Consider the following 57,671-nt stretch of genomic DNA (forward strand, 5'->3'; position numbering starts at 1 on the left):
CGGGGTCGAGCGGTTCGGCCACCGCCTTGCCGTCGATCCCGGTCAGGGTGCCGAGCGCGGCCCCGGCCAGCGGCTCGCCATGGCGGATGCCCCGGCCCAGCGCCCGGATCAGGGTCGATTTGCCGACATGCTTGCGGGTGTCGGAGGCGACGCCCAGGGCCAGCGGCGCCTCGATCCCGAGCCGGAGCCCGATCGCCTCGCGCCCCGGTGCCTCGTGGCGCAGCGCCTTCATCAGCCGGCTCAGCCCGTTGCCATGGCTTGCGGCGCCCAGATAGGCGGCCATGATCGCATTGTCGCGATGGGCCCCGGCGAGGATGGAGTATACCTCCTCCGAGGCGGGTGCGCGGTCCTCGATGAGCTGTTCCATCAGCCCGTCATCGAAATCGGCCAGATGCTCGAGCAACTCGCCCCGGGCCTCCTGCTCGCGGTCCTGGATCGCGGAGGGGATCTCGATCAGCTTCGAGCTTTGCCCCTCGCGATACTGGAAGGCGCGTTCCGAGACCAGATCGACCGAGCCCGTCACATGCCCCTCGGCATCCCGCATCGGCACCTGGCGCAGGACGATATGGTGGTTGGCATAGGCCTGCAGCGCGCCGACGATGTCGCGGATCCGGGCCTCGTCCTGGTCCATCTTGTTGATGAAGATGAAGCAGGGCACCTGGGACTTTTCGATCAGCCGCAGATAGGGCGCGGCCAGCACCGCCATGTCGGGGTCGGGGCCCACGCAGAGAATGGCGGCATCCGAGGCGGCCAGCGCCTCGCCGGCCTGGCCCAGATGGTCGGGCCCGCCCGCGATGTCGAACCCGGCCCAGGCCTCGCCCAGATAGGAGAACTGGCTGACGGTCAGGGCGTCGGTGAAGGCGGCCGTGACCGGTCGGCCCTCGAGCTCGCCCAGGGCCCCGAGCAAGGTCGTCTTGCCAGATTGCGTGGGGCCCAGGATGGTGAAGCAGCGCATGCGATGAAATCCTCCTGTCGGTGGCGTCGAACGGGTCGATCCGCCGCCCCGAGGAGGTCCTGCGCCCGGGTCCGGCATCGGCGGGGGCCGGTCCCGGAGGTCGGGTGCGGCCGCCTGTGGCGTCGGGCCGCCGTCCCGTCTGGGTCCGATGTTCCGCCGACAGGCGCTTCGGGGTCAAGGCGGAAATGACCGCAGGCGGGCCGGTTGTCCCGGTCCGCCTGCGCCGTTCTCTCATCTTTCGTCGGGGCTGCCGGTCCCGGGTCAGACCGACATGCAGATGTATTTCATCTCGAGATAGTCCTCGATGCCGTGTCGGCTGCCCTCGCGGCCGAGCCCCGATTGCTTGACGCCCCCGAAGGGCGCGACCTCGGTCGAGATCACACCGGTATTGACGCCGACGATGCCATATTCCAGCGCCTCGGCCACCTTGTAGACCCGCGACAGGTCGCGGGCGTAGAAATACGAGGCCAGCCCGAAGATGGTGTCATTGGCCATGGCGATGACGTCATCCTCGGTCTCGAAGCGGAACAGCGGCGCCAGCGGGCCGAAGGTCTCGTCGGTGGCGAACTGCATCTCGCGGGTGGCGCCGGTGACGATGGTGGGCTCGAAGAAGGTGCCGCCGCGCTGATGCGGCTTGCCGCCGAGGATGACCTTCGCGCCCTTGGCGGTGGCATCGGCCAGATGGGTCTCGACCTTCTCGCGCGCGGCCTCCGAGATCAGCGGGCCGAGATCGGTGCCCTCCTCCATGCCGTCGCCGACCCTGAGCTTGCCGACCGCCTCGACCAGCTTGGCGGCGAAGGCGTCATAGACGCCCGCCTGCACGTAGATCCGGTTGGCGCAGACGCAGGTCTGGCCGTTATTGCGGAACTTGCAGGCGATGGCGCCCAGCACGGCGGCGTCGAGATCGGCATCGTCGAACACGATGAAGGGGGCATTGCCGCCCAGCTCCATCGAGCATTTCTTGACCTGATCGGCGGCCTGGCGCAGCAGGATGCGGCCGACCCCGGTCGAGCCGGTGAAGGTGATCTTGCGCACCAGCGGATTCTCGCTGAATTCGAGGCCGATATCGGGCGATTTCGTCGAGGTGACGACCGAGAAAAGTCCTTTGGGCAGGCCCGCGCGCTCGGCCAGAACGGCCATGGCCAGCGCCGAAAGCGGGGTCTCGGCGGCGGGCTTGATGACGATGGCGCAGCCCGCGGCCAGCGCCGGCGCGGCCTTGCGGGTGATCATCGCATTGGGAAAGTTCCAGGGCGTGATCGCGGCCACGACGCCCACCGGCTGGCGGATCACGGTCAGGCGCTTGTCGGGCTGGTGGCCGGGAATGGTCTCGCCATAGATCCGCTTGGACTCTTCGGCGAACCATTCGACGAAGGAGGCGCCATAGGCGATCTCGCCCCGGGCCTCGGCCAGCGGCTTGCCCATCTCGGCGGTCAGGATCATGGCCAGATCGTCCTGCGCGGCCATCAAGAGATCGTACCATTTGCGCATGGTGTTGGCGCGCTCTTTCGCGGTCTTCGCGGCCCAGCGTTTCTGTGCGGCGGCCGCGGCCTCGATGGCGCGCGCGGTCTCGGCGCGGCCCATCTCGGGCACCTCGCAGAGGGTCTCGCCATCGGCCGGGTTGGTCACCGCGAAGGTCGCGCCGTCATCGGCACCGGCCCAGTCGCCGGCCAGATAGGCCCGGGTTTCCAGCAGGTCCGGGTCCTTGAGCAGGCTCTTGAGGTCGCGTGCAGGCATCGATACGTCTCCCTTGGATGGTCTGTGACCCGTATTTGGAGGCGCGACAAATGGTCATGCAAGCGGAAACTGTCGACTGGGACGATGCCTATGCAAACGCTCCCCACATTCCCGACTCGGAAACCTATCCGGCGCGGCTCACGGCGGCGGCCGAAGCGTTCCGGAAAGGCGTCCGGGCCGAGCTCGACCGCCCGTATGACGATCATCCCCGCCAGCGTTTCGATCTGTTCTTCCCGGAGACGAAGCCGAGGGGGCTGATGGTCTTCGTCCATGGCGGCTACTGGATGCGGTTCGACAAGTCCTTCTGGTCGCATATGGCCGAAGCGGCGCTGGCGCGGGGCTTTGCAGCGGCGCTGCCCTCCTACCGGCTGGCGCCCGAGGTCACGATCCCCGAGATCACCGCGGATATCCGCGCCGCGGTCGCGGCGGCCGCCGGCTGCGTGGAGACGGGGCCGCTGGTGCTGGCCGGGCATTCGGCGGGGGGCCATCTGATGGCGCGGATGCTCTGCCCCGATGCCGCGCTGCCCGGGAGGGTTGCCGACCGGATCGCCCGGGCGATGCCGATCTCGCTGCTTTCCGACCTGCGCCCGCTGCTCAGGACCAGGATGGCCGGCCCGCTCGGGCTCGATGCAGAGATCGCTGCGGCCGAAAGCCCGGCGCTGATGACGCCCTTGGCCGATGTGCCGGTCCATGTCTGGGTCGGCGGCGACGAGCGTCCGGTCTTTATCGATCAGGCGCGCTGGCTGGCCGAGGCCTGGACCGGCGCGGCGCTGACCGTGGATCCGGGGCATCATCATTTCAACGTGATCGACGGGCTTGCGCGTGCCGACAGCCCGCTTGCCACGGCGCTGTTCGACGGGCTTGAGATCTAGCATCCCCGCAAGGCTGTTCCTCCGCTGCGGGCGGGCAGCACCGGGCGCAGCGGTCCCGGCAATCGGGCATGTGTCGCTGGGGCGTTCCGGCCGGTGGGGCGGGCTTCCGCCGGAATTGGGCAAATGGGTTGCGGGCCTTCACGCTTTCGGAACGCGGAAACCTCCGCGGTCCGGGAGCGCCTTGTCAATGAGGGGAGGGCGCGGCCCGCGGTGAGACGACTGGCAGAAGGCAGGGCCTCGGTCTCGGGGGACAGGGCGTTCGCGCGGGGGCCGATCACGAGAATTCCTGCCGGCATCGATGTCTCTCGGGCGCCTGTCCGGCTGCGTTTCCGGCCGGCCCTCGCGGCGATGGTCTGATCGGGGCCTGATCGGGGGCGCGCCGGGCGGTGCCCATCCCATCGCCGAGACCGCCAGGGGCGCCGGATATCTGCGCGCATTCCGGTCCGGCCTGCGCGGCGCCGAGGCCCCAATCCGGGCCTGCGCTCTCTGCATTCACCGTGCCGGGCGGCAGCAGATCGGGAATTCCTCTCGGCGGAGCAAACGGCTCGGGTTTCCCTGCGCAGCGAGAAAACCCGCCTCGGGGTCATGGGGGCGATTGCCTCGCTTCGGCCCTCGGCGGCCCCAGGGTGAATGCAGGCAGCTCCCCCACCCGGGGCGTCTCAGGCGCCGAACCGGTCCTGCCAGCAGGGCTGCGGGTCGCCGGGAGCCGGGCGTGCCAGATAGACGCCGCGGGCGATGGCGCGGGCCAGGCAGATGGCGGCGGCATGGCCCAGCCTGAGCGCCTCGAACCCGTCCCCGGGCAGCGGCTTCGCCCCGGTCGCGGCGGCAAAGACCAGATCGCCGTCGAAGGGCGTATGGCTCGGCACCAGCGCGCGGGCCATGCCGTCATGGGCGGCAATGGCCATCCGCGTGGCCTGGGCCTGTGTCAGCGCCGCATCGGTCGCGACGATGGCGATGGTGGTCGACTGGCCGAGCTTGGCCTCGGGCCGCGGCTCGGCATAGGGGTCGTGGCGCCCCGGCCCAAGCCCGCCGAACTCGGCCCCGATCTCGAAGGGGGCGGCCCAGAATTCCGGCCCGCCCCCCATCACCGCCGAGCCCAGCGCATTGACCGCGACCAGCGCACCGACGGTGATGCCGCTCTCCAGCACCAGCGAGGCCGAGCCCAGCCCGCCCTTCAGATCGGCCGTGGTGGCGCCCAGCCCCGCGCCCGCACTGCCCAGCTCGATCTCTTCGGAGGCCGCGGCCAGCGCCGCCCGGCCAAGCGCGCGATAGGGCGCCTCGTCCCAGTCCTTGTCACCGCCATTGGCCAGATCGAACAGGATCGCACCCGGCACGATCGGGACCCGCTGCCCCGCGACCTCAAAGCCCCGGCCCATCGCGCGCAGCCCCTCGGTCACGCCCGCCGCGGCATCGAGCCCGAAGGCCGAGCCACCCGACAGAACCAGCGCATCGACCTCCTGCACCAGCCGGTCGGGCGCCAGCAGATCGGTCTCGCGGGTGCCGGGCGCGCCGCCCATCACATGCACCCCGGCCACGAAGGACGCCTCGCCCAGCAGAACCGTCACGCCGGTCTTCACCCGCGCATCCCCGGCCTGGCCGACCGTCAGCCCCGCCACATCGGTCACAAGGTTCCGTGGTCCCGGCCGCATCGCGCCCCTTTCGTCTTCTTCTTGGTAAAAATACCCATGACACGCGGCCCGAAGAAAGCCCGGCGTCAGGACGAAGCCTCTCCGTCGCCAAGGACGCGCCGAAGCAGCGCCCTGAGCGCTTCATCGACCCTGCCGCTGCCGGGCATTGTCAGCCGCCCGCTGGATTTCCACCCGGTCGAGACCGCCGCGCAGTGCCAGTAACCGGCCTCCTGTCGCACGAAGCGGTGTTTGAAGGGCAGCCGTTCGAGCCTGTGCACATCCCAGTTGAACCGGCCCGCAAGCCGTCCCGGCGCGACCGCATATTTGATCGGGCAGGCATGTTCTTCCTCGGGCAGGACAAAATGGTCGACATGGCGCAGCGGCGGCTGCGCCTCGGGGGCCGGCACCCGCCAGCGGCCACGGAAAGGCGCAAATCCGATGGGATGGGCCACGGCCATGTCGAAGACGCTGCGGCCTTCGGACCAGACCAGCTCGTCGATATCGGAATTCAGAACGGCCCGCGCGCCATAGAGATAGCGCAGCCGGGCAAGGTTCATCATGGCCGGTCGGAAGAACTTGGCCCGGTGCGGGTTCGACACGCCCCGGATCACCGGTCCGTAGGGCACGGGCGCCGAGACCACATGCGCGGCAAGCCCGGTCTCCTCGATGACGCGCGCGATATCGCCGGGCGCATAGGCATCCGATCCGTTGTCGATGAACAGAAAGGCCTCGGCCCCCTGCGTCTTGCGGTGAAACAGGGCATGGTCGCGGACCCATTGCAGGTCGTTGTTGCGCGAAATCGTCAGCAGAACATTGCGTCCGGCGAAGGGCTCGGGCCGGACCCGTCCGACGGCCGCTTCCACCACCCAGCCCTCGCCCTCGACGCGCAAACGCTCAGGCCTCGCGGGCGCGGGCAGCCGCCATATCTCGTGGCGCTGGAACCGGCGGCGGCGCAACCGCGCGGGGCGACCGTCCAGCAGGACCCTGGCCTGCGACAGCGGCCGGGCCAGATTGAGCAGGAGAGGCGCGATCACCGTCACCTCGCCGCGATCCTCGCGCCAGAACGCATCGTACCACAAGGTGGTGCGGTCATAATTGGCCTCGTAGCGCGCATCGCGGGCCTCCGGCGGGGCCATGTCGTCGCGCCGGAGCGGCGTTGCCGACAGCCCAGCCGGGTTCAGTTCCGTCACGGGGGCAGTTTCATCCATGGCGGGCAGCCACCGTCTTCAGAACCGAAAAACCGTACAAAGCCTGAAATCCTTTCTCGCGGCCGTGCCCCGACAGGCCGGTGCCGCCGAAGGGCAGCTCGACGCCGCCGCCGGCACCGTAATTGTTGAGATAGACCTGGCCCGCGCGCAGCTTGCGGGCCATCCGCATCTGCCGGGCGCCATCGCGGGTCCAGACCGCGGCGACCAGTCCGTAACCGGTGCCATTGGCAATGGCCACCGCCTCCTCCTCGTCGCCGAACGGGATCACCACCTGCACCGGGCCGAGGATCTCGGCCTGGGCCAGACGGTGCCCGGGCGGCACCCGGGTCAGCAGCCGCGGCGCCACGTAATAGCCGCCCGCGGGCGCATTGCCGATGATCCGGCCCTCGGCCGCGGTCTCGAGATCCTCGCCCTTCTTGAGGTAATCCAGCACGATCTCCTTCTGCCGGGACGAGATCAGCGGCCCGAGATTGAGATCCTCGAGTGCGGGCCCGACCCAGAGCCCGCGATAGGCTTCGGCCATGCGCCCGACCAGCTCGTCGTAAAGCCGCCGCTCGACCAGGATGCGCGACGCGGCCGAGCAGCTCTGGCCCGCATTCTGCAACCCGCCATTGACCAGGAAGGGCAGCGCCGCTTCGAGATCGGCATCGGCAAAGACGATCTGGGGCGACTTGCCGCCGAGCTCGAGCGTCACCGGCGCGACATGGCGCGCGGCCTCGGCCTGAACCTTGCGCCCGACCGAAAGCGAGCCCGTGAACGAGATGTGATCGACCCCGGGATGCGAGGCCAGCGCCGCACCCGCCTCCTCGCCAAGGCCCGGTACCACGTTCAGCGCGCCATCGGGCAGGCCCGCCTCCTCGGCCAGCTTGGCGAAGGCCAGCGCGGTCAGGCAGGCCTCTTCGGCGGGTTTCAGCACGCAGGCATTGCCCATCGCCAGCGCCGCGCCGACCGAGCGCCCGATGATCTGCATCGGGTAGTTCCAGGGAATGATGTGGCCCGTCACCCCATGCGGCTCGCGCAGGGTGTAGACGGTATAGCCCTCCATGTAGGGGATGGTCTCGCCCGTCACCTTGTCGGCGGCGCCGCCGTAGAATTCGAGATAGCGCGCCAGCGTCATCGCATCGGCGCGGGCCTGGGTCAGCGGCTTGCCGACATCGGTCGCCTCGATCCGCGCCAGCGTCTCGGCCCGGCCGCGCACGAACTGGCCGATCCGGGTCAGCACGCGCCCGCGCTCGGTCGCGGTCATCCGGCCCCAGGGGCCCTGGCGCGCCTCGTCGGCCGCGGTGACCGCAGCGTCGATATCGGCCACCTTGCCGCGCGCGATCGAGCCGATCGGCGCCCCGGTCGAGGGATTCTCGACGGCGAGGAAATCGCGGCTGGCAGGGGGCTGCCAGACCCCGCCGATGAAGCAGCGGTCGGTTTCGAACCAAAGCTCGCGCATATGTGTCTAATCCGGTTCCTTCAGCTTCGGAGCGGCGGCCAACAACGCCTTGGTATAGGCATGCGCCGGTTCATGCAGTACCTTTTCTGTCGCCCCTTCCTCTACGATCCTGCCGGCCTTCATCACAAGCACCCGTTCGGTGATCGACTTGACCACCGAGAGGTCGTGACTGATGAAAAGATAGGACAGGCCGAAACGCGCCCTGAGATCCGCCAGAAGGTCGAGGATCTGTGCCCTGACCTGAACGTCAAGCGCCGAGACCGCCTCGTCAAGCACGATCAGATCGGGCCGGGCGATCAGGGCCCGGGCGATGGCGATCCGTTGCCGCTGGCCGCCTGAGAATTCGTGGATGAAGCGCGTGCGGTCCGCCGGATCGAGTCCCACGGCGGTCAGCGCCTCGTCGATCCGGGCCGTGGCATCGGCGGGGCGGCCGGTCAGGTGGAACGGCTCGGCGATCAGCCGGGCGACGCTATGGCGCGGATTGAAGCTGCCATAGGGGTCCTGGAAGACCGCGTTCATCCTGCGCCGGATCTGCCTGGGCATCGGCGTCCCGGCCCGGATCGCGGTGCCGCCAAGCCGGATCTCGCCGCCCTGAAGCGGCTCGAGCCCCAGAACGGCGCGCGCGAGGGTCGATTTGCCGCATCCCGATTCGCCCACGAGGCCGAGGCTTTCCCCGCGCGCGATGGCGAAGCTGACGCGGTCGACCGCGCGCTGCGGCGGCGGTCGGCGCCACAGCCCGCGATGCGGGCCGGGATAGGTGCGGACCGCGCCCCTGACCTCGAGAAGCGGCGGACCGGGCAGTGGCGGGGCGCTCGAAGGTCTGTGCGTCGAGGCGGCGACAAGGGCGCGGGTATAGGGGTGGCTTGGGGCGGCAAGCACGGATGCGGCCGGACCCTCCTCGACGATCTCGCCCGCGCGCATCACCGCCAGACGGTCGGCAAATCCCGAGATCACCGCCAGATCATGGGTGATCAGCAAGAGTCCCATGCCGGTCTCGGCCACCAGCGCCTTCAGCAGATCGAGGATCCGCGCCTGGGTGGTGACATCGAGCGCGGTGGTCGGCTCGTCGGCGATCAGCAGTTGCGGGCGCAGGGCGATGGCCATGGCGATGCAGACCCGCTGGCGCTGCCCGCCCGAGAGCTCATGCGGAAAGCGGCCGGGCGGGAACCGCTCGGGCGGCAGCCCGACCCGGTGCAGGAGCCGCGCAGCCGCGCGCCGCGCCTCGGCCCGGCTTGCCTCGCCATGCACGATCAGCGTCTCGGCGACCTGATCTCCGATCGTCTTGACCGGGTTCAGCGCGGTCATCGGCTCCTGGAAGATCATCCCCAGATCGCGGCCGCGTATCCGGCACATCTGCCGTTCGGACAGATCCATCAGGTCGCGCCCGTCGAGACGGATCCGGCCCCCGGCCCGCGCGCCCTCGGGCAGAAGCCGCATCAGCGCAAGCGCGGTCATCGACTTGCCCGAGCCGCTTTCGCCCGCCAGTCCCAGGATCTCGCCCCGGCCGATCCCGAGCGAGACCTGCCGGAGCACCGGCAGCCCGTTGATGCGGAGGCTGAGCCCCTCGATCGCGATCACCGGGCGGCTCTCCTCAGCCGGGGATCGAGCGCGTCGCGCAGCCCGTCGCCCAGAAGGTTCAGCCCCAGAACGGTCAGAACGATGGCCAGCCCCGGCAGGATCGCGAGCCGGGGCGCGCTGTAGATCATGGTCTGCGCCTCGGCCAGCATCCGGCCCCAGCTGGGCGTCGGCGGCTGCGCCCCCAGCCCGACATAGGACAGCCCCGCCTCGGCGAGGATGCCGAGGCTGAACTGGATCGTCGCCTGCACGATCAGCAGATTGGCGATATTGGGCAGGACATGTTCGGTGCTTATCCGGGCGCGGCCCTTGCCCGACAGTTCGGCCGCGCGGATATAATCGAGCGTCCAGAGGCCGAGTGCGGCGCCGCGCGTGACCCGGGCGAAGACCGGGATGTTGAAGATGCCGATGGCCAGGATCGCGTTCAGCGCCGAGGGGCCGAGAATGGCGGTGATCAGGATCGCGATCACCAGCGCCGGGAAGGCGAAGATCAGGTCGTTCATGCGCATGACGATCTCGTCGAGCCAACCGCCGCGGGTTGCTGCCGCCATCAGCCCCAGCGGCACGCCCGCGGCCATGCCGATGCCGACCGCGACCAGCGCCACCGCGATCGAGCTGCGCGCGCCCACCATCAGCATCGACAGCATGTCCCGGCCCAGATGGTCGGTTCCCAGCGGATGGGCGTCACCGGGCGGGCGCAGCCGCTCGGCGATGTTCAGCGCGGCGACGTCATGGGGCACCCAGACAAGCGACAGCGCCGCCAGCGCCAGCACGCTGCCGCTGAGCAGGCCGCCCGCGATCAGGGCCGGACGCGCGCTCATCGGCGCCTCAGCCGCGGATCGACCGCGGCATAGGCCAGATCGACGAGGAAGGTGACGAGGATCACCGCGAAGACCAGCAGCATCACCACGCTTTCGACCACGATCAGGTCGCGCTGGGTGATGGCCTGGAAGATCAGCCGCCCGAGCCCGGGCAGGAAGAACACGTTCTCGATGATGATGGCCCCTGCCAGCAGAAAGGAGAATTGCAGCCCGAGGATGGTCAGGACCGGGATCAGCGCGTTGCGGAAGGCATGGCGGCGGAGCGCCTGGGCCCGGCTCAGGCCCTTGGCGCGGGCGCTGCGGATATAGTCCTGCCCCAGCGTCTCGATCAGCGCCGAGCGCATCACCCGCGCGAGGATCGCGGCCTGGGGCAGGGCCAGCGCCACCGCCGGAAGCGTCAGCGCCTTGATGCCGGGGCCAAGCCCCGCCTCCCAGCCCGGAAAGCCGCCCGCCGAGACCCAGCGCAGCTTGACCGCGAAGACCAGCACCAGAAGCATCGCGAACCAGAAATTCGGCACCGCGATGCCCAGCTGCGTCGCCGCCATGATCCCCAGATCTGCCGGCCGCCCGCGCCGTGCTGCGGCCCAGAGCCCCACCGGCAGCGCGATCGCCGTCGACAGCGCCAGCGCATAGGCCGCGAGCGGCAGCGAGACCGCGAGCCGCTCGGTCACCAGATCGGCGACCGGCACGCGATAGGTGTAGGACAGCCCCATGTCGCCGGTCGCGAGCCCCGAGACCCAGTCGAGATAGCGCGCCCAGAGCGTGCCCGAGAGCCCCAGCTCGTCGCGCAGCGCCGCCACCGTCTCGGGCGCGGCGTTCAGCCCCAGCATGTAGGCGGCCGGATCGCCCGGGATCACCTCGATGGCCGCAAAGATCGCGAGACTGGCGGCGACCAGGCTCAGCGACAGCGACAGGAGGCGGGTCAGGGCATATCGCAGCATGGCGCCGAAACTAGGCCAAGGGGCGGGGGGCGCGCCAGTGCAATCGCCGTCGCGATTGCCGGCGTGCCAGCTTGCCAGACCGGGCGGCGGCTGTATCCTCGCAACCGGGCGTCGCGCCGATGGCGTCGCGCGCGGGGGGCGTTTGGCGCCCCGTTGCCCGGCGCCTGCCGCCTGTTCTCCTGTACGCCGGGAAGATCCGATGCCCCGGCCGCGTGCCGGGACACCTGCCGAGGGAGCTTTCATGACCCGATCCGATCCCCGCCCCGCCTTCTGCCGTTTCCCCGGAGACGAGAAGGCGCCACTGCCATTTTCGGCCGAGGAATACGACACCCGCCTGATGGGGCTTCGGGCCGCGATGGACGCCACCGGCGCCGAGGTCGCGGTGCTGACCTCGATGCAGAACGTGGCCTATTATTCGGGCTTTCTCTATTGCAGCTTCGGCCGGCCCTATGCGCTGGTGGTGACCGCCTCGCAGTCGGTCCTGATCGGTGCGGGCATCGACGGGGGCCAGCCCTGGCGGCGTTGCCATGGCGAGGCGCTGAGCTATACCGACTGGGCGCGCGACAATTTCTGGCGTGCGGTCGCGCATGTCGCGGGGCAGGGGCGTTGCGTCGGGATCGAGGCCGATCACCTGACGCTGGCCCGGCGGGACGAGCTTGACACCTTCCTTGCGCCCGCGGGCACGGTCGATCTGGCGCCCGCGACCATGGAGCAGCGGATGCGCAAGAGCGCGGCCGAGCTCGACCTGATCCGGGCCGGGGCGGCGGTGGCAGATCTGGGCGGCCATGCCATCCGCGCGGCGGTGCGCGAGGGCGCGCGCGAGATCGACGTGGCGATGGCCGGGCGCGACGCGATGGAGCTGGAGATCGCGCGGCGTTTCCCCGAGGCCGAATATCGCGACACCTGGGTCTGGTTCCAGTCCGGGCCGAATACCGAGGGTGCCCATACCCCTCTGACCGGCCGCGTGCTGCAGCGCGGAGACCTGCTGTCGCTGAACGCCTTTCCGATGATTTCGGGCTATTATACCGCGCTCGAGCGGACCATGGTTCTGGGTGCGCCCGATCCGGCGATGCTGGCGCTGTGGGAGGCCAATCTGGCAGCCCATGAATATGGCATGTCGCTGCTGAAACCGGGCATCTCCTGTGCCGAGATCACCCATCGCCTCAATGATTTCCTCGCCGAGCGCGATCTGCTGCACTATCGCAGCTTCGGCTATGGCCACAGTTTCGGGATCCTGTCGCATTACTATGGCCGCGAGGCCGGGCTGGAGCTGCGCGAGGATATCGACACCGTGCTGGAACCCGGCATGGTGATCTCGATGGAGCCGATGCTGACCATTCCCCGGGGCCGTCCCGGCGCCGGTGGCTACCGCGAACACGACATCCTGATCGTCACCGGGGAGGGTGCGGAAAACATCACCGGCTATCCCTACGGGCCCGGGTTCAACGTGATCGACTGAGGGGCGGGCTCTCTGCGCGGTCGCTGCTGTCGCGACATGGGTATTTGGACCAAGAAGAAGCCAGCTGCGGTTTCTTCTTGGATCAAATACCCGAAAGCCCGCCTGCCCCGTCAGGGGCAGGCCAGAAGGCTTGCGCCGCAGGCGTTCCTCCGGATCAGTCGGTCCAGCGCACGGCGGTCAGGTCATTGGCCTGGGTCGGTGCGTTTTCCCAGAGCCCTTCGATCTTCGCATTGGCGACGCCGGTCTTGGCGAGCTGGAAGAGATAGATGTTGACGTAATCCTCGGCGATCATCCGTTGCGCCGCCTGCAGGATCTCCGAGCGCTCCTCGGGGGCGGTCGCGCCCGCAAGCCGGTCCATCAGGGCCGCGAAATCCGGTTTGCCATAGCCGAAATAGTAGTCGGGCCGGGCATAAATGCCGATATCCATCGGCTCGGTATGGCTGACGATGGTCAGGTCGAAATCGCGCCGCTTGAATACCTGGTCGAGCCATTGCGCCCATTCCAGGTTGGTGATCTCGGTCTCGATCCCGGCGGCGCGCAGTTCGGCGGCCACGATCTCGCCGCCGCGCCGGGCATAGCTGGGCGGCGGCAGCGCGAGGCGCAGGGTGAGGTCGGTCTGCCCGGCCTGGGCCAGCAGCGACCGGGCCATTTTCGGATCATGCCCCGACAGCGCGGTGAGGTCGACATAATCGGGATGATGCGGCGCGAAATGGGTGCCGATGGGCGTGCCATAGCCGAACATCGCGCCGTCGATGATGTCCTGCCGGTCGATGGCATGGGCAATTGCCTCGCGCACCCGGATGTCGTCAAGCGGCGCGCGGCGGTTGTTGAGCGCGAGGATGGTCTCGCCCTCGGTGGTGCCGACGATCACCCGGAACCGCGGATCGGCCTCGAATTGCGGCAGCGTCTCGGGGGCGGGAAAATTCGGGAAGGCGTCGACATCGCCCGCCATCATTGCCGCATAGGCCGCGTTCGGATCGGGGATGAACTTGAAGGTGGCGCGGGCCAGCGCCGGGGGCGGGCCCCAGTAATCGGGGTTGCGCACCAGCTCGACCCGGTCGCCATGGACCCAGCGCTCGAACCGGAACGGGCCGGTGCCGACCGGGGCGGTGGCCTCGGTCCCGGCGGTTTCGGGGGCGAGGATCACCGCATCGCCCCAGGCCATCTTGAAGGGAAACGCGCCGTCGGGCCGGGCAAGCGTGATCGTGACCGTCAGCGGATCGGGGGCGGCGACGCTTTCGATCCCGTCGAACAGGGCCTTCTGGGCATTGGTGCTCTCGGGGGCCCGGGCGCGGTCGAGGGTGAAGACCACGTCCGCGGCCTCCATCGCCGTGCCGTCGTGAAAGCGCACGCCCTCCCGCAGATGGAAGGTGTAGACGGTGGCGGCCTCGTTCGCTTCCCAGCTGGCGGCGAGGCCCGGCACCACGGTGCCGTCGGGGGCGAAGCGGGTGAGGCCCTCGAAGAGATTGGCATAGACCACCTCGTCGATGGCGGCGGCCGCGCCCGAGGTCGGGTCGAGATTGGGCGGCTCGAGCACCATGCCGATGGTGATCGTCTCCGGCGGCGCGGCCTGTGCCGGCCCGGCGATCAGATGCAGCGCGACGGGCAGCGCGAGGGCGAGGTTCAGGGCGGTCGTCCGAATGGGGCGCATCCTGCGGTCTCCTTTCCGTTCCGCCCCCATCTGAGGCCGTGCGGGGGGGCAAGGCAAGGCCCGGGCCGCGCCGCCGCGCTGGATTCTGCGCTGCAGCGCGCTATAAGGCCCGCCAAGGAAGGGTGAGGGAGGACAGGATGAGTGCAAGTGCGGAAAGCCGCCAGATGACGGTGGCCGGGGTCCGGGCGAGGAAAGGGGGCACGCCGCTGGTCTGCCTGACCGCCTATACCACGCCGATGGCCGAGGCGGTCGATGCCGCCTGCGATGTCGTTCTGGTGGGCGACAGTGTGGGCATGGTGCTGCATGGGCTGCCCTCGACGCTGGGCGTCACCATGGAGATGATGCTGATGCATGGCCGGGCGGTGGCGCGCGGGCTCTCACAGGCGCTGATGGTCGTCGACATGCCCTTCGGGAGCTATGAGGAAAGCCCCGAACAGGCCTTCCGCAACGCCGCGCGGCTGATGGCCGAGACCGGCTGCGGCGCGGTAAAGCTGGAAGGCGGGGCGGCGATGGCCGAGACGATAAGGTTCCTGACCGCGCGCGGCATTCCGGTGATGGCCCATGTCGGGCTGACGCCGCAGGGCGTGATGGGCTTCGGCGGCTACAAGGTGCAGGGCCGGGGCGCGGACGGCGCGCGGGTGCTGGCCGATGCGCAAGCGGTGGCCGAGGCGGGCGCCTTCGCGGTGGTGCTGGAAAAGGTGCCCGAGGCGCTGGCCGACCGGATCACGGAGGCCGTTCCGATCCCGACCATCGGCATCGGCGCCTCGGCGCGCTGCGACGGGCAGATCCTTGTCGTCGATGACATGCTGGGCGTCTTCACCGGCTTCCGGCCGAAATTCGTCAAGCGCTATGCCGAGCTGGGCGCGGCCGCCCGCGCGGCGGCCGAGGCTTATGCCGGGGAGGTCCGCGCCCGGCGTTTCCCCGGTCCCGAACATGTCTTTGCCGACAAGACCGGAGGTGCCGCATGAGCGCGCCGATCCTGCGCAGCCTTGAGACGCTGCGCGCAATTCGGGCCGAGTGGCGGGCCGGGGGCGCCCGCGTCGCGGTGGTGCCGACCATGGGCGCGCTGCATGACGGGCATCTGAGCCTCGCTGCCGCCGCGAAGGCTGCGGCCGACCGGGTGATCGTGACGATCTTCGTCAACCCGAGACAATTCAACGATCCGGGCGATCTGGCGCGCTATCCGCGTACCGAGGCGCGCGATGCCGAGAAGCTGGCGCCGCTCGGGGTCGATGCGATCTATGTGCCCGCGCCCGATCAGATCTATCCGCCGGGCTTTTCCAGCGCGGTTTCGGTCACGGGCGTCAGCGAGGGGCTTTGCGGCGCGCATCGGCCGGGCCATTTCGACGGCGTGGCGACGGTCGTGACCAAGCTGTTGCTGCAGACCGGCGCCGATTGCGCCTTTTTCGGCGAGAAGGATTATCAGCAGCTGATGGTGGTGCGGCGGCTGGTGCGCGATCTCGACATTCCGGTCGAGATCGTGGGCTGCCCCACGGTGCGCGAGCCCGACGGGCTGGCGCTGTCCTCGCGCAATGCGCTTCTGCCCGGGGATGTGCGGGCCACGGCGCCGGCGCTTTATCATGCGCTTGTCGAGGCGCGGCGGGCGCTCGAGGCCGGGACCGGGGCGGGGGCGGCGCTGGCAACGGCGCGGGGCGCGATCCTGGCGGCAGGCTTTGCCGAGGTCGAATATCTCGAATTGCGCGCGGCTGCCGATCTGGCGCCGCTCGAGGCCCCGGACGTGCCGGCCCGGCTGCTGGTGGCGGCACATCTGGGCGGGGTGCGGCTGATCGACAATATCCCCGTGGCGGCGCGCTGAGGCGCGCTCATCTGCCCAGCAGGTCGTGTAGCGTCAGCGCCATGACCTGCGCGGCCTCGACCATGTCGTTGATGCCGACCCATTCGTCGGGCTGATGCGCCAGATCGAGAATGCCCGGCCCATAGGCGATGCAGTTCCTGAGCCGCCCGATCCGGTCGATATGCTTCTGGTCATAGGTGCCGGGCGAGACCACGAAATCGGGCGCGCTGCCCAGCACCCGGCCGATCGCCTGCTCGACCGAGCGCACCACCGGGGCGTCGCGGTCGGTCATGCTGGGGCGGACCTCGAACAGCTCGCGGATCTCGTAGTCGAAGCCCGGACGGCGCGCCCGGACCCGCTCCATCAGCGCGCGGATCTCGCGCTTGACCTCCTCGGGATCCTCCTCGATCAGCACCCGCCGGTCGAGGGTGATGCGGCAGCGGTCGGGCACGCAGGGCGCGGGCAATCCGTCATAACCTTCCGCCTGCTCCGGCTCGCCGCCATGGACCGCGTTGATGTTGAGCGTGGCGGACCGGGCGCCCTCGGGCACGACCGGCATCGCCGTCTGCCGCCCGGCCAGCAGCGGAAACAGCGTGGCCTCCATCTCGGCCAGCACCGCGCCCATGTGGCGGACCGCGCAATCGCCCAGAAACGGCATCGAGCCATGGGCGATCCGGCCCTTGGTCTCGATCTCGGCCCACCAGACGCCGCGATGGCCAAGACAGATCCGGTTCTTGTTCAGCGGCTCGGGGATGATGACATGCTGGACCCGCTCGGGCGCGAACCAGCCGCGCTCGGCCAGCCAGGCGACGCCGCCGAAGCCGCCCGATTCCTCGTCGGCGGTGGCGCTGATCTCGACCGCGCCGCGATAGGCGGGGCAGGTGGCGACGAAGGTCTCGGCAGCCAGCACCGCCGAGGCGATGCCGCCCTTCATGTCGCAGGCGCCCCGGCCCCAGACCCGGCCGTCGCGGATCTCGCCGCCGAAGGGATCGACGGTCCAGCCATGGCCGACCTCGACCACGTCGTGATGGCCGTTGAAATGCACGCAGTCGCCCTCGCCCGCGCCCTCATGCCGCGCGATCATGTTCCAGCGTGGATGGGCATCGCTGTCGGCCGGTGCGCCGCGGGCCCGGACATAGCTGACCTCGAAGCCCTTCGTGGCCAGCCGCTCGCCGAGGAATTCGCAGATTTCGAGATAGTTGCGCCCGGGCGGGTTCAGCGTGGGGATGCGGATGAGATCGCGCGCCAGCGCCGCCACCTCGCCGCGCCCCGCCGCGACCGCCTGTTCAAGCCCATGTTCCACAGATCTGTCCATGACCCGAACCTAGCGCCATGCCCGGGCTGCGGCAATCGCGCCCGGAGGGCACGCGCGCTGCGCGGCTGTCGTGCAAATCGTATCGGGGGGTCCTATATTCATCCCCGGAACGGGGCGCGCCTGTCCCGCTGGAGGGAACAATGTTCGCATTCCTGCGTTTCGCACTTGCGGGGTTCGTGATCCTCACGGTGATCTATGTCGCCGTGTCGCTCTATTCCCGTGCGGTCAGACGCGGCAAGCTCGGACGGGAATGGGACGAGGAGGTCCGCATCGGCGACCGCCAGGCTTATGTCGAGGAGGGGTTGAGGCAATATGACCGCTCGCTCCGGCGCAAGCTGATCCTCGGGGTCTATGTCGTGCCGGCCATCGTCGTCGGCACGATCATCTATATCACGAATTACATGTGAGGCTCGAATGGCTTACGTCAAATGGACCATCGTCACCATCGTCGTCCTGGTGATCGCGGGCTTCCTGCACTACACGCTGCCCCAGCATGACGTGGTGCGGATCACCGCGACCAAGGAACGTCAGATCACTTTCGGCGAGAACCGGATCTTCTTCGCCAATAACGGCGCCGGGAACAGCGAAGGCGACAAAAGCCGCTTCGTCAATTTCATCGAGACGTTCAACCGCGACGGCAAGCCCGTCGTCTTCCGCAACGAGGATACCGGCTGGGGCTGGCCGCCCTATTTCAAGTTCGACACCTCGAACCTGCAGGCCAAGGCCAGCGACTTGATCTCGGACAAGGAAAACCCCGACTGGGTGGTCGTGACCCATTACGGCTGGCGCAACGAATATCTCTCGATCTATCCGAACGCGGTCGAACTGCGTCCGGTGGGCAGCCCGGATGAAAGCCCCATCCCGTGGTTCAACATCCTCTTCCTCGGCGCCCTGGCCGCGCTGGTGATCTGGATCTGGCAGCTGCTGGCCCGGTTCAAGGAAGACCGGATCGAGCCGATGCTGGACGAGATGGGCGAATCGCTCGAGTCGGTCGGCGACCGTGCCGAGGGCTTCTGGCGCCGGGTGTTCTCGCGCTGAGTGGCCGGGGGGCGCGGTCAGGCGCCCCAGCTCAGCCGGAGGGTCCGGAACCGTCCGGCGGCAATCCTGAACAGATCGCCCGCGCCTCCGGGGCCGCTCCAGGTTTCGGGGGTGCCGGTCTCTGAAAGCCAGAGTGCCTTTCCGGTCGTGGCCGCCCGTGCCGGCAGGTCTTCCGGCAGATCCGAGGCGCCGAAACACCAGAGCGCATCGAGATCGACCCTCGCGGCAAGCCCGGAGGCAAGGTCTGCGCGCGGCCCCGACACGATCCCCACCAGTCCCTTCGGCATCCCGGAGGCTTCGAGGGCTCCGATCAGAGCCCGGGCCTCGGTCCCGGCGCCCGCGCCGGGATGCACCAGCGCGCCATTGCCCGTTGCCAGAACCGGTCCCAGGATCGAGGCCAGCGGCAGCGCGGCCTCGGTTAAAGGTGCCGGGCAAGGCGCAGGGCAAGGCGCTGGGCAAAGCTCGGGGCAAAGCAGGGCGATCACGCCAAGCGGCCTGTGCCGGGTCAGGGTGGCGCTGCCCTGCGCTTCGGCCCAGGGGGCGTGGGCGGTCGCGGCCGTTCCGGCCGCGCGGGCCAGCCGGTCGGCCGGGCCTGCGGCGCGTTCCGCGATAAATTTGGCGGCGCGGGTCAGGATCGCGGCCCGTTCGGCGGCGCTGCGCCCGGCCCAGCCGGGCTGCATTTTGCGGGCTGCCGTCAATGCGGCCGATGGTGCAGGCGCGGGGCCTGTGGCGGCGGCTTCGGGCCGGGCCGGGGCAAGGCCCGCAGGCCTTTGCCACAGCTCCAGCGGATCGGGGGCGGGGTCGAGATCGGCGCCGTTGACAGAGACCGTCCCGGCCTCGAGTGCGGTTGCCATATCGAGCGCGGTTGCCAGCGTTTCGCTCCAGAGGCTCGCGGCCGGGGCAGGCGGGATGGCATTGGCCAGCCGGATGGCCTCTGCCGGGGTCCGGAAGCTCATCGACAGGAGCACCGGGCCGGGCAGGCCGGTCGTGACCTCGGGCATCGCGGGCGCGAGTCCGGTGATCAGGGCCGGGGCCATGAAGGCGCCGCTCTCGGGCAGGCGCGGCAGGGGCTGGATCGTGACGCCGCCGGTCTCGGCCAGCGCGGTGCTCAGCCGGTCGCGGAGCGCCGCATTGGGCAGCGGCCCCAGATCGGTGGCCGGATCGAGCGGGTCGCCGACGATCAGCCGTGCCATCCGTCCGGCCAGCTGGGCATGGAGCCGTTCGGCGACGGAGTCCTGCACCAGCAGCCAGTGACCGGCGGTTCCGGGCGGCGGATCGCCCAGCAGGCCCGCGATGGCGTCGGCGGCGGCATCGAGATCGGCATCCTCCAGCACCAGATGCAGGCAGGGTCCGCGCAATGTCGCGATGGGAGGCCGCGCCAGGTCGGACAAGGCCTCTGCGGCGCCAGGAAGAACGGAAAGCAGCCCGGCAGGCAGCCCGGCCGTTCCGGCGGCGTCGGCGAGGCAAAGCATGGCCAGGCGTCCATCGGCTGGTCCGGGCGCAAGGATCGCAGCATTTCCTGCGGCCAGCGCCGGGGCGATCCGCCCGAGCGAGGGGCCTGGCTCCAGCTCTGGCGCGACAAGCCCGAGCGGGGCAGAACCGGGCCGGTCGGCGGCGCCCGCCAGAAGGCTGTCGGCGGTTTGCCGGAGGGCTGCGAGGTCTCTGCTCAGCCAGCGACGACAGGCCCGGACCGGGCGCCCTGTCTCGAGCGCCAGAAGCTGTGCCAGACAGCCCTCCCGCGTCGCGATTTCCCCGGCCCAGTCCTGCAGATGCCGCGCCCGCACGGCGTCGGGCAGCGCGGCCCAGAGCGGCTGGGCCGCCGCCGCTGCCGCGCGCGCCTCGGCGAGATCGGCGGAGCTTGCATCGGCCAGACGGGCAAGCTCGGCGCCGCTCGCCGGAGAGCAGATCGTGGCGGTATCCCCGCCGGGGCGGAGCGATCCGGCGATCCAGGGCCCGAAACGGCCGTCATGCCGGCCGATCCAGGCGCGGGCCTCGGCATCGGGAGCGCGGCCTGGGCCGCGGTCGAGGGCGGTCGGCGCCATCGCCCTAACCCGCCGCATGCCGGCGCGGAGTGCTGCCCGCCCCGAAGGCGATCTCGTCCAGCCGCCGCTCGATCGCGCCCAGAAGCGAGGAGGCGCCGAAGCGGAAGAGCGCGGGTTCCTGCCAGCGCGGCCCGAGTTCCTCGCCCACCAGCCCCAGCCAGTCGAGCGCATCGCTGGCGGCCGAGATTCCGCCCGCAGGCTTGAGGCCCACGCTGACCCCCGTCGCCTCGCGATAGGCGCGGATCATCCGGCACATGGTCAGCCCGACCGGCAGGGTCGCGTTCACCGGCTCCTTGCCGGTCGAGGTCTTGATGAAATCGGCCCCCGCCATCATCGCCACCAGACTGGCGCGGGCGACATTGGTCAGCGTGCCCAGCTCGCCCGTCGCAAGGATCGCCTTCATGTGGGTGGGCCCGCAGGCGGCGCGAAAGGCCGCGATCTCGTCATAAAGCGCCTGCCAGTCGGCCAGAAGGACGTGGCGGCGCGAGATCACGATGTCGATCTCCGAGGCGCCGGCCGCCACGCTGGCCTCGATCTCGGCCAGCCGGGTGGAAAAGGGCGACAGCCCGGCGGGAAAGCCGGTCGAGACCGCCGCGATCGGCAGCCCCGAGCCCTCGAGCGCGGCGAGGGCAGGGGCGATCATCTCGTGATAGACGCAGATCGCGGCCGTCGTGACCGGCCCGGCGCCGAGCGCCGCGCGCAGATCGGCCCGAAGCGGGTTCCGGGCCTTGGCGCAGAGCTGGCGCACCCGGCCCGGCGTGTCGTCGCCCGATAGCGTCGTGAGGTCGATCAGCCCGACCGCCCGCAGAAGCCAGGCGGCCTCGGTGCCCGGATCGGCCGGCCGTCGCGCTGCCAGACCCGCGACATGGCGTTCGGCCGCCGGGCGGTTCACCCGGGTCGATGCGATCCAGCCGGTGTCGAGCGGCAGGCCGCCATTGCGGGCAGGCGCCAGCTGCGGAAGCGCAGGGCTGGCGGCCACGTCCGGTGTCCTCCTGGCCGGTGTCTTGTCCTCGTTGCGGGTCATGCGCGCGCTCCCTGCGGATCTCTGCTGCCCTTGGTGACATGCCGGGGGCAGGTGGTTCAAGCGCGCTCAGAGGGTCAGGAAATAGGGGTCGGAACTGTGCCAGTAATCCGAGAAGTCGGCGGCGCGGGCATGCGGCAGGCCGAGGCTCTGCATGGCGTAGAGATCGGCCGAGAGCAGCCCCGCCAGCCGGAACCCGGTCTGTGCCGCGCTGCGTGCCGGGCTGCCTTCCGAGAAGATCGCCTCGATCTGTGCCGAGGCATTGACGAGCGCGAAGATAAGCGCCAGCGGCGGCACATCGGGCCAGTCGAAGACGCTGTCGCGCGCGAAGGACCGCCAGCCTTCGGGCGATGCCAGAAGCGATTCGAGTGCGAACTCGGTCAGACTCTCGGAGGGATTTGCCTTCGATACGGTGGGGCTGGGCTCTGGCATGTTGTGAAACATCGAAATCATCCGGGTCACAAGGCTGGGCGAAGGGCCGGGCGCCCGCCAGCCCGGCTTACTGGTCAATTCAATCTGACTGGCTTCAATGCGGTGCGCGTCGGTGCCGCCTCCTACGGCCCTCCGGAAGGTCTTCAGGATAGGCGGGGGGGCAAAAGCGAACAAGCTTTTCGGGTGTGTTTTAGGCGGATCGCCGCGCGCCTGCTGGCCGGTTTCAGGCAGGATTCCGGCGGCGGGCGGCCGGGGCGCGATGTCGCAGCGGAGGCCGTCCGGCAATGGCGCCTTCGCTGCGATTTCGGGTATCCGGCGGAAAAGCCTGGCCTTCTCCGGATGGATCGGGGCGGCGCCGGGACATCCGGGGCGCGGGGCCTTGCAAATCCGGGCAATCCGCCTCATTTATTCAATAAATTGCATTTGTTTTGCCGTGACAGGTTCATCACGGGGGCGATCGCGGGGGCCGCCCGGGCCAAACGTCCGGGCCCAGTGTCCGGACCTCGTGCCCAGGGAAGACGGTGCCTGAAAGGAGATATGGCGATGTGGCGTCGACTCGCTTTGATTCTCGTGCTTCTGGCGGCCCTGCCCGCCGCGGCGGCCGAAACGGTTCTGGCGCCGGTGACGATCACCGAATGGAAGCCGGTCTATGGCGAGGTCGAGGCCCGCAACCGGGTGCCCGCGCGCAGCCGGATCGGCGGTACGGTGGTCTCTTTGACCGTGATCGAGGGCGATCCGGTCGAGGCCGGGCAGGAAATCGCGCGGATCGAGGATGACAAGCTCGTCTTCCAGATGCGCGCGCTCGACGCGACGCTGACGGCGCTGACCAAACAGCTCGAGACCGCGCGGCGCGATCTCGACCGGGGCAGGGCGCTCAGCGAACGCGGCGTCGTCACCCGGCAGCGGCTCGACCAGCTTGCGACCGAGGTGGCCGAGCTCGAGGGCCAGATCGACAGCACGGCCGCTCAGCGCCGGGTGATCGAGGAGCAGGTCGCCGAGGGGGCGGTGCTTTCGCCCGGCAGCGGGCTGGTGCTCTCGGTGCCCGTTTCGCCCGGCTCGGTGCTGGTGGCGGGCGACAGCCTGGCCGAGATCGGCGGCGGCGGGCTGTTCCTGCGCCTCGCGATCCCCGAACGCCATGCGCTGGCGTTGCGCCCGGGCGACCGGATCGCCGTCGGCATCGGGCGCGACGGCCAGAGCGGGCGGCTGGTCAAGATCTATCCGCAGATCGAGGGCGGCCGGGTGCTGGCCGATGTCGAGGTCGAGGGGCTCGACGGTCGCTTCGTCGGGCGCCGGGTGCCGGTCCGGCTGCCGGTCGGCACGCGGCAGGCGCTGCTGGTGCCGCCGGGGGCGGTGACGCATCGCGGCGGGCTCGATTTCGTCGCGGTGACGGGACCCGATGGTCCGGTAGAACGCGTGGTCGTGCCGGGCGAGCGCCTCACCCATGACGGCCGCGACCGGGTCGAGATCCTGACCGGGCTTGAAGCCGGCGACCGCGTGGTGAGCCCCGATGAGTGACGCGCCGCGCCCCGCCGCCCGCCGCCTCGGCCTGGCCGGATATCTTACCAGGGGCTTCATCCGCTCGCCTCTGACGCCGCTTCTGCTGCTGGCGGCGCTGGCGCTGGGGCTGATCGCGCTGATCGCCCTGCCGCGCGAGGAAGAGCCGCAGATCTCGGTGCCGCTGGTCGATATCCATGTTCGGGCCGACGGGCTTCGGGCCGTCGACGCGGTCAAGCTGGTGACAGAGCCGCTCGAGACCATCGTCAAGGGCATCGACGAGGTCGAGCATGTCTATTCGCAGACCTATGACGACCGGGCGATGGTGACCGTGCGCTTCAGGGTGGGGCTGAGCCAGGATACCGCGATCTTGCGCGTGCGCGACAAGATCCTGGCCAATATGGACCGCATCCCGGTCGGTATCCCCGAACCCCTGGTCGTGGGGCGCGGCATCAACGACGTGGCCATCGTCACGCTGACCTTCACGCCCACCTTCGGCCAGAGCGCGGTGACTGCTGCCGATCTGACCCGGATCGCCCGCGAGGCCGAGACCGAGCTGGTCCGGATCGAGGATGTCGGGTTGACCTATCTTGTCGGCGAAACCGAAGAGGCACTGCGCGTCGCCCCCGACCCGCAGAAGCTGGCGCTTTACGGGATCACGCTGCAGGAGCTGTCGCAGAAGGTGGCGGGGGCCAATGCCGCCGCCCCGGCGGGGCTGGTGCGCGATGGCGGCCAGCAGGTCGGGCTGGTGCTGGGCCGGACGCTGGCGAGCCCGGCCGAGATCGGCAATCTGGAACTGACCGCGCGCGACGGCCGCACCGTCTATCTGCGCGATCTGGCCGAGATCGGTTTTGTCTCGGATCTGGACGAACACCATGTGGCAAGCCTCGTCCGCGGCCCGGATGGCGAGATCGTGCGTCGGCCTGCGGTCACGCTGGCGCTGGCCAAGCGGGCGGGCGCCAATGCCGTGGTGGTCGGCGAACAGGTGCTGGCCCGGCTTGAGCAGATGAAGGGCGGGCTCATCCCCGATACGGTCGCGGTCGAGGTCACGCGCGATTACGGGCACACCGCGTCCGAGAAGGCCAACGAGCTTCTGTTCCATCTGGGGCTGGCGACGGTCTCGATCGTGGCTTTGGTGCTGTTTGCCATCGGCTGGCGCGAGGCGCTGGTGGTGGCCATCGTCATTCCGGTGACGATCCTGCTGACGCTCTTTGCCGCCCATGCCATGGGCTACACGCTGAACCGGGTGTCGCTGTTCGCGCTGATCTTCTCCATCGGCATCCTGGTCGACGACGCCATCGTGGTGATCGAGAACATCGCCCGGCACTGGGGGATGATGAAACCGGGCGACAGCCGGGTGCGGGCGGCGGTGGAGGCCGTGGCCGAGGTCGGCAACCCGACCATCGTCGCGACCCTGACCGTGGTGGTGGCGCTTTTGCCGATGCTGTTCGTCTCGGGGATGATGGGGCCTTACATGAGCCCGATCCCGGCCAATGCCTCGGCCGCGATGATCTTTTCCTTCTTCGTCGCGGTGACGATCACGCCCTGGCTGATGCTGAAGATCGCGGGCCGGGCGCCTCTGCATGCCGGGGGCGCGGGGGCGGGCCATCCGGGCGGGCGGCTGGGGCGGCTTTACGCCCATCTCGTGCGGCCGATCCTGTCGCGCAAATGGATCAGCCTCGTTTTCCTGCTGGGGGTGGCGACGGTTTCCTTCGGCTCGATGGCCGCGGTTTATACCAAGGACGTGACGGTCAAGCTGTTGCCCTTCGACAACAAGTCGGAACTGGCCATCGTCATCGACCTGCCCGAGGGTGCCTCGGTCGAGGCGACCGACGCGGTGGCGCAGGCGGCCGCGCGGGTGGCGCTGGCCATGCCCGAGGCGGTCTCGGCCCAGACCCATGCCGGCACCGCCGCGCCCTTCAACTTCAACGGGCTCGTCCGGCATTACTTCCTGCGTGAAAGCCCCGAGCAAGGCGATGTGCAGGTGAACCTCTCGCCCAAGGAGGCGCGCGACCGGACAAGCCATGCCATCGCGCTTGACCTGCGCCAACGGCTGGGGACGCTCGAGCTGCCCGCGGGCACCGTGCTGAAGGTGGTCGAGCCGCCGCCCGGCCCGCCCGTCATCGCCACGCTGCTGGCCGAGATCTACGGCCCCGATGGCGACACCCGCCGCGCGGTTGCGGCCCGGGTCCGGCAGGCCTTCGAGGACACGCCCTTCATCGTCGATGTCGATGACAGCTTCGGCACCCGCGCCCGTCGCATCCGGGCCGAGGCCGATCCCTCCGACCTGGCCTTCTTCGATGTCGCCGAGGCCGATGCGCTCGATACGCTCAGGATGCTGAACGGCGCCACCACGGTCGGCTATTCGCATCGCGGCGAGGGCCGGGCGCCGATCCCCATCGTGGTCGCGCGCGACAAGGCCGACCGGGTGCTGGACGAGCGCGCGCTGGCGACGCCGGTTCCGGCCAACGTGCTGCCCGGCGGGCGCGGCGTGGTCGAGTTGGGCGATGTGGTGCATCTGACCGGGGAAGCGGCCTCGTTCCCGATCTTCCGCCATAACGGGCGCTATGCCGAGATGGTGCAGGCCGATCTGGCGGGCGATTTCGAGGCACCGCTTTACGGCATGTTGGCGGTCGGGGACCGGCTTGCCCGGGTCGACTGGGCGGCGCTGGGCCTGCCTGCGCCCGAGATCCGCCTGCATGGCCAGCCGCTCTCCGAGGACCGGCCGGTCCTCTTGTGGGACGGCGAATGGGAGGTGACCTGGGTCACCTTCCGCGACATGGGCGCGGCCTTCGGGGTGGCGCTGGTCGGGATCTACATCCTCGTCGTGGCGCAGTTCGGCTCGTTCCGGCTGCCCTTGGTGGTGCTGACGCCGGTGCCGCTGACCTTTCCGGGCATCATGCTGGGGCACTGGCTGTTCCATGCGCCCTTCACCGCGACCTCGATGATCGGCTTCATCGCGCTGGCGGGGATCATCGTGCGGAACTCTATCCTGCTGGTCGATTTCATCCGCCATGCCGATCCCGAGGGCCGGATCACGGTCGAGACGCTGATCGAGGCCGGGGCGACACGGGTCAAGCCGATCCTGCTGACCGCACTCGCGGCGATGATCGGGGCGGCGGTGATCCTGGCGGACCCGATCTTTCAGGGGCTCGCGCTGTCGCTTTTGTTCGGGCTGGCCTCGTCGACCATGCTGACGGTGCTGGTGATCCCGGCGATCTACCGCATCTTCAGGACCTGAGCGGGGGGCTGTCCCGAGGGGGCGGCCCGACCCGCGCGGGCCAGCCTCGCCTCGCCGCTTTCCTCGCCGAAGCACATGTCGAAATCTGCGCAGTCGGTGCAGACCGGCACCGCGCAGAGAACGAAGCCCTCATCTTCGCAGATCAGCCGGTAGAAGAACCGCTTCCATTTCATGTTGGCGGTGTTCTTCGCGGCAAGCTGGCCGAAATGCCGGGTCAGCAGCGCCGAGAGTTCCTTCCGGTTCCGCAGCCCCAGGTCCTGCCAGAGATGGTCCGGCTCCATCGCGCGGCGGGCGATCATCGCGGCCAGCGGTCGGGCCAGCCGGGTCGCAGAGGAATGGGCCAGAAGCAGGCTCCGCACCGAGTCTTCCTCGACGCTGCGGGGGGCGGAGCTTCTGCCACTGCGAAATTCCGGCGGCGCGGCGGGAAAGAGGGAGCCGAGCAGCTCGGCCAGCGCCTGGGCCTCCAGTCCGCAATGCGCGGGCAGATCCCCGGGCGAGGCCGCTTCGGACAGGGCCAGCGCGAGGATCGAGGCGACGGCATGAAGATCGGCCGCGTCCGGACCGCGGCTGCGGGCCGTGCCGGCCATCAATCCTTCATAGGCGTCATCTGCTGTCATCGCGGGGCTCCTTGCGGAAGCCTCCGCCCGGGGCGTGCGCCGCGTCAACAGGTAGTCGCGGTTGCGCTCCGGTCCGTGCGCCTTTGCCGCTTTTCCGGGCAGGACTGCCGCCCGGGGCATCGCTGCGCGGATCGGGGCAGGGTGGGTCAGTCCGGCCCGAGCAGGTCGCGGATCACCGGCAGCTTTTCGGGCTTGCGCGAGAGCCCCCTGAGCAGTGCTGCCAGTTCGGGTTCGTCGACGCGCCGTGCCGCGGCCTTGGGCGCGAACCAGCGCCGCGTGCGCTGGTGGCGTTCTTTCCAGTTGCGTCTGAGCTTGCAGACCAGCATCGGGAACACCTCGACCCGGCAGCGCAGTACGCTGCCATCCTCGAGCCGCTTGTCATATTCGTAGCTGCCGATGCTGTGAGAGGAGATACGGCCCTCGGCGCCGGCCTCCTCCAGCGCCTCGATCCCGGCCGCGACCCAGGGCGGGCAGCCCTCCATCGTCCAGCCCTTGGGTACGACCCAGCGCCCGGTCCCGCGCGAGGTGACCATCAGCACGTCCGGACGGCCTTTCTTGTCGAGCCGCAATGGCAGGGCCGCGATCTGGCGGCCGAGCGGAAGCTGTCTTTCGATCGCCAAATCTGCGTCCAGTCCCTTTCCCGCGCCTGTCCGAACTGCGCCTGTCCGAACCGCGCCCATCTGAACCGCGTCTGTCCGACCCCGGCGATGCGGTCGCGTCCCTGATTGCTGCGGCCTGCACGGGCGCTGTCCCGTGCTTGTCCGGGGCCGCTGCCCGCCGGTGACAGGCCTGCCGGTGACAGGCTTGCCGGGGGTGCCTGGCCGTTTCGCGACATAGATGTGATCTTGACCCATGAGTGCAACAGGAAAGCGTCATGCGTCGCAGGACGGTCACCCCAAGGGCGGTCTTTGGCCGGATTGTCATGCAAAAGACTCGCGCCGCTGCAGCGGCAGGGGTTGTGAATGGGCCGTTTCGGTGACATTCAGCCGCCCGGGACAGACCGTCCGCGGGTGCCGCTCTCCTGCCAGACCTGCTGGTGGGCGGGCCTTCGGGAAACTGCCCGCTAAAGGATGGCCGAGCAAGGAAAGGCTTCCCTTGTCAGAGACCTACAAGGACCGCCAGTGGAAGACACTGGACAAGGACCTCAAGCGCCTGTCGCGGGTCGAAATCGCCGCGCAGACCGTGTCGCGCCCGCTTCTGGGCGTCGGGGTCTCGCTGGCTTTCATCGTGATCGCGGCGCTGGGCGCGGCGCTGGTGACCGGAAACACGCCCGGCATGCTGTTCGTCGTGGCTGCCGCCGCCTTCGGCGCCTACATGGCGCTGAATATCGGTGCCAATGATGTCGCCAACAACATGGGCCCGGCTGTGGGGGCCAATGCGCTGTCGATGGCCGGTGCCATCGCCATCGCGGCGATCTGCGAAAGCGCGGGAGCGCTCATCGCGGGCGGCGACGTGGTCTCGACCATCTCGAAAGGCATCATCGCGCCCGAGAGCGTGGCCGATTCCGGTACTTTCACCTGGGCGATGATGGCCGCTTTGCTGGCGGCCGCGGTCTGGGTCAATATCGCCACCTGGATCGGGGCCCCGGTCTCGACCACCCATTCGGTGGTGGGCGGCGTCCTGGGCGCGGGCGTGGCCGCGGTGGGTATCGCCGCGGTCAACTGGCCGACCATGGGCGCCATCGCCCTGAGCTGGGTGATCTCGCCGGTCCTGGGCGGGGTGATCGCGGCGGGCATGCTGGCCTTCATCAAGTGGCGGGTGATCTATCGCGACGACAAGATCGCCGCGGCAAGGACCTGGGTGCCGGTGCTGATCGGGGTGATGGCAGCCACCTTCGCCACCTATCTGGCGCTGAAGGGGCTCAAGCATCTTTTCGATGTCACCATCGGCCATGCCGTCGTGATCGGTCTTGTCGTCGGCATCGCCTCGGGGCTGGGCGCCGTGCCGCTGATCCGGCGCCAGTCGCGCGGGCTTGAAAACCGCAACCGTTCGCTCAAGCTGCTGTTCGCGGCGCCGCTGGTGATCTCGGCCGGGCTTCTGTCCTTTGCCCATGGCGCCAATGACGTGGCCAATGCGGTCGGGCCGCTGGCCGCCATCGTCCATGCCCAGCAGGCCGGAGAGATCTCGGGCGAGGTGGCGATCCCGGTCTGGGTCATGGTGATCGGCGCCTTCGGCATCTCGTTCGGACTGGTGCTGTTCGGACCCAAGCTCATTCGCATGGTCGGCAGCCAGATCACCAAGCTGAACCCGATGCGCGCCTATTGCGTGGCGCTGTCGGCGGCCATGACTGTGATCGTCGCCTCCTGGCTGGGCCTGCCGGTCAGCTCGACCCATATCGCGGTGGGCGGCGTGTTCGGCGTGGGCTTCTTCCGCGAATGGCATGCCGAGCGGCGCCTGCGCAAGGCGAACCTGACCAAGCCCGGCGCCAAGCGGCTCGGCCCCGAGGAGCGTCGCCGCCGCAAGCTGGTGCGCCGGTCGCATTTCATGACCGTCATCGCCGCCTGGGGGGTGACCGTTCCGGCGACGGCCGTGCTGTCGGGCGGGATGTTCCTGGCGATCTCGGCCCTGCAATAGGCAGGGCCGTCCGGCCGCTCAGGCGAAGCTGTCGCGATAGGTTTTGCGCAGCGCGGCCTTCTGAACCTTGCCCATGGCGTTGCGGGGCAGTGCCCCGATCAGCTCGAGCCGCTTCGGCCGCTTGAAGCCCGCAAGCCGCGTGGCAAGCGCCCCGGCAATGGCCGGGAGGTCGGGCGTTTCGCCCGGCGCGGGAACCAGCACTGCCAGCACCGCCTCGCCCAGATCTGGATGCGGCACACCGATCACCGCGCTTTCCAGCACGCCGGGCTGGGCGTCGAGCTCCTCCTCGATCTCTTTCGGGTAGACGTTGAGCCCGCCCGAGATGATCAGGTCCTTGGCCCGGCCGACGATCCGGACATAGCCCCTGGCATCCACCGTCCCGAGATCGCCGGTCAGGAAGAAGCCGTCCTCGCACAGCTCTTCGCGGGTCTTCTCGGGCATCTGCCAGTAGCCCTGAAAGACATTGGGTCCCCGCACCTCGATCTGGCCGATCTCGCCCTGCGGCAGCTCGGCCCGGGTGTCGGGATCGGCGATCCGAAGCTCGACGCCCGGCAGCGGCAGGCCGACGGTGCCCGCGATCCGCTCTCCGTCATAGGGGTTCGAGGTCGACATGTTGGTTTCCGTCATGCCGTAGCGTTCGAGGATGCGCTGTCCGGTGCGGGCCTCGAAGGCGCGGTGGGTCTCGGCCAGAAGCGGCGCGCTGCCCGAGACGAACAGCCGGATATGGGCGCAGAGCGCGCGGTCGAACCGCGGATCGCCCAGCAGCCGGGTATAGAAGGTTGGGACCCCCATCATGGCGGTGGCGCGCGGCAGGGCGGCGATCACCGCTTCGGTGTCGAATTTCGGCAGCAGGATCATCGCGCCGCCCGCCAGCAGCATGATGTTGGTCGCCACGAACAGGCCATGGGTGTGGAAGATCGGCAGTGCATGCAGGAGCACATCGGCCTCGGTAAAGCGCCAGGCCTCGGTCAGCACCTCGGCATTCGACAGCAGGTTTTGCTGGCTCAGCATCGCCCCTTTCGAACGCCCGGTGGTGCCCGAGGTGTAAAGCAGCGCGGCCAGATCGTCGGGCGCGCGCGCCACGGTGGGAAAGGTCTCGGATTTCGTCGCCGCGATCACCGCGAAGCTGCCGCTGCCATCGGCATTCAGCGTGGCGACGCGGGCGCCCGCGGCCTCGGCCCCCGGCACAAGTTCGCCCATCCGGCGGCCATCGCAGATGACCAGCCGGGCGCCGCTGTCGCCGATGAAATAGGCAAGCTCGGCCGGGGTATAAGCGGTGTTGAGCGGCAGGAAGATCACCCCCGCCTGCAGGCAGGCGGCATAAAGCGCCAGCGCCTCTGCCGATTTCTCGACCTGCACCGCCAGCCGGTCGCCGGGGCCGAGCCCGAAGGCGTTCAGGGCATGGGCATGGCGCGCGGCCAGCGCCAGAAAGGCCGCATGGGTCAGGCTGCGCCCGTCGGGCAGATGCAGGAAGGGCGTCTCGCGCCCAGCATGGCGGCCGAAGAGCCGGTCGTAAAGCGGGTTGATCAAGGTCTGCCTCCGCAGGTCTGGGTATTGCCCGGGCGCGCGCGCCACGCCGGAACCTGCTTCGATCCTGCGCGCGTCGGGGGGCCTGCGTAAACCCCGGCAAGCGGGACACCCTGCGTCACGGTGCCCGGCGACCGCTGCGATGCGGGGTCAGCTCTGGGGCCCGGCATGGGGCATGGCCTTCAGGTCCCGCTGCCGCCGGTCTGGCGTTCGGGATTGCCATCGGCCTCGGCCAGGATGTCGGCGGGAGAGGTCGGTTCGGTCTGGCTCCGGGGCGGCGGCGCCTCGTGCAGCAGGGTCTCGGCGAAGGCATGTTCCAGATCGGCCTGCAGCCGCCGGTTCAGCTCGATGTAATCGGCATTGTCCTCGAGCGGCACGCCGGGGCGCCAGACCTTGGCCAGGTCGCGCAGCGCGGTGCGGTCGAAGGTGACCAGTGTGCGTTCGGCATTCTCTGCCTCATAGGCGGACAGTCCCGAGCGTTCGAGCACCTGCCGCCCGCAGCGCAGCGCGCTGTCATAGACCTCGCGCACGGTCTCGTCGGCGCCGGCACGGTAAAGCTCGAAGACATGTTCGCGGTCGCGGGCGCGGGCGATGATGAACAGATCGGGCCGGATCCGCCGGGCATAGCGCACCAGCGTGGTCGCGGCCTGGGCATCGCCGATGCACACGACCAGCACCTCGGCGGTGTCGATGCCGGCCGAGGCCAGCAGAGCGGGCCGGGTCGCGTCGCCGTAATAGGCCTTGAAGCCCAGCTTGCGCACCCGCCGCACCGCCCGCAGATCGTCGTCGATGGCGGTGGTCTTGCCGCCGGTCAGCGCGATCATCCGGTTCACCGTCAGTCCGAACCGGTCGATCCCGGCGATGATGACGGGATGGATCTCGTCGATCTGATCCGCCGCGGGCCGGGCGCCGCCGCGTCTCTGCAGCACCTTCGCGATCACGTCATGCAGGATGAAGAGCGCGGGCGTGATCAGCATCGACAGCGCGATGACCAGGCTCGACATGGTGACGATCTCGGGCGGCATGATCCGCTGGGTCGAGGCAAAGCCCACCAGCACGAAGCCGAACTCGCCCGCCTGCGCGAGCCCCAACGTGAACAGCCAGCGGTTCGACCGATCGAGCCGGAATGCCATGGCAAGCCCGTAAAGCACGGCCACCTTGATCATCACGAGGCCCGTCACATAGACCGGCAACAGGATCGGCGCGGCCCAGAATACCGAGAAATCCATGCCCGCGCCGACGGTGATGAAGAACAGCCCCAGCAGCAGGCCCTTGAACGGCTCGATCGAGCTTTCCAGCTCGTGGCGGAATTCCGAATTGGCCAGCACCACGCCGGCAAGGAAGGTGCCCAGCGCGGGCGAGAGCCCCACCATCAGCATCAGCGAGGCGATGCCCGCCACGATCACCAGCGCCATTGCCGTGTTCAGCTCGCGCAGCCGCGCCGCCTGCACATAGCGGTAGAGCGGGCGCACCAGGTAATGGCCGGCCAGCACCGTGCCCGCGACTGCACCCAGCGTGACCAGCGTCACCCCCCAGGCCGGCAGGCTCCCGATCAGATGCATCGCGCCATGGCCGCCCTCGGCACCGGCCGCGCGGGTCTCGGGCGAGGCGAGGAAGGGCATGATCGCCAGCATCGGGATGACTGCGATGTCCTGCATCAGAAGCACCGAGAAGGCGCTGCGCCCGCCGGGGGTGTTCATCAGCTTCTTCTCGGTCAGGGTCTGCAGCACGATGGCGGTCGAGGACAGCGAGAAGATCATCCCCATCGCCAGCGCCGATTGCCAGGTCTGGCCGAAGGCCGTGGCGGCGGCGGTGACCAGCGCCACGGTGAGCAGCACCTGCAACCCGCCCATGCCGATCAGCTTGTCGCGCATCGCCCAGAGCGCGCGCGGATCGAGCTCGAGCCCGATCAGGAACAGCATCATCACCACGCCGATTTCCGAGACATGGCGCAGCGTCTCCATCTCGGCGCCGACAAGGCCCAGCACCGGGCCCAGCATCAGCCCGATCAGCAGATAGCCCAGCACCGAGCCCAGTCCCAGCCGCGTGGCCAGAGGCACCGCAAGCACGATGCACAGCAGGTAGAGCGTGGCGTTTAGCAGAAAGCCTTCCATGACCTGTCCTGGCGGGGGCGGCGCTGCCGCGTGGCCCTCGGGCCGGAGCGCGGCGGCGGTTGCGCGTCTTGGCGCAGCCTAACGATTGAGGCGAGTGCTGCAAGCACCCGTGGGCCCGCACCCCGAGGGGGCGTTGTCGCAGAAGCGGCTTTTTCCGGCCGCCCCGCCGCCGGGATCAGGGCGAGATCCGGGGCCCTCTCTCGGACAGGACCGGAGGGCATCCGGGCCGCGCCTTGCCCTTGCCAATCCGGTCGGTGGGATCTGATCTTCCGCGCCCCGCCAGGATCCTGTCGCCGGATGCGGGACGTTTCCTTCTGTCTTGCTCTGGCGGGCGCGGGCGCCCGCAGGAGACGGCCTGGAGATGGGGCCTTGCCGGCGATCGCGGCCCCGCCGGGTCTCGAGGCGGGCTTTCCCCCGATCTGAGGCCTCGGGCAAAGCCCCGATTCCGATCCCGGTCTGGCCGAGGGCGGGAGGTCCGGTCTCGTGCCGCCCTGACCGATCCCGCTGCAGGATCGTGCATCGCCGGTCTTTCGAGCGCGCCGGGCTCGAGATTGCCGAGGCCGCCTTCGTGCCGGTCAATGCCGATGGCATGCGACCCTCCCGATCCCCGTCCGATCCCCGTCGGATGCTCGTGGGCGGCCTCGCTGCGGTCGGGGTCCGGCCATATTTCTGGGCCGTGCCGCCGCGAGGACGTCATAGCGCTCGACGATGCCGCCCGGCTCCGGGCGATGTGCCAGAGGCTCGTCATGCGTTTAGGCGAAGACGCTCCCTCGCGCAGCTCGAACGGTCGGCTGCGCGGGAGCGAAGGCCTGCGGGTCTGCGAAGCCCATGCGCTTTGGCCGCGTCGATACGGGGGCGGCTTGAGCTGCCACGTCCATGGGCCGGGGATTGGGGGGGGCGCGATGTGCCGAACCTGCGTCTCTCTGCGGCAACCGCCTGCCTGCACGGGCTGGCCGAGGCGGCGGGGGTGGCGGCCGAAGACGCCCGGACATCGGTTTTCTGCTTAGCGGCGGGCCGCTTTTTCGTTTGAGGCATCGCCGATCTCTATCCGCCCGAGACGGTTCCGCCCGACGCGTTCCGGATCGCCGGACAGGCGGCCAGGGGCAGGCTCGACATGGCGCGCGATCAAACCGGTCGCCTGGCCAGCCGCGGCTCGTTCCGCTGCCTGACCTGCCCCGCCGCACGAACAAGGGGCGGCGAGAGGTGTGCGCCTTCGTTTCTCAGCCGGCGATGTCACCGATGCGGACAGGCGCAGAGTGGCAGCTCTTGCGCTGAAAAGCACATTCAGCGGATACTTCAGTTCAGGCAAGCACCAGAAGGCGCGTCAATCGCCCGGGGGCCCCTTCGCAGAGGGCCCGCTTCGTGCCCCGCAGAACCAAGGAGCAAGCAGGAAGTCTAAATCGGACGATGTGTCAGAAAAGCCAGACATAACAAACAAGGCGATGCGCATCGAACACCCATGGGAGGAAATTCGGGATGTCCGAGACTTGTGCCCACGTCGATGTCGTTCATTCCGCAATTGCGGCGGGCAACGCGGCCCGGTCGCCGATGGTGGCGTCCTGGAGCCGGTCAGCGCGCCTTTACGGGCTTGATCCCGCCAACAGGAAACCGCCGCATCGGCTGACCGAAGCCGAATTCGCCAATGTGCGCGAGCGGATGGAACCATGGATTCGCGCGGCCGGAGCCAGTCTCGATCAGCTTTTCAGCGCCGTCCGCGCCGCGGGCTGCTGCGTGCTTCTCGCCGACAGCGACGGCGTGCCGGTCGAGCGTCGTGGCGAGGCCGGCGACGATGCGACCTTCGAGGAATGGGGATTGTGGCCGGGTGCATTGTGGAGCGAAGCCACCGAAGGCACCAACGGCATCGGCACCTGCGCCATCGAGCGCCGCCCCGTCACCGTGCACCGCAACCAGCATTTCTTTGCCCGCAACGGAGCCCTCGGCTGCATGGCGGCGCCGATCCATGACCATAATGGCGAGCTTGCCGGCGTTCTCGACGTCTCGTCCTGTCGCACCGATCTTACCGAGACCTTCGGCGGGCTCATCGCCCTGAGCGTGCGCGAGGCGGCCCGGCGGATCGAGGCCGAAGCCTTCCGCCGCAGCTTTGCCCATGCGCGGATCCTGGCCCTCCCGGGGCTGGAGCACAATCCGGGGGCGCTCGTCGCCGTGGATGCCGACGACCTTGCCATCGGCGCCTCCCACAGCGCGCGGGTGACATTGGGCCTCAAGGGCGACCTCGCCAGGGCGCCGGTGCCGGCCTCCGATCTTCTGAGCATCCCCGGTGTCGAGAGCCTGGAGGACGCAGAGCGCGCCGTGCTGGCCCGCGCTCTCGCCCGTACCGGCGGCAATGTCTCGGCGGCGGCGCGCATCCTGGGCATCTCGCGGGCGACCTTCCACCGGAAACTCGGCCATCGCAAACCCGCTGCGAAACGGCCGGAGGCGGTGACACGAGATCCCGCGGCGTCCTGTCGCATTTCTGCGACAGATGCCCTCTCTCTCCGGCCGGACGGGGGCTGACAGATCTCCGGGCGCCATCGATCCTGTTGTCCGGGATGCGCCCGGGAGGAAACGCTTTTGCGTTGTCAGGGGCGCCCGCAAAGGGAGAACAGCCATGAATAAACTGGAACGGTCCTTCGACCAGACAAGGCCGCCTTTCGCCGCGCGTTACGACAATTACATCGGCGGCAAATGGGTGGCGCCGAAGTCGGGGCGCTATTTCGACAATGTCACCCCGATTACCGGCAAGACGCTGTGCGAGGTCGCGCGCTCCGAGGCGGCAGACATCGAGGCGGCCCTGGACGCGGCCCATGCGGCAAAGGACGCCTGGGGCAAGACCAATGTCGCCCAGAGGGCCTATATCCTCAATCGCATCGCCGACAGGATGGAGGAAAATCTCGATCTGCTTGCCACGGCCGAGACCTGGGATAACGGCAAGCCGATCCGGGAAACCAAGGCCGCGGACCTGCCGCTTGCGATCGATCACTTCCGCTATTTCGCCGGCTGCGTGCGGGCGCAGGAAGGCACGCTTTCCGAAATCGATCATGAAACGATCGCCTACCATTTCCACGAGCCGCTGGGGGTCGTCGGCCAGATCATCCCGTGGAATTTCCCGATCCTCATGGCGGTCTGGAAGCTCGCCCCGGCCCTTGCCGCGGGCAATTGCGTGGTGCTGAAGCCGGCCGAGCAGACGCCCGCCTCGATCATGGTGCTGATGGACATCATCGGCGACCTTCTGCCCGAGGGCGTCCTGAACGTGGTCAACGGCTTCGGGCTCGAGGCCGGCAAGCCCCTCGCGTCCTCGAAGCGCATCGCGAAGATCGCCTTCACCGGCGAGACCTCGACCGGTCGGCTGATCATGCAATATGCCAGCCAGAACCTCATTCCGGTGACGCTCGAGCTTGGCGGCAAGTCGCCGAACATCTTCTTCGACGACGTCTGCGCGGAAGATGACGATTTCTTCGACAAGGCCGTCGAAGGCTTCGTGATGTTCGCCCTCAACAATGGCGAGGTCTGCACCTGCCCGTCGCGCGCGCTGATCCAGGAGTCGATCTACGATCGCTTCATGGAGCGGGCCCTGGAGCGCGTGAAGGCGATCAAGCAGGGCCATCCACTCGACCCGGAGACGATGATCGGGGCGCAGGCCTCGAGCGAACAGCTCGAGAAGATCCTCTCCTATATCGATATCGGCCAGGAGGAAGGCGCCGAAATGCTGGTTGGCGGCGCGCGCAGCCATCTCGGCGGCGAGTTGGAAGGGGGCTATTTCGTCCAGCCGACCGTTTTCCACGGCAATAACAGGATGCGCATCTTCCAGGAGGAGATCTTCGGCCCCGTCGTGTCGGTGACGACCTTCAAGGACGAGGAAGAAGCGCTGCATATCGCCAATGACACGCTTTACGGCCTGGGCTCGGGCGTGTGGAGCCGCGACATGAACCGCTGCTACCATTTCGGCCGCAACATCCAGGCCGGACGCGTCTGGACCAATTGCTACCACGCCTATCCGGCCCATGCCGCGTTCGGGGGCTACAAGCAGTCCGGGATCGGGCGCGAGACCCATTCGATGATGCTCGACCACTACCAGCAGACGAAGAATCTGCTGGTCAGCTACAATCCCAAGAAGCTCGGCTTTTTCTGACCGGGACACCGACGCGGGCCCGGCCGGCCGGACGGTCGGCGGGCCCCTTTTCCAGATAGATCCAAGGGAGGAAGACAATGGCGAAGACCATGAAGGCCGCCGTCGTGCGTGAATTCGGCAAACCTCTGAGCCTGGATGAGGTGCCTGTTCCCGAGCCGGGGCCGGGACAGATCCAGGTCGCGATCCGGGCCTCGGGCATCTGCCATACCGATCTTCACGCGGCCGAGGGGGACTGGCCCGTCAAGCCGAAGCCGCCTTTCATTCCGGGTCATGAAGGCGTCGGCTATGTCTCCGCCGTCGGCGCGGGCGTCACCCGGGTCAAGGAGGGCGATCGGGTCGGCATCCCGTGGCTCTACACGGCCTGCGGGCATTGCGAGCATTGCGTGGGCGGCTGGGAGACCCTGTGCGAGTCGCAGCAGAATACCGGCTATTCGGTGAATGGCGGTTTCGCCGAATATGTCGTGGCCGACCCCAATTATGTCGGACATCTGCCGGACAATGTCGGCTTCACCGAAATCGCCCCGATCCTCTGTGCCGGGGTGACGGTCTACAAGGGCCTCAAGGTGACCGGTGCCCGGCCCGGCAACTGGGTCGTCATCTCCGGGATCGGCGGCCTCGGCCACCTGGCCGTGCAATATGCCAAGGCGATGGGCTTCAACGTCGCTGCCGTCGATGTCGACGATCACAAGCTGGAACTGGCCCGAAATCTCGGCGCCACGCTGACGGCCAATGCCGCCACGGAAGACGCGGCCGCCAAGATCAAGAAGGAGACCGATGGCGGGGCACATGGCGTTCTTGTCACGGCCGTCAGTCTCAAGGCCTTCGAGCAGGCCGAGAACATGGTCCGCCGCGGCGGCACGATCGCGATGAACGGCTTGCCGCCGGGCTCTTTCCCGATCTCGGTCTTCGACATGGTGCTGGCGGGGATCACCGTGCGGGGCTCGATCGTGGGAACCCGCCTCGATCTTCAGGAGGCACTGGATTTTGCCGGGCATGGCAAGGTCAAGTCGATCATCAACCCGGTGAAGCTGGAAGACGTCAACAGCGTCTTCGAGAAGATGCACAAGGGTCAGATCGACGGGCGGGCCGTGATCGAGATCGCCGGCTGAATTCGGCGAATGGCGGGGAGGGGCAAGACCGCCCCTCCTCTCTTCGGATCGTTTCCCCTCGGGGCAAAGCCGCCTTTGCGGCCTGTGGCCGCTCTTTTCCGGGCGCGTCAATGGGAGCTTATTCTCCCCGCCCCGGATGTCCGGAGCTCATTGGCGCGCTCGCATCGGTGGCTGGCCCTGAGCGACTGCCGGAGCGCCGGCTGGCATCGCGGTCGATCTTTTAACTGCGCACATGGTCTGGCTTCACGATCCGCATCCCCTCCTGAAGTGTCATGAGGCTTTCCACTTTCGTCGGATCCGCGCATGCTCCGGGGACAGTTTGATGATCTTTGCGGCAAAGGGGAGATCGCGCTCAATGTCTCGGACGAGTCTCATTTCAAGGGGCGATCTGCAAAGGCACCTCGCGGCGTCGGGGTCCACCTTCGCGCTTCTGGATGCGGCCCGTCTGCCCGGCCTGGTCGACCGGCTCGAGGGGCGCGGATACGAGCCGCTTTGCCTGTTCCAGGGGGCGGCGGCGGAAACTCTTGCCGATGCGGCCCCCTATCTGGTGCGGCTCGAAGGCGACAGCGATCTGCTGCGGCATTTTCTCGACGATGGCGACCTGTACTGGGCGATGTGGCGCAAGCGGCCCGGGATCCTGATCGAAACCGGAATGACGGCCGGGGCGCTCCGCAAGCATCTGCGCAGGTTCCTGCGTGTGAGCATAGACGGCACCGCCTTCTTCTTCCGGTTCTGGGAGCCCGCCGCCGCCGCCAGCTACTTTCAGGCGCTGACATCGCCCGCCCGGCGCGCGCCCTGGTTCTTTCCGCGCGAGACCGGACAGATCGAGGCCTTCCTGATCCCCGATCCGCGACGGGACGGTCTTAAGGTCGAGGATATGGGACCTGTATCGCGTGCGGACGTGCCAAGCCCGCGCCCGGCCTTCACCCTCGATGCCGCGGAGCTGGCGGCGATCCGCGGGGCCCGCGTCGAGGACGATCTGATCGAGATGGAACGGCTCATGGCCGAGACCTTTCCGGCCGAGACCGGCGCGCTGGCAATCGAGGACCTGCGGCGCGGCCTGCGCAGGTCGGTGGGGCGGGCACGGGAATTCGGGATCCGCCAGAAGCGGAATGCCTTTCGGCTTGCCGCCTGGGACCTTCACTGCGCCGGTCCCTTCGAGCGCACGGACCCGACCGGCGAGCTGCGGCGCATTCTGGAGATGCCCCATCCCGAAGCCGACAAGATGCGGCGCCTGACGGACCAGATCGGCCTGATTGAAGGCAAGGCCTGAGATCAGACGGCCAGCCCCGGGCGGTTCGGATACTCGATACGGACGTGATCCTCTTCGGGGGCATGGCCTAGCCGTTCCCCGCTCAGGGAAGCCCCTCCCTTCATCGAGACATGGCCGAAGTTTCGCAGCACGAAGGCCCGCTCCTGGCCGGTCAGGCTGCCGCTCCGGATCCTGGCCTCATAGGGTCCCAGGGCTTCGGGAATGCGGTAATCCTCGTTCTCGGTCGGCAGATCCAGGAGGGCGCCCTCGACATGATCTGCCGCGGCTTCGTGCATCATGTGAAGCGCGATGCGCGACAGGCCAAGCTGCACCCATGGGCGGTCGAGAAAGATCCTCTCGTCATAGGAAAACAGGTGGCGCCTGAAGGTCTCGAGCCCGTACCGCACGACCACGACGCTTTCCTCGATGGGCGAGAGGTCACGGACAACACCGCCTTCGGTTTCATCCGGGGAAATCCAGCCTTCGCGGACGAAGATCTGTCGCAGCTCGGCGAAATCGTCGGGCAATTCGGCACTGCGCGCCGCCTCGGCCTCTTCGCGTGAGGAGAACATCCTGCGCCGGGTGCTTTCCAGCGGGGCCAGATCACCCGGATCCCGGTAGCCGCCGCCCACGTCAGAATGGGCGCCGGGCAATTCGAAACTGTCCCCGCCGCCGGGCAGGTTCCGGTTCAGGCGGAAGTTCCTGCGATATTCGTCCCCTGCGGTGAGGTGATAGATGCGGTGGGTGACCTGATCGCTGCGAAGGTGGATGTTCAGCGGATCGTTGTCGTCATCCGTCGCCGTGCCGATCGCGGCCACCGTATCGAAGATGCCGACGAAACGCAGCTCGACCGTCAGCCCCCTGGGCAGCGTTTCCTCGTAATCCCCGATCCCCCATGGGTCATAGACCGCGCGACCGGCGCGAATGCTGTTGACGAAGTGCCGCGCGGCGGCGGCACCCCGGCTGAAGCCGAAGACGTCGATCACCACCTTCTCCAGCGCCGGCGGGCCGCCCATCCGGCCGATCTGCCGCAGCACCTGCCTGAAGCCTGAAAGTACTCGCGCCTCGACGCCACTTTTGCGTCCTTGCCCGAAGGCGTATCCGGTCATGTCGTCTTCTTCGCCGCGGTTCGATCCGGGGCCCTCGACATAGATCGACCAGAAGCTTCTTGCGGCCCCGCCGCAGGCATTTGGCTCGTCGTATTTCGTCCCGCGCTTGTAGAGATCGTAAAGCAGCGCCGGGTTCGAAAGCGCATTCCGATAGCTCCCATCGGCACGATTGGCCGCCAGCACGTTGAAACGATTGTTCAACGTGCCATCGAAGAAGACCCCGATTTCCAGTATCGTTTTCGGGCAGGATTGCACGAGATTGCCGGTCTCTCCGTCCGGAGCCCTTCCGGCGGCGGCGGAGGCTGCGGTGTCGATATCCATCAGCCCCATGTCATTCCCCTATGGGAGAGGGACATTTCGCGGCCTCAAGACCGGCGAGATAGTCCTGATGGCTGAACTTCATCACATAAGGCAGTTCGGGGAAGTAGCCCGTCTGCGCCTTCCAGTCCTTGTCCGCTGCGGGAACCCGCTCCCCGCAGACCGTGATGACATCCCGCCGATCGGACGGCGATCGCCCGACCCGGTCCGATCCGATCGTCAGTTCGCCATTGGGACCGAAGAGAACGGCCAGTTCATAGGCATCAAAGGCGATGGTCAGTTCGCGGATCGGGATCTCGACGCTGGCGCGCCAGGATTTTCCGGTGGGAAGCTCGACCCATTGCGCCGACAGGCTCCAGACCCCGTCCCGGTGCCTGTCCTGCGGAACGCTGAGCACATTCGTACCCGCCATGCGCGGCAGGCGGCGTTCCGCCTCGCTGGCCGCGATGAACGGCGAGACCGGCTTCAGGGGCTGTTCGATGGAAAAATGCGTGACGACGACCGGCGATGTGCTGTCACTGCCGAAGCCGAGCGTCAGGCTCTCTACGGCCTCGACCGCATTCGCCGGACAGAAGAAGATCAGGAGACTGGCACAAAATAGTCCGGAACCGGATGAAGGCACTGTCATTTCGAACCGTTTCCTTTCGGCTGTCCGGGGAGGCCGTCCCCGATGAACCTGATCTGAGGGGATGTGCGCGACCAGTCGACAAGACTTATCCGCATCTCGGTGTAGACCGCCTCCTGCCAGTCCTCGACCTCGGCCACCACGTAACGCTCGACCGGCGTTCCCCCGGCCGGGGGCGGCACAGGCGTCGTGCCGTAGATCATGCCCAGAGGCAACGGGCCGAGCCTTTCGACGAGGCGCGCGTGAACCATCTGCTGTTCGGGGTCGAAGGCCTCGATGAGCTCTGGCGGCATCCGGAGGACGTATTCGATGAATTGCTGATCCGGCGGCATGGTCTCCGACCCCGTCAGGTTCGGCATCTCGAGTGCGGCCAGTGTCGGCATGAGAAAACCGTAACCATGGCGTTCCGACCAGAGCACAAGCTCGCCGAGATCTCCGTAAGCGATGGCATGGGTGCTGCCACCCAGGTCGGGATCGGTCTCGAAGATGTGGGACATGAGCCCCGCGAGACGCGCCGGGTCTGCCAGATGCAGCCGCCCTCCGGCCAGAGACGCGAAACCGCGTGTGGTCCAGATCCGGATCAGGGCATTCGGCAGTCGGCCGGTCCATCGCCGTATCACGGCGTCCGGAATCGGTATGAAATCGTCGGGTGCAGGACCGAGAACCGCGTCTATCTCGGCATCAAAATCGGTTCCCGTCATGAAACACCCCTGAACCCATCAATGGCATTCGCTTAACATGGACATGAGCAGCGCTCAAAGCTCGGTTTGTGCTCGACTGAATTCAAAGGGGAAACAGGCGGAACGTCGCCATCCGCACCCCGCAAAGCGCAATCGCATTCGCAATTTCCGGCAGAAGGTCAATCTGAACAATGCGTTGTGAAATTTGGTATCTGCTTTGCTTTCCCATTTCGAGAAATCTGCTGCCGGAACAGTATTCAACCTCGGGACAGGATTCCGGACCAATAGATGACGGTGGTGATCCGAGCGAGGGCTGAGGGTAGGGGGGGCTCTTTCTTGACCCTATCCAGAAGATGACGACTGCGGCGAGCCGGATGGCAGAGAAGAAGGCCTCCGGGCAGCGGTCGTATCGTGTGGTGAGGCGGCGCCAGTCCTTGAGGCGACCGAACATGATTTCGATGCGGTTGCGCCGTTTGTAACGACGCCTGTCATATCAGACGATCTTCATTCGTCTCTTTCGATCCGGGATGCAGGTTCGTATGTCTTTGTCTTTCAAGGCTTCCTCGAACCAATCAGCCTTCGGCAGCTGCGCCGGAGGCGCCGCCGCGCCCTTGTCATCGCTCACCTGTCCGGCCGTCATGAAAAGCTGGACCGGCTGGCGTTTTTGTATCGCTGGCGGCGTGCACTCTGGTGGTCATGCTGCCTGTCCGGTGTCCCATCTGACGCTCTCGCCCCATTTTTGATCCGTAGGCCCGAGGTCGCAGGATTGGCTTTCAGAGACCTGCGCAGGCGTGTTTGAATGCAGGGCATTCGCCTGTTGACGTAGATCATGATCGTCTTGTGTTCGGCTTCTTCGGAGCCCGCGTCGTCATGATCCGGGCAAAGACACCATTGTCGCTCCAATGCTCCCAAAGGTTGTAGAGGGTTTTCGCATGGCTGTATTCTCGGGGCGCGCTGCACCACCGCAAGCCATTGAGATCGATTAATATTGTTGCGCTCGGTACATGCAAATCATCGACGCGAGGGGGCATGGCTCTTGGGCAGGAGCGGCGTCAGGCGTTCCATCTGGGCTTCGGAAAGCCAGGATAGGGTCGATCCCGCTCCCGCGGGGCCTGATTCCCCCAAGAGATTGAAATCAATAGCTCCTGCGCCTTCTGGATCCGGGAACTTCTTGTCTGGGCCTTGTGGCATGAGCACGCTTCCTTGCCCGTCGGCACCGCCTTCCTTTCGTTTTCTGGAACAGTTCTCGCCGCCCCCTCAGGCCCGCGTACCCGAAGGAGGTGAGCATGGAGAATGTATCGCATGGCCAGATCATCGGGATAGACAAGAGCCGCGACGGGCTGGATATCCATTGCCGCCGTCGGCTGGTCTTGCGCTATGTCCTGTTTATCTCGGCCTGCGCTCTGGCCGCGACCGTCATGTATGTGTTGCGAGGCCTGACTCTGGGCGCTGTCTGCATTCAGGGGATTCCCATCTGCCGTGAGGTCTTGTTCAAGATCGAAAACGGAAGCGCTCTTGAGCAGACGGAGGCCGACCGACGCGCAATGGGCGCGGATCAAGGGGGACCTGCCCGGACGAGATGGGCTGCCCGAGCGGTGCTGACAATCGGTTGTTTGTGGATGCATGGTTGTGGCTGGCGTGGACGGCCGCGTCTTGGCGCGATCTGTCATCCGCGTTCGGCAAGTTTAGGGCCGCACAGGCGCGGGTCGGCAGACCGGCGATGGTGGGGGGAGTGCCTTTTCAATGAGAGGGGAGCGGAACCCGACCTCGAATACATCCTCATCGACAGCACCATTTGGCAAGGCCCATGCGGGTATGACAGTCAGAAAGGGGGCTTCTGCTCACGGGAGCGGGTGTTCACGTGGCGGTCTGACGACCAGGTCCCATGCCGGAGCCGATCTGCCGGGGCTCCCGCCGCGGCTGATCCCGGCCGCCGGGCAGCGCGACGACTGCCTGCAGGCCATGGTGCTGATCTGCGGGGACGAGGGCGTTTGCCGCGTCATCGCCGATGCGGCCTGCGACGCAGGGGCTTTGGGCGGGAAGATCGAAGACGACCTTGGGGGCAAGGCCCAGATCCAGACCAGCCCGTCCCGCGCGATCGAGCCTCTCGTTGATGCCGACCTCCATGCTGAACGCCACAAAGCCGGGAACCCTTCTTGGTGGATCAAGCGCTTCCGCCGGACCGCCTTGCGATGCGCTCACCCCCCCCTTCAATCTTCATCGGGTTCGTCTTCGTCGTCTCCGCACTCGATTGGCTCAGGTGAAAGCGGACCGGGCCCGGGGGATATTTGCGGCCGGCCTGAAATGGCGGGCTTTTACGCCGCGGCTTTTCCATCCGACAACTCGTCCGAGTTGACAGCGTCCACCGTGCTTTGCAGGCTCCTTCGGCATGGTCTGACATGCCGGCCGGATTTCCGACGAGCGCGGGGAGGGCGTTCCCGGTCAGTCCGGCCCATATAAAGGGAGGAGCAAAAATGACGAAGGATATGGCGGGCGGGGGCCAGGGCTCCGGCGCGTATCGGTGGCTGCGTGGCATCCTGCACAAGGATAACATCGTCGCGCCCGCGGGCTTCAACAGGTGGCTGGTGCCGCCGGCATCCATCGCGATTCACCTCTGTATCGGCTCGGTCTACGCGTGGTCGGTCTTCAATCCGGCGCTGTCGCGGCAGCTGGGCGTGGTGGCGCCGGCGGCCGAGGACTGGTCGCTGGGCGCGGTGGTCTGGATCTTCTCGGTGGCCATCGTGTTCCTCGGGCTCTCGGCGGCTTTTGCGGGCAAGTGGCTTGAACAGGTGGGCCCGCGCATGGTGGGCGTGGTCGCGGCGCTTCTGTGGGGCGGCGGTTTCATCGTCGGTTCGCTGGGGATCGCGACACATCAGCTCTGGCTGCTCTATCTGGGCTATGGCGTGCTTGGCGGCTGCGGGCTGGGGCTGGGCTATGTCTCGCCGGTCTCGACGCTGATCCGCTGGTTCCCGGACCGGCGCGGCATGGCCACGGGCATGGCGATCATGGGGTTCGGCGGCGGCGCGATGATCGCGGCTCCGCTGAAGGGCTGGCTGCTCGATCTCTTCGAGCGGGCGCCCGCCTATCTGGGGCCGCGCGAGGCAGTGACGACAGTGACCGAAGGCGGCCGTCTCTTTGCCGAAACGGCCAGCGGACGGCTCGAGGTGGTGATCGCCTCGGCGGCGCAGGCGGCGGAACTGCCCGGCGGCGGCGAGGCCGGGGTCTATGTCGTCGGCACCGGCGATACCGGCGCGGCCGCGACCTTCCTCGTGCTGGGGCTGGCCTACCTTGTCGTGATGATCATCGCGGCCTTCAGCTACCGCGTCCCGCGCGACGGCTGGAAGCCTGCCGGATGGCAGCCGAAGCCCGCGGGCTCGGGCATGATCACCCAGAAGAACGTGCATATCGACCAGGCGCTGAAGACCCCGCAATTCTGGAAGCTCTGGGTGATGCTCTGCTTCAACGTGACGGCCGGGATCGGGGTGATCGGGGTCGCCAAGACGATGATGTCGGACATTTACGGCACCACGATGCCCTGGATCGTGAGCGGCGCCTTCGCCTCGACCTACGTGCTGATGATCTCGGTCTTCAACATGCTGGGAAGGTTCTTCTGGGCCTCGGCCTCGGACTATATCGGGCGCAAGCTCACCTATGCGACCTTCTTCCTGCTGGGCACGCTGCTGTACCTGTCGATCCCGTTCTTCGCGACGGCAGGGTCGGCGAACCCGTCGATCCTGTATCTTGCCGGGTTCTACATCGCCACGATGATCATCTTCTCGATGTATGGCGGAGGCTTTGCGACGATCCCCGCCTATCTGGCCGACATGTTCGGCACGATGCATGTGGGCGGCATCCACGGCCGGCTGCTGACGGCCTGGTCGACGGCGGGGGTGCTGGGACCGCTGGCGATCACCTCGCTCAGGCAGATGTCAGTGGGCAATGCCATCGAGGATCTGGCGGCGAAGGTCGACGCGGAGGCCTTCCGCGCGGCCTTCGGCGCGCCCATCGCGCAGTTGCAGGAGCTGGTGGAGGCCAAGACCGTGACCATCGCCAAGCTGATGGAGATCGCGCCGCCTGGCACCGTCGACCCGACGCCGGGGCTTTACAACACGACGATGTACTGCATGGCGGCGCTGCTGGTCGTGGCCTTCTTCGCCAATCTCGCGATCCGGCCTGTGCGCGCGCGCCATCACCACAACGAACCTGAACTGGCCGCAGTGCCCGTCGAGTAAATCCGTTCCTCCGGGGCGTGCTTACGCAGGCCCCGGAGCCCCCGCGCATACAACGCAAAAGCAGGAGGTCGGCACCGCATCGAGCAGACGATCCTGCACGGGGTTGTCTTTGCCGCGGGCGGTCGTTGCAATCCGTTCTGAAATGTCGGTCGGGGCCGAGCATCGCGCCCTATAGGCGCCCAAGAATGGCCCCTTGTCTGGTATGGCTTGCCGGGGACGTCGTGGCTTCCAGGCCGCGCCGCGGCCCGGGCAAGTTGAGCCGGCGCGAGACATTAAGCTCCGGCGCTCGTTACGGGTTGTGATGATGTCGCAGTGATGGCTGCAGGCGCAAGGTTGACTGGATGGCGCTCCGGCGCGGCCGGAACAAGCCTTCAGCCTTCACCGGTATGCTGGGTTTCAGTCGGCTGTCCTTTGTGTGGTTCGCCGACAACGAGCAGTGGGCGGCAACAGTCCGCCGGACTGTCACCTGCTTCCTCCTGACCGACGACTTCGCACGCAGGCCAGAGACTCTCAGCGGTCTGACACCCTAAGAATGGCCCCGCAAAGTCCGGACTTCAGAGCCAGGCAAATTCAGCGTCACCCCGATCTGCCAGGTGACGTGACTGAACATCTAGATTTCAGGCACGGCTTTGATGCCCGGCGCATAGACGGGAACGTCCTGCCGCCGCATTTCCTCGATCCCGTCGAGGGCAGCGTCTATGTCCGTGAAATCAAGATGCCGCAGCTGCCAGGGGGCAAAATCCCACCACCGGGCCTTCAGCAGGCGCGCCACCGTGCCCTCGTCGAACCGCGTTCCGATCGGGCGTGCGGGTACTCCGCCGACGATGCTGTAGGGGGCGACATCGCGGGTGACAACGGCTCCGGCCCCGATGACCGCGCCATGGCCGATGGTGACACCGGCGATGATCGTGACACCGTGGCCTATCCAGACATCGTTCCCGATGGTGGTTTTCCGGATCACCGCCTTGCGAACGGCCTGCTCGGCCTGCCGGGTCGGCGCATCGGCGTCGTATTCCTCCTTCCAGGGGAAATCGCTGCCGCTGTTGATGCGGAACCCGCGCTCGTACTGGAACGGGCTCGTCGACAGCCAATTCGTCGGATGGTTGAACTGGCCGATATTTACGGCGCGTGCGATGGAACAGTAGCGGCCGATCTTCGTCTGATAGACATGCCCGTCAACGGCATATGAAAAAGCGCCCAGAATTGACCGGCCATGGAACGAGGCGCCACTGGCCCGCGCGGGCGGCTCGAAAGACAGATTGCCCGGTGCAAGACGGAAGGCATTGGCGCCGATATCCAGGCCCGCGGACCCCATCCGCTTGTGCAGAATGTCCAAGGCCGCGGGCGCTGAAATTGTTGCGGGAGCAGGGACGGCGGCAAGATGGACATGCTTGCGGGCGAATTCTTCGAAAGCCGCGGTTTCCCGGTCCCAGGCGTCCAGGCGTGGCCCGAAACGGTCCTTCAGGGCGGCAAGGGTGGGGCGGTAGAGTTCCAGCAGGTGCTCGACATCACCCGGGCGCACCGGTTGCAACCCGTCTACGCCGGTATCGATCCGGTCTTCCAGATACTGGCGGTCTTTACCTTTATTCGACGGCTTAAGCGACAGATCCTGAAATCCGTCGGGATCGATATCAAGCGATTTGCACAGCGCATGGAGACCGGCCTCGGGATGCGCGGCGATCTCTTCCTCGAAAATGAGGGTGGCGATCGCGGCCGGATCGAACTCTTCTTCCCAGGCTTCCAGGTGCTTGTCGTAAAAACCGATATCCCCGATGCCCAGGCGCCCGACGGTGTCGCGCAGGTATTCATGGCCCTTGATCCGCCCCCGGGCCCCGTGGTGGCCATAGGCCGAAATCGCACGGGAAACCGGGTGGCGCAGCGACACGATCAGGCGCAGATCTCGCCCGAGAACGCGGGCAACGGATTTGGGGATCTCGGGGTTGTGGCCCAACGGAGGCTGGTCCTTGTAGTGCTGCGCCCTGGAACTCCAGAAATACCCCGGTGTCTTCTCGCCGACCCAAAGATGATGCTCTGTCGCGTCCCTGAAATTCTCAAGATACGCCGCCATACGCGACGGTGACTGGTAGCCAACCTTGTTGAAAAACAGAAGTTCGATACGCTTTGGCAGGAAAACCTTCTGATGTTTCCGGAGGACGTCGTAAATCCAGGTGGAGCCCGCCTTCTGCGCGCCGATGATCAGGAAATTCGGTTTGCGAATGCTCATGCGATGCTTTTCAGATGTTTGATATTGTCATCGGCCGGCTCCGGGCGGGCGGCGAGGCGGTCCATATCGCCCGGCCGGGCGATCGAGAGCAGCAGGTCATCGAATTCCTCAAGGGTAGAGGCCATTCCGTAACCGGCCATCGTTGCCGCGCGAATGCCCGCGCGGTCGATCGCGCCGGCCCTGATCTCGGCAACCATCTCGGTCAGCGCACGCGTCCATGACTCCGGCCTGGACCTGACCAGCCGCAATCCCGGTATCTGGCCATGAACCGATCGGTAGACAGGGATGTCCGAGGCCAGGACCGGCAATCCGAGGGCGCCGTAGTCGAGTGCCTTGAGATTCGATTTGAAGAGGTTGAACGGATCATCGGTCAGCGGCGCAAGGCCGAAATCGAACCTGCCCGAGATGCTCTTCAGCCAGGGCACGAAGCGGGCATAGCTCTTTTCGCTGTCCGGCACGGCGATCCGTTCGGCCCATGGGGGAAGCGCATCGCCCTGGATGCCGATGATCGAGACGCGAAAGCCGGGATCGGCCTCGACCAAAGCCTCCAGCGCCGGGGCGATCAGATTGAAATCCTCGCGATGCGTCGCCGTTCCCATATAGAGCGCGCGCACGGTGTCGTCCTGTTCCCGGGGCGGAATGCTGCCGCGCCATAGTTGCTCGCTGATCCGGTTCGGCAGCAGCAATGTCTGAGGGTTCCGTGCCATCAGCTTGCGCCGCAACGGTTCCGTTGATGTCGTGACCATGGCCGCAGAGTCGATCAGGGCCTCGAGTGCCGGCCGATAGGCGGCATATTTCCCCGTGGGATCCTTGTCGGAGGGAACCGCCAGCAGATCGTCGTCAATGTCGAGGATATGAGAGATGCCGGATCTGCGCATCTCGTTCAGGAGGGGCGCGACCATCGTCGCCGGAATGACGTCCCTTTGCAGGATTACGCCGTCAACGATCCCGTCGCGCAGATTGGCCAGAAGGCTATCCGGCGTCATCCGCACGAACACGCATTTGCGCCCGGCGCCGTTGGTCGTGCGCTGCCAGATACGGATTTCCGTGGATGCGTTGGCCCGGTCCTGTTCCGGCGTGGCGGGGCAGACGACGGCGATCACGGGACGGTCGAGATGTTGCCCCGACGCGTTGCGATAGACTTCCCGATAGGCCGCCGACATGACCTTGGTCGTACGCCCGACGCCATGTCCTTTTTGCCAGCGCATGATCGCCATATCCGCGCGACGCTGCTCTTCCTCGTCAAAGCCGATCTCCAGAAGGCGTTCGTAAAGCCTGGGAATGTCACCATGGGGAACAACCCATCCCGCCCCGCTGTTGCGCGTGCGCGTGGCGACCGTCGGAAAATCGAAGACGATCGCCGGCACCCCTGCCGACCAGAGCTCGGTCAGTGTATGGCAGTATGTCTCGTCCCAGATGGACAGCACCGCCCCGATATGGGGCCTGATGCTGGCGACGCGCCGCGAGAATTCGTTGCGCTTATAGGTTCCGTGCATGATCAGCCGCTGGTGATGGGCGAGTTCCTCCGGGTCGGAAATCTTGCCGAGGATATGGAACTCCAGAAGCCCGGCACTGTCATGCTCCAGCAGGGCCTTGATGACGTCTCTGCCCTTGGCGGTGCTGATATTGCCGGGGACCAGGATGCGGACCGGTTTGCCATGCCTAGGATGGTCCCTCAACTGCTCCATCTCGGTGAAGTTGCGGCCATGGGGGATGACGAAGAAGCGGTGAGGATCCAGCGGCAGGTGCCGCAATATGAGATCGCGCGCGCTCTCGGACGTGGTGACATAAGCATCGCAGTCCCGAAGGGCCTCGGCAAAGCGCTGTCGCCAGACATGAACCCATGTTCCCTTGAGCCGCGGCATGCTGTCCGGGGCCCACAGTTCGATTGCACAATCCCCGGAGGTTTTCGTGCAGGTGCCGCCGCAGAACACGTTGCGCTCGTCCATCAGCTTGACGGTTGGACAGAGCGTATAGAAGTCGTGGAAGGAGAAGACCACACGGCTGCCCCGCGCCCTGGCCAGCGCAGGCAGGGACAGGCTGTGCCAGGCCAGGTGGCGGATATGGACGACACGCGGATTGGCGATGTCCAGCCAGTCGTGCAAGACGGCGTCATATTCACCGGAACGATGGGTGAGCGGGTCGACCGGCTCTGCCAGCTCGTGCGACCGGACCACCGTCATCCTGGAACCGTCCAGTCGGCTGAGCGTCATCTTCCGGCTGTCACAATGCAACAGCCAGGGCGCCATCTCGTCCGAGACCTCTGCCATGAGGTCCATATTCGTCTGCGGCGTGCCGCCCGTTTGGGTGGCCACGACATACAGGATGACCGGAAGCCCGGCATCCGGGCGGCTGCAATCCGCGAGGGCCTGGGCGGCACGGTATCGCGCCATCATCAGGTCCGAACTGGCGCTGAAGACGCGAATGGCAAGCTTGTATTCAGGATAACGCTCGTCGACGATGCGTCGTCCGGCGGTCAGCAGATCGGTCTTCGTCTCGCCGAAACTTTTCGAACGATCGTGGAAAACATAGGTCCTGTCATCGATCAGATGCGTCCATCCCGCACGTCCGGCGCGCATGCAGAAATCATTCTCTTCCCCGTACCCACGCGGGAAAGCCTCGGCATCCAGCGGACCGATCTCGTCGATGCACGCGCGGTTGACGAACATGCAAAAGCCGTTGCCCGTGGGCACAGCCGGATAGATGCCAAGCGAGCGACGACGGAAGGCCCGGGCATAGGTGATTTCATCGACCCCGTCAGGCAGCTTGTTGTCATTGCCGATATTCGGTGCGGAAAAGGCCCCGGCTCTGTCGGACATGGCCGTGACGGTCGCAACGCGCGGTCGCGACCCTGCCGCGCGCAGCATGCCCTGAGCCCAGCCGGGAGTGACCCGCGCGTCACTGTTCAGCAGGATCGCATGCTTCTTGCCGATCTCTTCGAGGCCACGGTTTATCGTCCGGGTAAAGCCCAGGTTGGTCGCATTGTGCAGAACGCGGAAGCCGGGCAGGCCGGCGGCATCGGCAAGGATGTCGGCGATACGCGGATCGGGGGAGGCGTCGTCGATCAGCACCACTTCCAATTCCGGCGGGGTGTGCTCCACTAGCCGTCGGATGCAGGTTTCGACGTCCTCCGCGGCGTTGTAGATCGGCACGATGATCGCCGTTTCGGAGATTGAGACCTGTGTCGCCCCGACATTCAGCGGATAGCGTCTCGTGCTTCCCGTGGAGGTGACAGTCTTTGTCAATTCCTGTCCGTCCGGCAGAACGACCGTCACGCTGTGCGGGCCCGGTTCCAGTTCGGACAGGAACAGCTTCAGCTCGAAACCGCCCAGCCCCCTGGACTTGCCATGTCTTGCAAGGTCGCTCCGCGGACGGTTGTTCCGAATGCGGGTCAGGAACACTCCGTCGACAAGCACCTCGACCTCGAAGAGCCGGCCCCGATTGAGCGTATCGGAGGCCCATCCCCGCAGGCGGTCTTCCGTGAGGCTCTCCAGCCGACCCTCGCACTTTGCCACCGGGGCCGGTTTCGGATGGTCTGTCGGGGAAACCTCCCGGATGCTGGCGGGCTCGATCTGGAGCATCTGCGGCGTCACGAGCTTTTCCAGAAGGACCTTCCGCGTGGCGGCCAGCCTGACCTCCAGGCGCGCGCCTTCAACAGGCCGGTCCGCGGGCACAGGGCAAATGAAACCGAAACGGCCGCTGCCGATACCGGCGTCCTCGACATCCTGCCGATGCCTGTCGGCCGTTACTTCCGTGGCAATCGGCGCGCCATCCAGCATGACATCGATGCGGACCGGACTATCGCTGCCGGTGTTCTTGATCCAGCCTTCGAGTGTGCCGTCGAATATTCTGTCAATATTGCCGATCCATTTCTTGCCTCGCTCGCGCGAGTTCGACAGATGGCGTAGCTTTGAAATTGAGGCACTCATTATATCGCGAAATTCTGACACTGTAACCTGAGATCCCTTATGGCATTCGGGGTTAAGCGGATACGAGGCTGCCTCTGGTGGCGGAAATCCTAGCTCCCTTGGGGCCAGTCTCGTCGCATATTCGGAATGTATCTCTGTACACAAATTTATTCCTTGCACTCAAGACGTTGCGTCATTGAGACGCCATCCCCGGCCGTGTCGGCGCTGGCGGTATGGGCCTTGGCTGACCTGCTTCGATCCAGCTTGTGCCTGAGGCGATCTCCCCGGAGAGACCGATTTTCGGCCCCCGACGATTTTCATCCGGGCGCACGATGCCGGACAGCTTCGGCAGGTGCGCATCGGACGGGCAGCCAACGTGGCAAGGCTCTGCCCATGTTTTCGCGGTCCGAAGGGGGCGGGCCAGGCATAGGGCCAGCCGCAATACGAGCCCTCGTCAAATCATGGTCCGCGGATGGGGGCCGAGCTCTTTTGTTATCTCGCGGACTTGCATGGCCGTAACTGTCACCCAATAGGCAATTATCCGCCATGGCCGACATGATAAGCCATCTGCATGGGGCAGATCCCATGACACCGGCGGCGCGCTTGCTCTGAGTGACGATTTATAAGCCTACGGGGGAATCGGGACTGACATACCGGCGCTGCAGACCTGAAGGTCGGTGACCTGGCGGTGGAAGCCCCGTGCCATGAAAAGCTGGTCGGGCAGTTTCATGCAGTGCATCTTGGTTTCGACGCGGCTTCGGTGGTGGAAGCCGGGCTTGTTGTCCTTATCTGCGAGAGGGCTTCATTCATTCTTGGAACCCCGCTGGTTAGATGGGGCGCATGCCGAAGCCTGCCTCCCCCATGACCGCAGGATGAACTGGTCGGACGACAACGCCTTGCTGAACCGCTCAGGCCTGTCCGCCGCAACGCCTGAGCATGGAAACCCGACCGCCCCGCTGCGATCTCGCGTAACGAGATCCTGCAGGTGACGCGATGTCCGGGCCGAGCGCTCCGGGAGGAATGGGCCGGATCTCACATTCTAGGTCGCCTCGAAGCGCAGATAAACGGCCTCAGACTCTTTGCTGAGCGCATCATGTGACGCGCCCCCATCCGTCAGACTGCGGAAGTCCAGATCCCTATCATTTGCCGTTGTCGCTCGGACCAATGGCGCGACATGGCTCATTCATGAACCGCTGTTCGGCCCTGGGAAAGGCCCGAGAGCGAAACTGTCGCCTGAAGCAGGCGGGGAAATGGCGCCTCACCCTGTGCTTCGATGAACTCAGCAAGGCCGATGGGCAGCATCCTGAAAAGTCAGAACCTCGCGGCCTGAACCGGGCCGCCTGATGATGTCCCGAGAGATGGTGTAGCTCACCGCGGGCCTCGCGCTTTCAAGCGGGCCGAGCTGGTCAGTCGCTTTGCGCTGCAGGCAGGCTGACATTGAGATCATCGCAGACGGGGGCGAGCGTTTCCAGCGTCATGTATCTGGCGCGCTGGACGGTCCATTCCTCGGTCTGCTCCATGAGGATCGCGCCGACGAGGCGCCGGATCGATGCCTCGTTCGGAAAGATACCGACGACGTCCGTGCGTCGCTTGATCTCGCCGTTCAGCCGCTCGATCGGATTGGTGCTGTGCAGCTTGGTGCGATGCTGGGCCGGGAAGGTCATATAGGCCAGGACGTCCTCCTCGGCCGTGTCCATGAGCGTGGCCAGCTTGGGGAGCTTGCCGCGCATCTGGTCCGCCACGAGACGCCACTGGGCCTTCGCCGCCGCGTGGTCGGGCTGGGCAAAGGCCGTGGTGATGAATGCCGAGACCACCCGGCGGCTGTTCTTGCCGGCATGGGCGAGCGCATTGCGCTGGAAGTGGAGTGAGGCATGGTCGCCATTGGTTCGAGACCAATGCCGAACGCAGCGCTGCCAGGTCGTGGACAGGACCCGGGCGGTGGCGGCCTTGATGCCCTCATGCGCATCGCTGATCACAAGCTTCACGCCGCCGAGGCCACGGCGGACGAGGTCACGCAGGAACTCGGTCCAGAACGGCTCGGCCTTGGAGGCCCCGATCGCCATGCCCAGCACTTCGCGCCTGCCGTCGGTGTTGACGCCCACCGCGAGCGTGACCGCAACCGATACGATCCGCCCGCCCTGGCGCACCTTGAGATAGGTGGCATCGATCCAGAGGTAGGGCCATTCGCCCTCGATCGGCCGTGTCAGAAAGGCGTCCACACGCTCGTCGATCTCCTCGCACAGTCGGCTGGCCTGGCTCTTCGACACCCCGGTGCCACCCATGGCCTGCACCAGGTCGTCCATCGATCGCGTTGAGACGCCGTGGACATAGGCCTCCTGGATCACGGCCGTCAGGGCCTTCTCAACAGAGCGCCGCGGCTCGAGGAACGAGGGGAAATAGGAGCCGGTACGCAGGCGCGGGATGCGCAGTTCGACGCTGCCGGCCCGGGTTTGCCAGTCCCGATCGCGATACCCGTTGCGCTGCGCCAGGCGCTCACTGCTCTTCTCGCCATAGTCAGCACCGGTCTTGGCGCCGACCTCCAGCTCCGTAAGCCGCTCGGCAGCAAAGCCGATCATCTCGCGAAGAAGGTCGGCATCGGCGTTCGGGGCGGCGCTCGGACCGATGGCGCGCCTGCCCCTCACTCTCTACCAGCGCACGCAGGTCCATCATGGGTTTGGTCATCGGGGGCAGCCCACGGTTCAGGTTGGCTCAGCAACCCGACCCTACCGAGAAACCCGATGGCCGCCGAAAGCTACACCACGCCCTGGGACGTCACCGGCCGCCTTGCCCGGAGGGCCAAACTCTCAAAGGATGCCGTCGCATGGACAGGAAGAAGAACACGACGAGCCCGTATCCGGCCGAGTTCCGCGAACGGGCGGTACAGATGGTCGTCGACCCTCTCGACAGCTATGCGTCTTTGACAGGCGCGGTGCGCGACATCGCCGGCAAGCTGGGTTGCTCGCCAGACAGCCTGCGGGTCTTGTACAAGCAGGCTCGGCGTGACAGCGGCAAGGAAGCGGGCCCGACCAGTGCCGAGAAGGCCCGCATCAGGGAACTCGAGCGCGGGAACCGCGAGTTGCGGCAGGCGAACGAGATCCTGAAGAAGGCCAGCGCTTATTTTTCCCAGGCGGAGCTCGACCGCCCATTCCGCAAATGACTGGCTTCGTTGATGAATTCCGGGAGGAATTCGGGGTCGAGCCGATCTGCCGCGTGCTGCCGATCGCCTCGTCAACATACCATGCACGGAAGGCCGCCGCACGGGATCCATCGCGGGCATCGCCACGGATGCGGCGCGATGCCGGGTTTAAGGACAAGATCCGGAAGATCTGGTCTGACAACCGCAAACTCTACGGTGCGCGGAAAGTCTGGCATACCCTGAAGCGGGACAATGTCGCTGCGGCACGCTGCTCGGGCCCTGGAAGACGATGCAGGACGTCGAGCGGGAGGCAATTCACTGTGTGGATTGGTACAATAACGAGCGCCTCCTCGGATCGATCGGATACATCTCGCCGGTCGAGGCCGAACGGCGGTATCTTGATCGGATGCAGCCGATGGCTAAGGTCGCATGACGCCTTGAATGAAATGCCCTCCGGGCAAGTCGGCGCGGTTCACTATTACTACCAGCCGAAGGGTGAGACCGAGCAGAACCTCGGCCTGATGCGGCAGATTGACGGGCAGTTCCTGGAAACCCCGTTCTTCGGTGTCCGCCAGATGACCTGGCACCTGCGCAATGACGGGCACTTCGTGAACGAGATGCGGATACGCCGGCTGATGCGCCTCATGGGGTTGATGCCGATTTACCAGAAGCCCAACACAAGCAGGCCGGCGAAGGGGCACAAGACCTATCCCCATCTGCTGAGAGGCCTGCGCGTGGATCGCCCGAACCAGGTCTGGTGCTCGGACATCACCTATCTGCCGATGCGCCGCGGGTTCCTTTACCTCGTGGCGATCATGGACCGGCACACCCGCAAGGTTCTGTCCTGGCGGATCTCTAACACGCTGGAGGCTGACTTCGGCGTCGAAGCGTTGAACGAGGCCATCCACAAGTTCGGCCCGATGGCCGCGGCGCGCGCTGAGGCCCGCGCCCTGAGGTCAGCGCCCGGCGGCGGAGCCGCCCGCCGGGCGGTTGGGGGGTACGACTACGCTCCGGAGATGCGCAGGCGCCGGCCTTTGTCGCGGTGACGCGCATGCAGGTAGGCGGGCAGCAGCAGGCATGCCGGCGAGACCAGCACCATGATTTCGCGCAGCAATCGGGGGGCTTCCGAAAGCGAGAAGAATATCGCAGCATAGGCCAGCAGAACGTGAAAGGCAAAGACCTGCAGTGAATGCTGGCCAATGAAAACGAGCGGCCGGAACGATGCCAACGCGTGCAGGGCCCGGGCCGCGGCCTGCAAAAACGGGTTCCGGTCGGTTCTCCCCGCGATCAGCAGCCAGCTGACAACATAGAGATCGGCTAAGAAATTGAGCAGCCGCAACGCGGAGAAATGGTTGCGGTTATAGGAGAGTTCACCAAAGAAGCCGGTTTGAGGGAGGGCGTTGAAATAGCGCAGGCGAATGGCCGTAATGGCAAAGGTCGCGCTCAGGGCCAAG

At 67.1% G+C, this 57,671-nt stretch carries 38 protein-coding genes, 5 pseudogenes and 1 other annotated feature (2 of these 44 running past the window's edge); of the genes and pseudogenes, 17 read left to right on the plus strand and 26 right to left on the minus strand.

Annotated elements, in window-relative coordinates; all coding sequences use genetic code 11:
- Together ACK8CO_RS14650 and ACK8CO_RS14655 are read right to left on the minus strand one after the other, a co-directional pair.
- On the minus strand, nucleotides 1-955 hold the start of the coding sequence (locus tag ACK8CO_RS14650) for an elongation factor G (RefSeq protein WP_414897096.1). It extends 980 nt beyond the left edge of the window; the window shows 955 of its 1,935 coding nt (coding positions 1-955); the start codon lies at nucleotides 953-955; its stop codon lies beyond the left edge, outside the window.
- A 261-nt stretch (nucleotides 956-1,216) separates the two neighbouring features.
- The gene (locus ACK8CO_RS14655) at nucleotides 1,217-2,689 is read right to left on the minus strand and encodes an NAD-dependent succinate-semialdehyde dehydrogenase (RefSeq protein ID WP_414897097.1); all 1,473 of its coding nucleotides are present in this window, start codon (nucleotides 2,687-2,689) and stop codon (nucleotides 1,217-1,219) included.
- A gap of 50 nt (nucleotides 2,690-2,739) precedes the next feature.
- Here ACK8CO_RS14655 and ACK8CO_RS14660 point away from each other — a divergent pair, with 50 nt between their 5' ends.
- Nucleotides 2,740-3,561 (plus strand): alpha/beta hydrolase, encoded by an 822-nt coding sequence (locus ACK8CO_RS14660; RefSeq protein WP_414897098.1) that lies wholly within the window; start codon nucleotides 2,740-2,742, stop codon nucleotides 3,559-3,561.
- 659 nt (nucleotides 3,562-4,220) lie between these two features.
- Here the strand turns inward: ACK8CO_RS14660 and ACK8CO_RS14665 are convergent.
- The 6 genes from ACK8CO_RS14665 to ACK8CO_RS14690 form a co-directional block, all read right to left on the minus strand.
- A complete protein-coding gene (locus ACK8CO_RS14665; RefSeq protein WP_414897099.1) occupies nucleotides 4,221-5,210 on the minus strand; it encodes a P1 family peptidase in 990 nt (329 codons plus the stop codon).
- A gap of 65 nt (nucleotides 5,211-5,275) precedes the next feature.
- Complete coding sequence (locus ACK8CO_RS14670; protein WP_414897100.1) at nucleotides 5,276-6,397, minus strand: hypothetical protein; 1,122 nt, start codon at nucleotides 6,395-6,397, stop codon at nucleotides 5,276-5,278.
- Nucleotides 6,390-7,838 (minus strand): aldehyde dehydrogenase family protein, encoded by a 1,449-nt coding sequence (locus ACK8CO_RS14675; protein WP_080617163.1) that lies wholly within the window; start codon nucleotides 7,836-7,838, stop codon nucleotides 6,390-6,392. The genes ACK8CO_RS14670 and ACK8CO_RS14675 overlap by 8 nt, the downstream gene beginning before the upstream one ends.
- 6 nt (nucleotides 7,839-7,844) lie before the next feature.
- Nucleotides 7,845-9,416, minus strand: coding sequence for an ABC transporter ATP-binding protein (locus ACK8CO_RS14680; protein WP_414897101.1), 1,572 nt, complete (start codon nucleotides 9,414-9,416; stop codon nucleotides 7,845-7,847).
- The gene (locus ACK8CO_RS14685) at nucleotides 9,413-10,234 is read right to left on the minus strand and encodes an ABC transporter permease (protein WP_414897102.1); all 822 of its coding nucleotides are present in this window, start codon (nucleotides 10,232-10,234) and stop codon (nucleotides 9,413-9,415) included. Before ACK8CO_RS14685 ends, ACK8CO_RS14680 begins: the two co-directional genes overlap by 4 nt.
- Nucleotides 10,231-11,175, minus strand: coding sequence for an ABC transporter permease (locus ACK8CO_RS14690; RefSeq protein WP_080617160.1), 945 nt, complete (start codon nucleotides 11,173-11,175; stop codon nucleotides 10,231-10,233). Before ACK8CO_RS14690 ends, ACK8CO_RS14685 begins: the two co-directional genes overlap by 4 nt.
- 241 nt (nucleotides 11,176-11,416) lie before the next feature.
- On the opposite strand from ACK8CO_RS14690, the gene ACK8CO_RS14695 reads away from it, so the two are divergent.
- Complete coding sequence (locus ACK8CO_RS14695) at nucleotides 11,417-12,634, plus strand: aminopeptidase P family protein (protein WP_414897103.1); 1,218 nt, start codon at nucleotides 11,417-11,419, stop codon at nucleotides 12,632-12,634.
- A 154-nt stretch (nucleotides 12,635-12,788) separates the two neighbouring features.
- Here ACK8CO_RS14695 and ACK8CO_RS14700 read toward each other — a convergent pair whose 3' ends face one another.
- A complete protein-coding gene (locus tag ACK8CO_RS14700) occupies nucleotides 12,789-14,285 on the minus strand; it encodes an ABC transporter substrate-binding protein (protein WP_414897104.1) in 1,497 nt (498 codons plus the stop codon).
- Between the two features lie 137 nt (nucleotides 14,286-14,422).
- On the opposite strand from ACK8CO_RS14700, the gene panB reads away from it, so the two are divergent.
- Together panB and panC are read left to right on the plus strand one after the other, a co-directional pair.
- Nucleotides 14,423-15,253, plus strand: a complete 831-nt coding sequence (gene panB, locus ACK8CO_RS14705; protein ID WP_080617157.1) for a 3-methyl-2-oxobutanoate hydroxymethyltransferase — start codon at nucleotides 14,423-14,425, stop codon at nucleotides 15,251-15,253.
- Complete coding sequence (panC, locus tag ACK8CO_RS14710; protein ID WP_080617156.1) at nucleotides 15,250-16,101, plus strand: pantoate--beta-alanine ligase; 852 nt, start codon at nucleotides 15,250-15,252, stop codon at nucleotides 16,099-16,101. The genes panB and panC overlap by 4 nt, the downstream gene beginning before the upstream one ends.
- Before the next feature lie 7 nt (nucleotides 16,102-16,108).
- Here panC and ACK8CO_RS14715 read toward each other — a convergent pair whose 3' ends face one another.
- On the minus strand, nucleotides 16,109-17,395 hold the full coding sequence (locus ACK8CO_RS14715) for an acetylornithine deacetylase/succinyl-diaminopimelate desuccinylase family protein (RefSeq protein ID WP_414897105.1): 1,287 nt from the start codon (nucleotides 17,393-17,395) through the stop codon (nucleotides 16,109-16,111).
- 140 nt (nucleotides 17,396-17,535) lie between these two features.
- Here ACK8CO_RS14715 and ACK8CO_RS14720 point away from each other — a divergent pair, with 140 nt between their 5' ends.
- On the plus strand, nucleotides 17,536-17,802 hold the full coding sequence (locus ACK8CO_RS14720; protein ID WP_080617154.1) for a hypothetical protein: 267 nt from the start codon (nucleotides 17,536-17,538) through the stop codon (nucleotides 17,800-17,802).
- A gap of 7 nt (nucleotides 17,803-17,809) precedes the next feature.
- Nucleotides 17,810-18,433, plus strand: a complete 624-nt coding sequence (locus ACK8CO_RS14725; RefSeq protein WP_080617153.1) for a DUF1523 family protein — start codon at nucleotides 17,810-17,812, stop codon at nucleotides 18,431-18,433.
- Nucleotides 18,434-18,450: 17 nt separating this feature from the next.
- Here ACK8CO_RS14725 and ACK8CO_RS14730 read toward each other — a convergent pair whose 3' ends face one another.
- From ACK8CO_RS14730 to ACK8CO_RS14740, 3 genes are all read right to left on the minus strand, one after another.
- Nucleotides 18,451-20,475, minus strand: coding sequence for an aldehyde dehydrogenase family protein (locus ACK8CO_RS14730; protein WP_414897106.1), 2,025 nt, complete (start codon nucleotides 20,473-20,475; stop codon nucleotides 18,451-18,453).
- 4 nt (nucleotides 20,476-20,479) lie between these two features.
- Nucleotides 20,480-21,499 (minus strand): deoxyribose-phosphate aldolase, encoded by a 1,020-nt coding sequence (gene deoC / locus ACK8CO_RS14735; RefSeq protein ID WP_414897107.1) that lies wholly within the window; start codon nucleotides 21,497-21,499, stop codon nucleotides 20,480-20,482.
- A gap of 66 nt (nucleotides 21,500-21,565) precedes the next feature.
- Nucleotides 21,566-21,940, minus strand: coding sequence for a hypothetical protein (locus ACK8CO_RS14740; RefSeq protein WP_414897108.1), 375 nt, complete (start codon nucleotides 21,938-21,940; stop codon nucleotides 21,566-21,568).
- Nucleotides 21,941-22,471: 531 nt separating this feature from the next.
- Between ACK8CO_RS14740 and ACK8CO_RS14745 the strand changes: the two genes are divergently transcribed.
- Both ACK8CO_RS14745 and ACK8CO_RS14750 read left to right on the plus strand, forming a co-directional pair.
- Nucleotides 22,472-23,443 (plus strand): efflux RND transporter periplasmic adaptor subunit, encoded by a 972-nt coding sequence (locus tag ACK8CO_RS14745; RefSeq protein ID WP_414897109.1) that lies wholly within the window; start codon nucleotides 22,472-22,474, stop codon nucleotides 23,441-23,443.
- The gene (locus tag ACK8CO_RS14750; protein WP_414897110.1) at nucleotides 23,436-26,663 is read left to right on the plus strand and encodes an efflux RND transporter permease subunit; all 3,228 of its coding nucleotides are present in this window, start codon (nucleotides 23,436-23,438) and stop codon (nucleotides 26,661-26,663) included. Before ACK8CO_RS14745 ends, ACK8CO_RS14750 begins: the two co-directional genes overlap by 8 nt.
- On the opposite strand, the gene ACK8CO_RS14755 is transcribed toward ACK8CO_RS14750, so the two are convergent.
- Nucleotides 26,642-27,280 carry a nitrogen fixation protein NifQ gene (locus ACK8CO_RS14755; protein WP_414897111.1) on the minus strand — a complete coding sequence of 213 codons (639 nt, stop codon included), beginning with the start codon at nucleotides 27,278-27,280 and terminating at the stop codon, nucleotides 26,642-26,644. The genes ACK8CO_RS14750 and ACK8CO_RS14755 overlap by 22 nt on opposite strands.
- Before the next feature lie 146 nt (nucleotides 27,281-27,426).
- Complete coding sequence (locus ACK8CO_RS14760) at nucleotides 27,427-27,900, minus strand: NUDIX hydrolase (RefSeq protein ID WP_231119127.1); 474 nt, start codon at nucleotides 27,898-27,900, stop codon at nucleotides 27,427-27,429.
- 475 nt (nucleotides 27,901-28,375) lie between these two features.
- On the opposite strand from ACK8CO_RS14760, the gene ACK8CO_RS14765 reads away from it, so the two are divergent.
- Nucleotides 28,376-29,854, plus strand: a complete 1,479-nt coding sequence (locus ACK8CO_RS14765; RefSeq protein WP_080617146.1) for an inorganic phosphate transporter — start codon at nucleotides 28,376-28,378, stop codon at nucleotides 29,852-29,854.
- A gap of 18 nt (nucleotides 29,855-29,872) precedes the next feature.
- Here the strand turns inward: ACK8CO_RS14765 and ACK8CO_RS14770 are convergent, their stop codons facing one another.
- Together ACK8CO_RS14770 and ACK8CO_RS14775 are read right to left on the minus strand one after the other, a co-directional pair.
- A complete protein-coding gene (locus ACK8CO_RS14770) occupies nucleotides 29,873-31,384 on the minus strand; it encodes a malonate--CoA ligase (protein WP_414897112.1) in 1,512 nt (503 codons plus the stop codon).
- A gap of 179 nt (nucleotides 31,385-31,563) precedes the next feature.
- The gene (locus tag ACK8CO_RS14775) at nucleotides 31,564-33,495 is read right to left on the minus strand and encodes a monovalent cation:proton antiporter-2 (CPA2) family protein (RefSeq protein ID WP_414897113.1); all 1,932 of its coding nucleotides are present in this window, start codon (nucleotides 33,493-33,495) and stop codon (nucleotides 31,564-31,566) included.
- Between the two features lie 1,476 nt (nucleotides 33,496-34,971).
- Here ACK8CO_RS14775 and ACK8CO_RS14780 point away from each other — a divergent pair.
- From ACK8CO_RS14780 to ACK8CO_RS14795, 4 genes are all read left to right on the plus strand, one after another.
- Nucleotides 34,972-36,009 carry a GAF domain-containing protein gene (locus ACK8CO_RS14780; RefSeq protein ID WP_080617143.1) on the plus strand — a complete coding sequence of 346 codons (1,038 nt, stop codon included), beginning with the start codon at nucleotides 34,972-34,974 and terminating at the stop codon, nucleotides 36,007-36,009.
- Nucleotides 36,010-36,103: 94 nt separating this feature from the next.
- Nucleotides 36,104-37,624: an aldehyde dehydrogenase gene (gene adh, locus ACK8CO_RS14785; RefSeq protein ID WP_080617142.1), complete on the plus strand. Its 1,521-nt coding sequence runs from the start codon at nucleotides 36,104-36,106 to the stop codon at nucleotides 37,622-37,624.
- Between the two features lie 77 nt (nucleotides 37,625-37,701).
- Entirely contained in the window at nucleotides 37,702-38,733 is a 1,032-nt protein-coding gene (adhP, locus tag ACK8CO_RS14790; RefSeq protein ID WP_414897114.1) for an alcohol dehydrogenase AdhP, read from the plus strand.
- Between the two features lie 355 nt (nucleotides 38,734-39,088).
- Nucleotides 39,089-40,006 (plus strand): DUF4123 domain-containing protein, encoded by a 918-nt coding sequence (locus ACK8CO_RS14795; RefSeq protein ID WP_414897115.1) that lies wholly within the window; start codon nucleotides 39,089-39,091, stop codon nucleotides 40,004-40,006.
- A gap of 2 nt (nucleotides 40,007-40,008) precedes the next feature.
- Here the strand turns inward: ACK8CO_RS14795 and ACK8CO_RS14800 are convergent, their stop codons facing one another.
- The 5 genes and pseudogenes from ACK8CO_RS14800 to ACK8CO_RS14820 form a co-directional block, all read right to left on the minus strand.
- The gene (locus ACK8CO_RS14800) at nucleotides 40,009-41,424 is read right to left on the minus strand and encodes a phospholipase effector Tle1 domain-containing protein (RefSeq protein ID WP_414897116.1); all 1,416 of its coding nucleotides are present in this window, start codon (nucleotides 41,422-41,424) and stop codon (nucleotides 40,009-40,011) included.
- 1 nt (nucleotide 41,425) lies between these two features.
- Nucleotides 41,426-42,040: a hypothetical protein gene (locus tag ACK8CO_RS14805; RefSeq protein WP_414897117.1), complete on the minus strand. Its 615-nt coding sequence runs from the start codon at nucleotides 42,038-42,040 to the stop codon at nucleotides 41,426-41,428.
- The gene (locus tag ACK8CO_RS14810) at nucleotides 42,037-42,738 is read right to left on the minus strand and encodes a GAD-like domain-containing protein (RefSeq protein ID WP_414897118.1); all 702 of its coding nucleotides are present in this window, start codon (nucleotides 42,736-42,738) and stop codon (nucleotides 42,037-42,039) included. The genes ACK8CO_RS14805 and ACK8CO_RS14810 overlap by 4 nt, the downstream gene beginning before the upstream one ends.
- 322 nt (nucleotides 42,739-43,060) lie before the next feature.
- Nucleotides 43,061-43,782, minus strand: a pseudogene (locus ACK8CO_RS14815) (IS5 family transposase); the annotation flags it as partial.
- 792 nt (nucleotides 43,783-44,574) lie between these two features.
- Nucleotides 44,575-44,844 (minus strand): hypothetical protein, encoded by a 270-nt coding sequence (locus tag ACK8CO_RS14820; RefSeq protein WP_414897119.1) that lies wholly within the window; start codon nucleotides 44,842-44,844, stop codon nucleotides 44,575-44,577.
- Between the two features lie 359 nt (nucleotides 44,845-45,203).
- Between ACK8CO_RS14820 and ACK8CO_RS14825 the strand changes: the two genes are divergently transcribed.
- Nucleotides 45,204-46,949, plus strand: a complete 1,746-nt coding sequence (locus ACK8CO_RS14825; RefSeq protein WP_414899030.1) for an OFA family MFS transporter — start codon at nucleotides 45,204-45,206, stop codon at nucleotides 46,947-46,949.
- 610 nt (nucleotides 46,950-47,559) lie between these two features.
- On the opposite strand, the gene ACK8CO_RS14830 is transcribed toward ACK8CO_RS14825, so the two are convergent.
- The 3 genes and pseudogenes from ACK8CO_RS14830 to ACK8CO_RS14840 form a co-directional block, all read right to left on the minus strand.
- Nucleotides 47,560-49,173: a sulfotransferase gene (locus ACK8CO_RS14830; RefSeq protein WP_414897120.1), complete on the minus strand. Its 1,614-nt coding sequence runs from the start codon at nucleotides 49,171-49,173 to the stop codon at nucleotides 47,560-47,562.
- Nucleotides 49,170-53,123 (minus strand): glycosyltransferase, encoded by a 3,954-nt coding sequence (locus ACK8CO_RS14835; protein WP_414897121.1) that lies wholly within the window; start codon nucleotides 53,121-53,123, stop codon nucleotides 49,170-49,172. Before ACK8CO_RS14835 ends, ACK8CO_RS14830 begins: the two co-directional genes overlap by 4 nt.
- A gap of 1,364 nt (nucleotides 53,124-54,487) precedes the next feature.
- Nucleotides 54,488-55,763, minus strand: a pseudogene (locus ACK8CO_RS14840) (IS256 family transposase).
- Nucleotides 55,764-55,965: 202 nt separating this feature from the next.
- Here ACK8CO_RS14840 and ACK8CO_RS14845 point away from each other — a divergent pair.
- The 3 pseudogenes from ACK8CO_RS14845 to ACK8CO_RS14855 all read left to right on the plus strand — a co-directional run.
- Nucleotides 55,966-56,112: pseudogene (locus ACK8CO_RS14845) on the plus strand (IS3 family transposase); the annotation flags it as partial.
- 80 nt (nucleotides 56,113-56,192) lie between these two features.
- Nucleotides 56,193-56,309, plus strand: a sequence feature (AL1L pseudoknot).
- Nucleotides 56,310-56,366: 57 nt separating this feature from the next.
- Nucleotides 56,367-56,477, plus strand: a pseudogene (locus tag ACK8CO_RS14850) (IS3 family transposase); the annotation flags it as partial.
- Between the two features lie 216 nt (nucleotides 56,478-56,693).
- Nucleotides 56,694-57,134, plus strand: a pseudogene (locus tag ACK8CO_RS14855) (DDE-type integrase/transposase/recombinase); the annotation flags it as partial.
- An 86-nt stretch (nucleotides 57,135-57,220) separates the two neighbouring features.
- On the opposite strand, the gene ACK8CO_RS14860 reads toward ACK8CO_RS14855, so the two are convergent.
- Nucleotides 57,221-57,671, minus strand: partial view of an OpgC family protein gene (locus ACK8CO_RS14860; RefSeq protein ID WP_414897122.1) — the end only. The gene runs 722 nt beyond the window's last position; only the last 451 of its 1,173 coding nucleotides appear in the window; its start codon lies off the right edge, out of view; it ends in the stop codon at nucleotides 57,221-57,223.

The sequence above is a fragment of the Rhodovulum sp. HP10 genome (assembly GCF_047553435.1).
Classification (GTDB): domain Bacteria; phylum Pseudomonadota; class Alphaproteobacteria; order Rhodobacterales; family Rhodobacteraceae; genus Rhodovulum.

What these genes read in the sequence shown, in the direction of transcription:
- ACK8CO_RS14810 (WP_414897118.1), bottom strand. Translation starts at nt 42,738, where the DNA reads ATGACGGGAACCGATTTTGATGCCGAGATAGACGCGGTTCTCGGTCCT.
- adhP (WP_414897114.1), top strand. Translation starts at nt 37,702, where the DNA reads ATGGCGAAGACCATGAAGGCCGCCGTCGTGCGTGAATTCGGCAAACCT.
- ACK8CO_RS14685 (WP_414897102.1), bottom strand. Translation starts at nt 10,234, where the DNA reads ATGAGCGCGCGTCCGGCCCTGATCGCGGGCGGCCTGCTCAGCGGCAGC.
- ACK8CO_RS14800 (WP_414897116.1), bottom strand. Translation starts at nt 41,424, where the DNA reads ATGGGGCTGATGGATATCGACACCGCAGCCTCCGCCGCCGCCGGAAGG.
- ACK8CO_RS14750 (WP_414897110.1), top strand. Translation starts at nt 23,436, where the DNA reads ATGAGTGACGCGCCGCGCCCCGCCGCCCGCCGCCTCGGCCTGGCCGGA.
- ACK8CO_RS14795 (WP_414897115.1), top strand. Translation starts at nt 39,089, where the DNA reads ATGTCTCGGACGAGTCTCATTTCAAGGGGCGATCTGCAAAGGCACCTC.
- panC (WP_080617156.1), top strand. Translation starts at nt 15,250, where the DNA reads ATGAGCGCGCCGATCCTGCGCAGCCTTGAGACGCTGCGCGCAATTCGG.
- ACK8CO_RS14730 (WP_414897106.1), bottom strand. Translation starts at nt 20,475, where the DNA reads ATGGCGCCGACCGCCCTCGACCGCGGCCCAGGCCGCGCTCCCGATGCC.
- ACK8CO_RS14830 (WP_414897120.1), bottom strand. Translation starts at nt 49,173, where the DNA reads ATGAGCATTCGCAAACCGAATTTCCTGATCATCGGCGCGCAGAAGGCG.
- ACK8CO_RS14755 (WP_414897111.1), bottom strand. Translation starts at nt 27,280, where the DNA reads ATGACAGCAGATGACGCCTATGAAGGATTGATGGCCGGCACGGCCCGC.
- ACK8CO_RS14655 (WP_414897097.1), bottom strand. Translation starts at nt 2,689, where the DNA reads ATGCCTGCACGCGACCTCAAGAGCCTGCTCAAGGACCCGGACCTGCTG.
- ACK8CO_RS14780 (WP_080617143.1), top strand. Translation starts at nt 34,972, where the DNA reads ATGTCCGAGACTTGTGCCCACGTCGATGTCGTTCATTCCGCAATTGCG.
- ACK8CO_RS14695 (WP_414897103.1), top strand. Translation starts at nt 11,417, where the DNA reads ATGACCCGATCCGATCCCCGCCCCGCCTTCTGCCGTTTCCCCGGAGAC.
- adh (WP_080617142.1), top strand. Translation starts at nt 36,104, where the DNA reads ATGAATAAACTGGAACGGTCCTTCGACCAGACAAGGCCGCCTTTCGCC.
- ACK8CO_RS14665 (WP_414897099.1), bottom strand. Translation starts at nt 5,210, where the DNA reads ATGCGGCCGGGACCACGGAACCTTGTGACCGATGTGGCGGGGCTGACG.
- ACK8CO_RS14820 (WP_414897119.1), bottom strand. Translation starts at nt 44,844, where the DNA reads ATGGAGGTCGGCATCAACGAGAGGCTCGATCGCGCGGGACGGGCTGGT.
- ACK8CO_RS14825 (WP_414899030.1), top strand. Translation starts at nt 45,204, where the DNA reads ATGGCGGGCGGGGGCCAGGGCTCCGGCGCGTATCGGTGGCTGCGTGGC.
- ACK8CO_RS14670 (WP_414897100.1), bottom strand. Translation starts at nt 6,397, where the DNA reads ATGGATGAAACTGCCCCCGTGACGGAACTGAACCCGGCTGGGCTGTCG.
- ACK8CO_RS14700 (WP_414897104.1), bottom strand. Translation starts at nt 14,285, where the DNA reads ATGCGCCCCATTCGGACGACCGCCCTGAACCTCGCCCTCGCGCTGCCC.
- ACK8CO_RS14675 (WP_080617163.1), bottom strand. Translation starts at nt 7,838, where the DNA reads ATGCGCGAGCTTTGGTTCGAAACCGACCGCTGCTTCATCGGCGGGGTC.
- ACK8CO_RS14720 (WP_080617154.1), top strand. Translation starts at nt 17,536, where the DNA reads ATGTTCGCATTCCTGCGTTTCGCACTTGCGGGGTTCGTGATCCTCACG.
- deoC (WP_414897107.1), bottom strand. Translation starts at nt 21,499, where the DNA reads ATGACCCGCAACGAGGACAAGACACCGGCCAGGAGGACACCGGACGTG.
- ACK8CO_RS14690 (WP_080617160.1), bottom strand. Translation starts at nt 11,175, where the DNA reads ATGCTGCGATATGCCCTGACCCGCCTCCTGTCGCTGTCGCTGAGCCTG.
- panB (WP_080617157.1), top strand. Translation starts at nt 14,423, where the DNA reads ATGAGTGCAAGTGCGGAAAGCCGCCAGATGACGGTGGCCGGGGTCCGG.
- ACK8CO_RS14775 (WP_414897113.1), bottom strand. Translation starts at nt 33,495, where the DNA reads ATGGAAGGCTTTCTGCTAAACGCCACGCTCTACCTGCTGTGCATCGTG.
- ACK8CO_RS14805 (WP_414897117.1), bottom strand. Translation starts at nt 42,040, where the DNA reads ATGACAGTGCCTTCATCCGGTTCCGGACTATTTTGTGCCAGTCTCCTG.
- ACK8CO_RS14715 (WP_414897105.1), bottom strand. Translation starts at nt 17,395, where the DNA reads ATGGACAGATCTGTGGAACATGGGCTTGAACAGGCGGTCGCGGCGGGG.
- ACK8CO_RS14740 (WP_414897108.1), bottom strand. Translation starts at nt 21,940, where the DNA reads ATGTTTCACAACATGCCAGAGCCCAGCCCCACCGTATCGAAGGCAAAT.
- ACK8CO_RS14725 (WP_080617153.1), top strand. Translation starts at nt 17,810, where the DNA reads ATGGCTTACGTCAAATGGACCATCGTCACCATCGTCGTCCTGGTGATC.
- ACK8CO_RS14660 (WP_414897098.1), top strand. Translation starts at nt 2,740, where the DNA reads ATGGTCATGCAAGCGGAAACTGTCGACTGGGACGATGCCTATGCAAAC.
- ACK8CO_RS14745 (WP_414897109.1), top strand. Translation starts at nt 22,472, where the DNA reads ATGTGGCGTCGACTCGCTTTGATTCTCGTGCTTCTGGCGGCCCTGCCC.